This is a genomic window from Alteromonas lipotrueiana (assembly GCF_019249245.1).
GTDB lineage: Bacteria > Pseudomonadota > Gammaproteobacteria > Enterobacterales > Alteromonadaceae > Alteromonas > Alteromonas lipotrueiana.
In genome coordinates this window covers 57672-115342 of record NZ_JAESDK010000011.1, presented here as the reverse complement: position 1 = coordinate 115342, position 57671 = coordinate 57672, and the positions used below count along the sequence as shown (strand labels likewise).

Below are 57671 nucleotides of genomic sequence, written 5' to 3'. Positions count from 1 at the left end.
ATTTGTTTGGCGGGCGTTCGGTGGTGCTTAAAAATGTACCCAACCGTTCTATGCAGGACATGAAGTTTCCCGATGCACCCTACGGAATGAAAATGGCGTGTGGCGAAAATCCTAAACGTGTATATGGTCAAAAAGGCGGCCCTATGACACGCATGGGAAATGTCAGAGGCTATCGACAGGCCTGGTCTGATGCGCAGGATTATATGGCTAAGTGGGATAAATACGAACGCGAGTTTGAGGCGGGAAAAAATCCGACACCTCCTAAGCGTGACCTCGATCTTGAAACCATGGCAGGCGTGCTAGATGGCGATATTTTGGTGCATATGCATTGTTATCGAGCCGATGAAATGGTCACTATGATGGATATGATGCAAGAATTTGATTATCAGATTAGCTCATTTCACCATGCGGTAGAATCGTACAAAATTGCTGATCGCCTAAAAGAAAATAATGTATGTTCATCGATGTGGGCAGACTGGTGGGGCTTTAAAATGGAAGCCTATGACGGCATTCGTGAAAATATCCCAATGGTAGATGCGGCCGGAGCCTGTGCAATTGTGCATTCTGACAGCGAATTAGGTATTCAGCGCTTAAATCAGGAAGCAGCAAAAGCCTGGTCTGATGGCAAGCGTGCAGGTATAGACATTAGCATGGCTGATGCCTGGGCCTGGTTATCAGCTAACCCTGCCAAATCAATGGGGATATTCGACAAAACCGGCTCACTGGAAACCGGTAAAAATGCCGATATTGTACTGTGGAATGGCAATCCGTTTTCAACCTACACCAAAGCCGAGAAAGTATACATCGATGGTGGCCTTGCGTTTGATTTAAACGATGCACAGTCACAACCCGTCAGCGATTTTGAAACGGGCCAAAAAGCGGAAGGAGAAGCACAATGAAAAAACTAATGATTGCCGCTTTAGTATCGGCAGCTTGTTGTTCATCCGCTTTGGCTGCCAATATCGCCATTGTGGGTGGAAAAGTTCACACTCAAACCGAACAGGGCGTGATAGATAACGCCACGGTGTTCATTAAAGACGGCAAAATTGAACGGATATCTCAAAGTAGCGACATACCTTCAAACTATGAGCGTATTGATGCTAATGGTAAAGTCGTTACCCCGGGTCTGGTTGGCGCGATGACCTCGTTAGGCCTGGTCGAAGTTGCCTCGTGGGCGGGCATTGTTGATGCTTCGGTGAACAATGCCAGCATTTCAAATACGGGCGCCGCATTTGATGTCAGTTATGCCATTAATCCTGACTCAACATTAATGGAGGTCTCCAGACTTGAAGGTATTACCTCCGCGGCTACCACACTTTCAAATACCGATCATTTATTTCAAGGGCAGGGCAGTATTATTTCAGTTGGTGCCGAAGCGCCGCTTCTTAAACCCCGTGCGTTTATTGTATTGGATGTGGGTGCTAGTGCGGCCAAAAACTCCGGAGGATCGCGTGCATCACTGTGGGTAACCTTGCAGTATTTGTTTGATGAAGCAAAGACATTGGGTGACATACCCACGCCGGGCGACACCTGGCAGGGATTAAATACACGTGCAGATTTATCGGTGTTAAAAAAAGTACTGGCGGGCGATATTCCGCTGGTGATGGAAGCCAATCGTAAGTCTGACATTTTACAAATATTGTCGTTCAAAGACAGATACCCACAAACAAACATCGTATTGATGGGCGGTGCTCAGGCGTGGCGTGTTGCCGACCAACTGGCTAAGGCGAACATTCCGGTTATTATTAATCCAGAAATGAATCTGCCGTCCAGCTTTGATGCGCTTGGTGCCTCGATGGAAAACGCTGCTCGTCTTGAAGCGGCCGGCGTTACGCTTGCCATTGGTATGGAAACCCACAATATTCGTCTGGCCACTCAGCATGCCGGTAACGCTGTAGCAAATGGACTGTCTCATGAAGCCGCGTTAGCGAGTTTAACCAGCAATCCTGCTCGCATTTTTGGGGTTCAGGACTCGGTCGGCAGTTTACGCAATGGCGCGCGCGCCGATGTTGTGATTTGGAGTGGCGATCCACTTGAAGTTACAGAGTATGCCGAACAGGTGTTTGTAAATGGTGAAGCGGTTGAAATGCGCAGTCGGCAAACCGATTTACGTGACCGTTACATGAACTATCAGAATGACGATAGCACACCGCCACAATATATTGAGCCTAATCAGTAAAGGCTGAAGCACAAAAAACCTGATGTTTGCCGCATCAGGTTTTTTTATGTTCAATCATGATGTTGTTATTCAAATACTAACCGGACAAACGCTTAATTCATTTCAAAAATGAGGGGTTTTAGTTTGTTGTTCATATACTCGGCAATAAGAGGCTGCGCTTCTTTATTCGGATGAATACCGTCGTTTTGCATTAAATCTTTGTTAAGTGCTACCGATTGTAAAAAGAAGGGAATAAGCACAACGTCATGTTTTTTAGCCACTTCATCAAACGCCTCGCCAAACATAGTGGTATAGCGACGTCCGTAATTTGAAGGGATTTCCATGTCTTGTAAAATGACTTTTGCCCCCGATTGCTGGGCCAGACGAATCATTTTATTGAGGTTCATTTTTAGTTTATCAACCGGATGCCCCTGTAGACCATCGTTACCGCCCAGCTCAATAAGCACGTGGCTGGGCTCATGTTGTTTTAGTAACCTGGGAAGGCGTGCTAAACCTCCATCGGTGGTTTCGCCGCTTATCGCAGCATTTATCACTTCAATCCTACGCGCATCGGCAGCCCACAAGTTTTGTAACAAATTTACCCAGCCCTCATGCTGTTGTAAACCATAGCCTGCGCTTAAGCTGTCACCCACAACCAGTAGCGTTTTTTGCTGACTTTGAGATTGAGCAGTTCCGGCTAGAGATTGATCTGCTAACAGCAAAAAGGGTAAAAATAACAATGCGACAGAGAACTGTCTAAAACCACGAGAAATTTGAATGAACACGACTGCGGTGACTCCTTATGATTAAAACCAGCAAGATAACCAAAAAGGTTACTACGAATGAAGGTCAGCTGGAGATTCTTAAACCAATTTCTTTTGAAGTCAAGTCAGGAGAGTCAGTCGCCATAGTAGGTGCGTCGGGCTCAGGAAAATCCACACTGCTAGGTTTGCTTGCCGGACTGGACGAGGTGTCTGAAGGCGAAATTTTCTTAGACAATGAACCATTGCACACAATGAACGAAGAGCAACGTGCACAACTTCGGGGCGCTAAAGTTGGCTTCATTTTTCAAAGTTTTATGCTGGTACAAAGTCTTACTGCACTGGAAAACGTGATGCTACCAGCCCAAATTGCCGGAGCAAAAAATGCTCGGTCACAAGCGAAAGAAATTCTGGAGCAAGTAGGGTTGGGGCACCGCGGTTCGCATTATCCTAATCAACTTTCAGGGGGTGAACAACAGCGCGTGGCCATCGCGCGGGCGTTTATTGGTCAGCCTAAAATTTTGTTTGCTGACGAACCCACCGGAAATTTGGATGCCGCCAACAGCGAAAAAATAGAAAAATTACTCTTTGCGCTAAACCACGACTCTGGCACGACACTGGTTCTGGTTACTCATGATGAAGAGCTTGCACGTCATTGCGATCGGCAATTGGTGATGCAGGCAGGTCAGCTTACCGAGGCCGCTGCGCAGACCGCTGAGCGCAAGGATGTAAGTCATGGGTAATGCGAGCAAACTCGCGTGGCGCTTATTTAAACACGAGGCGCGCCGCGGCGAGCTTACTATAATTCTGGCAGCGATTATTTTGTCGGTTGCCGCAGTATTGTCACTGTCATTGTTTAGTGAGCGTTTGCAAGGCGCACTGACTGAGCGTTCAGCGACGTTTCTGGCTGCAGACAGACAATTACGAGCACGTGCTCCCTTAGACGAAAGCTGGGTTAGTGAGGCTCGTTCACAGGATATTGCTACCGCCAGTCAGGTTCAGCTGCGCTCAATGGTTTTTGGCGATGAGAATATGTCACTGGCCGACCTACGCGCGGTTGATGATAACTACCCTTTAAAGGGCGCGATAACGGTAGCAAATGAGCCTTTCGGCGAACAGCAAAAAATTCAGCAAGTCCCCGAACCGGGAACGGCCTGGATTGACTCACGGCTGTTCCAGTTACTAGGTATTGAGCCTGGGGGGAACATTGAAATTGGTGATGCCAGTTTTACGGTCAGTCGGGTTCTGGCCGAAGTCCCCGATGCTGGATTTTCGTTGTTCAGTACCGACCCGCTGGTACTGATTCACCAACAGGATTTAGCCGCGGCAAACATTACCGGTCCCGGCAGCCGGGTTACCTACAAGGCTTATTTTGCCGGTGATAATGGTCAGCTTGATGACTACTATGATTGGCTGCAGCCACAACTCAATGACGAGCTGCATCGCTGGCAGTCTGTGGAAGACGACGAATCCCCCATAGGGCGTTCAGTCGCCCGTGCGGGACAATACTTCTTACTGGCCAGTTTGTTAGCAATTGTGCTGGCGGCGGTGTCTATTGCGGTGGCGGCTCAGCGCTATTCGCAACGTCACTTCGACCCCGTGGCTATTATGAAAACGCTGGGGGCGACCCGCAGCATGATTCGAAAAGTGTATACCCTGCAGATTTGCTTTATTGCCACGTTAGGTATTGTTATTGGCATAGTGGCAGGGGTAGCTATTCAACAGGTGGTAGTTAGTGCGCTGGCAGGTACCGTTGAGGTAAGCCTTGCTGTGTGGCATTGGCGGCCGGTAATTATTGCGGTGTTTACCGGCGTAGTCTGTGCCGTATTATTTTCGATGTACCCGCTGCTTCGTTTATTTTCTATTCCGCCGCTGCGAGTATTGCGTCGAGATTTAGATTCAAACCTAAGTTCACGCACTCTTCAGTTTGCGGTATCTGGCCTTGCAGTTTTTCTATTGATGTGGGCTTACAGCCAAAATCTTGAAATAAGCGCCATTTTATTTGTGTCAGGTGTGGTTCTGGTAGCAGCACTGATTTTGGTTACCGTAGGCCTGATTTTTGTTGGTCGCAAGTTTGCCACCAATCAAATGGGACCGTGGCAACTGGCCTGGGCGCGAATTTCACGCCGCGCTATGGATAACAGTGTTCAGTTAATCAGTTTCTCAATTACCATTATGCTGCTGTTGGTCGTGCTGGTGATGAGAAACGATATGATAGCCCAGTGGCAGGCTCAGCTTCCTCAAGGCACGCCCAATTACTTTTTGATTAATATCACCCAACAACAAAAGCCTGAATTGGACACCCACTTTGAGCAAAACGATGTCGAAATAGGACACTTTTATCCTGTGGTTCGCGGCCGGTTTGTGTCGGTAAACGACGAAAAAGTAAATACCGAGGTGACTAAAGAAGAGGAGTCTGAAGATGACAACGGGCGCGATGGTCTGGGACGCGAAGCAAACCTTACCTGGAGCAATACCCTACAAAACGAAAACCGCATTGTAGAAGGTAATTGGCATGGTGATGTTCAGGCTGAAAATAACGAATTTGCGGTTTCGGTAGAGCATGAAGTGGCCGGCAGACTCAATATCTCAATAGGTGATACGCTGACCTTTAATATTGGCTCAGAAGTAGTGAAAGCCAGTGTTACCAGTTTTCGGGAAGTAAACTGGCAGAGCATGCAGCCTAACTTCTTTTTTATATTATCGCCTGCAGCCATGCAAAATTTTACTCCAACTTACATAACCAGCTTTTATCTGCCCACCGAGAAAAAGGCCGGGCTCACTGAGTTATTAAAGCCTTTTCCTTCCGTTACGTTATTTGACGTAGATGCCCGCATTAATCAGCTGCGAGGCATTGTGGAACAGGTCTCACTAGCGGTTGAGTTTATACTTATTCTGGTGCTGGTAGCAGGCTCGCTGGTATTAATCGCTCAGGTGCAGGCGAGCATGGATGAGCGTCAGCAAGAGCTGGCGATTTTACGAACCCTGGGGGCCAAAGGCAGTTTGATTCGGGCCAGTGTGGTTTACGAGTTTGTGATCATCGGTATTGTTGCTGGATTTATGGCGGCTCTGGCAAACGAACTGAGTCTGTATTTGCTGCAAACTCAGTTATTTAATATGCCTGCTTCTTTCCACTTCTGGTATTGGTTGATTGCACCGGTAGTAGGGGCGGCCGTGGTAGGTTTGCTAGGAGCGATAGGCTGCTGGCGTTTACTTACATTAAACACCAGTCAGCTATTACGTAAAATTATGTAAACCAATGCTTCAGCCTAACTCTTTTTCGAGCGCCTGCCGTAATTGCGGGTAATCAAAGCAAAAGCCGGCTTCGGTTAATTTAGCTGGTAGTACATTTTGACCGGTAAGCAGCATGTCTGCTGCGTCGCCCATAGCAGCCTTGAGCACAAAGCCTGGTACGGTAAAAAAAGCCGGACGATGTAAAACGGCCGCCAGGGTCTGAGTAAACGTTTTGTTGGTTACGGGTTCGGGCGCCGTCATATTAAATGGCCCTTCACAGCTTTCATTTTCAAGTAAAAATAAAATGCCATTAATCATGTCATCTACGTGAATCCACGAGAAGTATTGCTTACCATCACTCATTTTGCCGCCCAGACCGAGCTTAAACGGTAATGTCATTTTACCCAGAGCACCTTCTCCTTTAGCCAGCACAACCCCGGTTCGCAATACACATACACGGGTAACTTTGTTCGCCTCCAGCGCCAGCTTTTCCCACTTTCGACAGACAGTGTGGGTAAACTCTTCGTTAACCTGATGCTCGTTTTCGGTCACAATACTTTGCCCCTGGCGACCGTAATAACCAATGGCCGAACCCGATAAAAACACTTTAGGCGGATTGTCGCATTCACTAATGCGGGTAGTAAGACGCCGGGTAATATCCCAGCGGCTGTCGCAAATACGCTGTCGCTGCTCATCGGTCCAGCGTTTATCAGCAATAGGTTCGCCAGCTAAATTTATCACTGCCTCAAACTGACGAAAGTCATCAATTTGTGACAATGAAGTGATAAGAGTGACGGTGTTGGGCAAAAGCTGTGCAGCTTTATTTTTATCGCGGGTCAACACAGTAAAATTGTGTTGTTGCGCGGTACGCTCAATCAGTCGACGTCCAATAGTACCGGTACCACCGGTGATAAGTATTTTCACATTGAATTCCTTGAGGTTTAGAGCGCACTTAAAACAGCGTCATAAAGCTATAAATAGGCCAGGTACAGGGAATACTGATTTCAGCCGGCGTGTCGCAATAATCGGAGTCAGTTTTATCGTAAAAAGGTAATGGTCATAACCCCAACCGTTACCTCACCAGTCACTATTTCGATAATTTGGTTTGTTACAAACGCTGTTTTGAAGCTGTCAGCACATCAGCAGGTATTTCTATCTATCTGTTCTGTTTGTCTACAAAATGATAGCTTGGATAATTTTTCTATATCCTGTGATATTCAGATCCGTATGCATAGATACAAATTTTTAATCTTTGTCTCTGTCTGCTGGTCGTTATGCTGTTTATCGTATTTACAAGGCATAATAAAACCCAACAGACACATACCATATCTGCAAGGAGTGGTATCATTTATACTTACTAACTGAGTTATTTGATTATTATGGAACTAAAGTCGCCCGCTGCTAAAGCGCTTATTGTATTGGCCTGCCTGGTTGTAGTGCTGGCAGGAATAAAAGCCGCATCAGCTATCATGGTCCCGTTTTTCTTATCCGGCTTTATTGCTATAGCCTGCAGTCCGCTTATTAACTGGGCGACCCGACACCGAATTCCTAAATGGTTGTCGGTAACATTAGTCATCAGCTTAATTGTTGTATTTGGTTTTTTACTTGCCGGGCTGGTAGGTCAATCGTTGACTGAATTCAGACTAAATTTGCCAGAATACCGGCTCACATTAGCCAGCGAATTTGACTGGGTTATCACCCGTCTGGGAACTATGGGTATTGCCCTCAACCGCGAATTGATCACCACGCATCTGGATCCGGGCATGGCAATGTCTTTGGCTACCAACTTTTTGTCAGGTATGGGCGGTGTATTATCCAATCTATTTTTAATACTGCTTACGGTTATTTTCATGTTGTTCGAAGCAGACAGTATCCCTTCAAGATTACATATTGCTTTGTCAGATCCTGACATGAAAATGCAACATATCGACCGGTTTATTAAATCGGTAAACAGTTATCTGGCTATTAAAACCGTGGTTAGTCTGGCTACAGGACTGGTTATCGCAATAGTGTTGTACATAATGAACATCGACCACTTTTTGTTGTGGGCCGTGCTGGCATTTATGCTGAACTACATCCCTAATATCGGCTCTATTATCGCTGCTCTACCAGCGGTACTGATTGCCTTTGTTCAATATGGCTTTGCTTCGGCTGGATTAGTCGCCCTTACCTTTATGCTGGTCAATACGGTGATGGGTAATCTTATCGAACCAAGGCTGATGGGGCGGGGCATGGGGTTGTCTACGCTGGTGGTGTTTTTATCTCTGATATTTTGGGGTTGGTTACTCGGCACAGTGGGGATGCTATTGTCGGTGCCATTAACCATGGTGGTGAAAATAGCATTGGAGTCGCGTGCTGAAAGTCAATGGCTGGCGGTGTTACTGTCATCAGCCGGCGAAAGTAAAGCGCGGGTTTAAGATACTGAGGGGTAGGGCAGATGCACCCGAATACCTGCCCCGCCCAATTCGCTGGTAAAAATTTCTAGCCGGCCCTGATAAATCGCCACGATATCACTCACCACCGCCATGCCTATACCCTGACCTTCTGTGTAGGTGTCAAGACGAGCACCCCGCTCAAGCAGGTGCGCTCTTTGAGTGTGCGCAATGCCCGGGCCGTCATCATCTACGGTAATAACCAAATAGTGCTCGTTGGTGTAGGCACTTAATTTAATTTGCTGGCGGGCGGCTTTGCAGGCGTTGTCTAGCAGGTTTCCCAGAAGTTCAAATAGATCGGTTTTATCTCCATAAAACGTCAGGTCTGACGCTACGTGCTGTTCAATAATCAAATCTTTATCGCGATAAACTTTATGCATTGCATTAACAAGCTGGGTAAACACGGGATGGACAAAGACTGCACACTGCCAGCCCGACTGGCCGGCCGTGGCGCGTTTCAGCTGACGTTGGATCAGCATGTCTACCTGCAATAAGGCTTCGCGGGCTTCATCGGGTAAACCACGCGTGCCTAATGCTACGGCAAGAGGAGTTTTAAGGCTGTGCGCCAAATCGCCCAAACTGTTTTTGTAGCGAAGTCGTTGTTGTTCTTCGGTTTGAAGTAAATGATTAATACTTTTTTTCAGACCGGAAAATTCGGCGGGATAGTTATTACTCAATGTCGTTTGTTCACCCAAACTGGTGCGGCGTATTTCATCAATTAATTTTCTAACCGGCGTCAGTACTACGCCAATGCCTGCTAACCACAAAAGCAGCAAGCCTATACCTAAAAATAGCAACCCGCGCCACACCGTCGCTAAAAACATTTCGCGCTCTTCATTAAAGGTTTGTCGGGAGTTAAAGATATAAAAGTGCACCGGCTCAAAACTGTCAGAGCTTTCAAATTCGGCGGTGAAGCTAAACATAAAGTACGCGGGAGGCGTGTCTTTAATAAGGTTAGATTGCGGCTGGAAAATCTCTTCACCTACCGCCGGCATTAAAGTTGGAATGGTCACAGAAGTATTTAACGCTGATGCTGATTGCCAGATAATATTTTGTTGGTAAACAATCATTCCTATGTAGCCAGAGTCGGGCAAATTTAACTGATCCTCGTAAAGGAACTCGGGCATCCTGGGGTTGTCGCCCTCTAATTCAAAAGCCGAGACCAACGCCAGATTCATTAACTTTAGTTCGCTGAACTTTGCCTGTGTCAGACTGCGGGTATAGGCTTCATCTAATACAAACACTGTAACTGGTATAAATACAGCAAGTGCCAGCAACGCCGCCAACACACTGCGCAGCTTCAATGAAAAGTGTTTCACAAATTACGGCTTAGCCTGTAACCGCGGCCACGTAATGTTTCGATGGGTTTCAGGTTGCCGTCAGGGTCAAGTTTTTTGCGAAGACGACCAATGAAAACTTCAATGACATTACTATCAAGATCAAAGTCCTGGTCATAAATATGTTCAGTAAGTTCGGTTTTTGAAACTACCTTTTGCGGGTTCATCATTAAATAATGCATAACTTTGTATTCGTAAGCGGTAAGCTCCAGTTGCCGCTGGGCAATGGTAAGCTCTTCGGTAACCGTATCTAGCTTAAGCGGTCCGTGCTCAACCACAGGGTTGGCTTGCCCTGATGCGCGTCGAATAAGTGCTTTAACCCGGGCAAGTAATTCTTCGTTATGAAAAGGTTTAGTCAGATAATCATCAGCGCCGGCGTCCAGGCCTTCAACTTTTTCCTGCCACCGGTCTCGTGCTGTGAGAATTAATACAGGGCAACCAACCTCTTGTTGTCTGGCCTTGCGAATCACATCAAAACCATCAAGCTTTGGCAAACCAATGTCGATTATGGCTACATCGTAAGGGTTTTCGGTTATTAAATAGAGTGCGTTTTGGCCGTTATCAGCTAAATCCACACTGTAGCCATGCTGGTGCAATAAGGTATCAAGCTGAGTAAGTAAACGACTGTCGTCTTCAGCTACAAGTATTCGCATTAGCGGTCATTGTCCTTTGTTTTAGGTGGTTGGCGAACTTGACCGGACTGTTTATCAACATCAACAGAGACCACTCGCCCCGATTTTTTTAAGACCTTTACCCGATATTTTTTTGAGCCCTGTTCGACCTTTAATACCCGGCCCTGTACCCGCTGCCGCGCTTTAACCGCAGCCTCTGATGGGTTGAGTGATTGAGCTTTTTCACTTTGCTGAGCCATGACAGGCTGTCCCATCAAACAAACGCTGCAAAATAACAGTGCTATTACACTACGTATATTCATGTTTGTTCGCGACCCGTAAGTATATTTAAAACCATCTAATTTACTGTTTTTAACCTGAAAATACTATACGCCAAACAGCTGAACCAAATCTGAATAATTTTTTCAAAGTACCTGCACAACTTACCAGGTATGACACAATAAAAATGCGGAGGTTTAATTAACATACTGATAATTATAGCTTAATAATAATCAATGATGCTGGCATATGCCCTGCAACGGTATTAACACTAACAATGAAAAACAACGCCCTAAAGTGCGTTATTCCGTTAAAGGAGCAAGTCTATGTCAAAAGATATTCGTACCAAAATGTGGAAAGCGATGGATGATAGCCCAAATGTTATTGTTTCGCTTTGCGAGAATAACGAACATGGTGAACCCATGCGTGCGCAATTAGACAAAGACGCAAACAGTGAATTTTGGTTTTATACCACCAAGAGTAATCGTGCTGCAAAAGGCGGTAAGGCAATGGTCCAATTCTCCAGCAAGGGCCATGATGTCTTTGCGTGCATTCGCGGAACGCTTGTAGAAGAAACTCGCAAAGAGATCATTGATAAGTACTGGTCAAAACCCGTAGAAGCCTGGTATGAACACGGTAAAGAAGATCCTTCTTTGTTAATGCTTCGCTTTGAATTAGACGACGCCGAAATCTGGGAAGCTGACCCTGGTATAAAAGGCATGTACAAAATGATGACAGGTAAAGACATTAAACCCGAAGAAATGGGTGAACACGACCAGGTGAAATTGTAACCGCCGTTATTAATAGAGTTTGGTAGAAAAACCGGCACTGAGGACTCTTCAGTGCCGGTTTTTTTATGAAAGTATAAAATTATTACAGCTCAATAAATATTCAGCTGGTCTTTTAAGCCGCATCTGTTAATTTAAAAAAATATCCTCTTCGAAATTTCGTTAATTTTGATGAAGCACACCATGATAAAACAGCGCATTTATGTTTATTTTCCGTTTATTATTGGCGCAGTAGCGGCATTTTCAGGTTTGGTCACATTTGTCATAAGCTGGTACTTTTATGATTATTGGGGTGGGCCGGTTCCGGGCTACTCGGTGTTTTTATTTGTGGGTAACATTTCATTAGAATATATCTGGCATCCGCTGCTTACCGAAGAAATTAGCCTGTATCCAAAACTTGGGCTTATGCTAATGAGTCAGTTTGTTTTATGTTCGATGGCAGGAGCAATAATCAAATACGGTTATCAATCAGGCCACCGTTATTTTATCGAAACACGGCGGCAAAAAAATAAAAAAAAGCCAGACACGTGGGCAGTTAGTTATATAAAATCAGTTACAGGATTTATTGCTGTTAACCCACAATATAAAAGGATTTTTATCGATGAGCATCGAATTAACTTTGCGATACACAGATAACGAGTACGTATGTTCTTACAAGGAAAAAATGAAGACAATTCGCCACAAAGGCCTTCATACCTATGTACCACTGGGCGCTTTTGTATTTCTGACTTTTGTCCTTTATCAATTTGACAAAATGGATACGTGGTGGGGCACTCTATTGCTTTTTACTACAGGAATTTATGCGCTTTTGTGTCTGCTAGGCGAATGGTTTATTCCAAAAATAGCGTTGGTGTTTGCCAGGAACAAAAAGCTCAACGATACTTATCATTTTTCTATCGACAGTCAAAGCGTGAAACGCACCTCTAAACACGGCTTACTAGAAGCGCGGTGGTCTGAATTTGATTCAGTCGATTTTTTTCAAAATAACATTTTTTTTAATTTGAACAGAGGTTCGATGGTGATCCCCAGGTCGAGACTGAGCAACATACAATTTAAAAAGCTGAAAATTTATGCTCAAAGTCACAAATAGACCCAGCCTGTATCAGCGGGACATTTTTCTACTCTGTGAACGGATATGAAACCCAGCGTTAAAGCAAAAAACCAACCTCTTACCATTGCTGGCACACTGAGTTTTGCTGCTGCCTTGCTGCATGTAGCCTGTATTATTGGGGGGCCCAGCTGGTACCGCTTTTTTGGAGCGGGCGATAATATGGTGCGTTTGGCCCAAACGGGCGATAGTTATCCTGTTTACGTTACTTTGTTGATTACCGCAGTTTTAATCAGCTGGGCTTTGTATGCTTGGTCAGGGGCCAGATTAATAGTAAAACTACCGCTACTAAAAACGTGTCTGACACTCATTACGGCAGTTTATTTAATACGCGGTATCGTCGGTCTTATTTTTCCCTTTTTTACCGATGATCCCATTGTGCATCAAAACTCGCTAATTTTTTGGGTAGTGAGCTCAGTCATATGTTGTATCGTTGGCGGGTATTATTTTGCTGGTACCCGAAGACTCTGGCACCAACAATACAGCAAGTTGAAAAACTAACAGATTTACTTAATGGTTATTTATTTTCTTCAAAAAGGTATTCGCCTCAGAACGGATTAATCGTGCCTGGAAAGGTAAAAAGCCTGACATACATTTTGCAACTAAATATCCTGATGGTATGGGTCAAAATCATAGACAGCACAGTGAAGCTGAGCGTATAAACTTACTTATAACGGGTATGAGGTATTCGTTTTTTGACAATCAATACAAAAAAACGACCCGAAGGTCGCTTTTAACGTAGGTTTTCTAAATAGAGTTTCCCTGTTACGGCAATACTTTTTTATAAGGTTTCACGATAACATCGGCATAAACGCCAGCCGCAATATACGGATCATTGTCAGCCCATTGCTGAGCAGCATCGAAGGTTTCAAATTCAGCCACCACTAAAGAGCCTGTGAACCCAGCGGGGCCAGGATCAGGTGAGTCAATAGCCGGAAACGGCCCTGCTAAGACTAATCGGCCATCGTCTTTTAACGCTTGCAAACGAGCCAGATGATCAGGACGAGCCGCCAGCCGCTTTTCCAGAGTATCGGGAGTATCAGTGGCACAAATCATATACAACATTGATTAATCCTTTTGCGTAGCTGCTTTCATAGCACTGACAAAAGTATCGAGCTGCGCCAGCATGGTGCGGGTATCATCTAAATTTTGTGCGATGATGTTCACGGTAGCCGAGCCAGAAATAGCCCCCGCCGCTCCTGCATCAATGGCCGCTTTTACCTGTTCAGGTTTTGAGATACCAAAACCTAACAAGGGCGGCGCACATTGATACTGACTAAGCTTATCTACCAGTTCAGCGGCCGGTATTTCAGCCGCGGTTTCGGCCCCCGTTACTCCTGCGCGGCCCAATAAATACGTGTATCCAGACGAGTGCTCACCAATCAGCGCCATGGTTTCGTCTGAGGCATTGGGCGGGGCAATCAAAATCTGGTTTATACCGGAGTGTTCAGCCGCGGCTAAAAACGGTTTTGCTTCACGAAGCGGTACATCAGCAATCAGAATTGAATCGACACCGGCTTCGCTTGCCCGTTTATAAAAAGCCTCAATACCTGCAGACATTACCAGATTGCTGTAAAGCAACAACCCAATCGGAATCTGAGGGTATTTTTGCCGTACACGACCCAACAGCTCAAAGCACTGAGCGGTGGTTACTTTGCTTTCACGCGCTCTGATACTAGCCGCCTGAATAGTCGGCCCGTCAGCAATAGGATCAGAGTAAGGCAAGCCTAATTCTAAAGCGTCTGCACCACTTTCAATGAGCTGACAAATAATCTTTTCAGAGGTTTCGATACACGGATCACCAACGGTAACAAACGGAACAAACGCACCAGCATTGTCAGCGTTTAGTCGCTTAAACATATCACCATATCTATCCATCAAATTCATCTCCAAGAATTTTTGTCACCACACCAATGTCTTTATCTCCGCGTCCCGAAAGATTTACCACCAAAATGGTATCATCTTCTGCTTCATCGGCCATATTTAATGCATGGGCGAGGGCATGGGCTGATTCCAAAGCCGGAATAATCCCTTCTTTACGAGCGAGCAGTTTAAACGCATTCAATGCTTCATCGTCAGTCACAGACACGTATTCAGCACGGCCAATATCGGCTAAATGAGCATGTTGAGGTCCCACTGCCGGGTAATCTAAACCTGCCGACACCGAATAACTTTCTTCAATCTGCCCTTCGTGGTCTTGCATAATATAAGTATACGAGCCATGCAAAATACCTTTTGATCCGGTACAAATGGTGGCACCGTGTTCTTTTGTATGCAGACCTTTACCGGCGGGCTCTACACCCACTAAACGTACGCTTTCTTCGTCAATAAAATCTGCAAACATACCAATGGCGTTTGAACCTCCTCCCACGCAGGCAATGACTGCATCGGGAAGGCGCTGTTCTTTTTCCATAATTTGCGCACGAGTTTCTTCACCAATCATGCGATGAAATTCACGTACGATATGCGGAAATGGGTGTGGCCCGGCGGCGGTACCGAGCAAATAGTGCGCTTTGTCGTAATTTGCAGACCAGTCGCGCATTGCCTCATTCACAGCATCTTTTAAAGTACCCGACCCAGCGCTTACCGGAATAACTTCGGCGCCCATCAAACGCATTCTGAACACATTCGGAGCCTGACGCTCAACATCTTTAGCCCCCATATAAATACGGGCTTTTAAGCCCAGTAGCGCACAGGCTAAAGCGGTGGCAGTACCATGCTGTCCGGCCCCTGTTTCGGCAATTACTTCGGTTTTACCCATACGCTTGGTCAGCAGGGCCTGCCCTAAAACCTGATTGGTTTTGTGCGCACCTCCGTGTAATAAATCTTCACGCTTCAGGTACAGCTTAACCTTGGGGTTGCTTACCAGATTGCGGGTAAGTGTCATCGCAGTAGGGCGGCCGGCGTAATCTTTCAAAAGACCAAGAAACTCCTTCTGAAATTCAGGATCGTCTTTGGCATCAACAAACGCCGCCTCAAGCTGATCTAGCGCAGGAATGAGCAATTCGGGCACATACATGCCACCGAAATCACCAAATTTTGCTTCTAACTGATTCATGATTAATCCTGTGTATTCAATTAATAGTGTCGGGCACGAGCAAAAAGAGCAGTCAATTTGTCTGATGACTTTTGCCCCGGCGCATCTTCTACGCCAGAGTTAACATCGACCAGGCTTGCTCCCGTGCGTTGCGCTGCTGTCAGGGTATCTATAGTAATGCCCCCGGCCAGCGCAATCTGTGATTTATCTGTAATGTTTTCCAGTAAAGACCAGTCAAATTGTTTTCCTGTGCCCCCAGATTGCGCGCCTACCTTGCAATCAAGCAACACTTTGTCGGTAGCGGGTTCTTCAGTTATCGCCTGGAAATTGTCTGGCAATTCGCCAGATACACCTAGCGCCTGCCATAGCTGGCAACCCTCAGGCAACTGCGATTTTAAGGTTTCACGATAAGCCGGGTCTTCATGACCATGAAGCTGAACTGCGCGTAACCCTAGCTGATGAGCATACTGTGAAACCTGCTCTATTGGCGCATCGACAAACACGCCGACATAGCGGCCCGGGGTTTGCTGAACAATATGCTGCGCCTGTTCAAGGGTAACGGATCTTGGCGATTTGCTGACAAAAATAAGCCCGCAATAGCTGGCGCCCAAATTAAAGGCATGGCGCGTAGCTTCAGGGTCACTCATTCCGCAAACTTTAATATTGCCCAGTATCAACCCGGTTACTGCGGCGGCTAAATCGGTTTGCGCCATCAGCGCACTGCCTACCAAAAAGCCGTCACAATGACTGGATAACCGTAGCACATCATCATGGGTATAAATTCCGGATTCAGAGATAACCACAAATTCGTGTTCGGCGTTCTCAAGCATGGGTACAAGCCGTTCAGTTGTCGCAAGGTCTGTACTTAAATCGCGCAGATTACGATTATTAATGCCAATGATATTGGCTTCAAGTGCAATAGCCCGTTTCATTTCATCTTCGTTACTTACTTCGGTCAGTATATCCAGCTGTAAACTACGAGCCACCTTTGCCAGGGCCTGGTATTGCACATCATCTAACACGCTTAGCATAAGTAAAATAGCATCAGCGTGATAGTAACGCGCCAGATACACCTGATATTCATCTATAAAAAAGTCTTTGTTCAATACGGGCTGAGCCACTCTGGCGGTGACATAGCTTAGGTATTCAAAATTACCCTGAAAATATTTTTCATCGGTAAGCACTGATAATGCTGCTGCATAGGGCGTATAGGCGCTTAAGATTTCATCAAGATCGAAGTGTTCGCGAATCAGGCCCTTTGATGGAGAGGCTTTTTTGCACTCTAAAATAAAACCGGCTTGTGGTTTATTCAAAGCCTCGAACAGACTTTTTTCAGACCATGTTGCGGCTTGCTTTAATGTTTCAAGCGCCAGGGTTTGTTTACGCTGAGCAAGTTCGTCTTGTTTATCTGCGACAATTTTTTCAAGTACGTTAGCCATTTTCGGTCTCCTGACTCAGCTGAGCTACCTGTTTTAATACATTAAGCGGTTCACCGGCCCGCATACTGGCAAGTGCCATTTGAGCGCCTTGTTCAAATGTGTCGACGATACCGGTAACTTTCAATAGCGCGCCGCAATTCATTGCAATAGCCGCCTGATGCGCTGGCTGGCCGGTTCCACCTAGTGCAGCCGCCACCATGGCGCGGTTTTCTTCAGGCTCTCCGCCTTTGATAGCTTCAAGGGGGTAGCGTGATAGCCCGAAATCTTCCGGGGTTACGCAATAGCGGCGCAGCTCAGAATTATTGATTTCAATTACCTGGGACTCGGCGTGTAACGCCAACTCATCCAAGCCGCTGCCATGCACGACCAAGGCGCGACGTTGCCCGAGCAGCGATAACGTTTGTGCATAAGATTCGAGCAAGTGAGGCGAATAAACCCCATATATGCCGTGAGTCGGGCTGGCAGGATTAGCCAATGGCCCCAGAATATTAAACAGGGTTCGTGTTTTTAGCGCAGCACGTACCGGGGCTGCGTAGCGCATACCGGCATGATAAACCGGGGCATATAAAAAACAGAAATTAGCCTCATCTAAACAACGACGTGCCGTTTCAGCGGTAATTTCAAGCTTTACCCCAAATTCGCGAAATAGGTCGGCCGAGCCTGAACGTGACGACACGCTCCGGTTACCATGTTTTGCCACTTTCGCGCCGCACGCCGCAGCCACAACGCCTGCTGCACTTGAGATATTAATGGTATTGTGACCATCACCGCCGGTACCCACAATATCGGCAAATTCATAAGCCGGAGTAGCAAAGGGCAAGGCATTAGAGACCATAGCACTTGCAGCACCTGCAATTTCCTCGGCCGACTCGTGTTTAATTTTAAGAGCGGTAAGTACAGCGGCAATGACCGCTTCAGACTGCTCACCGCTCATAATACTGTTAAACAATCCAAAAGCCTGATTTTGAGTTAACGATTCACCAGCATACAAGGTGTCCAGTGCACCATTGGTATCAAACATGTGCGTTTCCTTGTTCGGTTAAAAAAGCGATACTCTGGGCCAGTAACTGGCTGCCCTGAGCGCTTAAAATAGATTCGGGGTGAAACTGAAAGCCCAGCATCCGGTCATTACGGTGATGTACCGCCATGGTTAAATCGCCACAAGCAGCAATGCGTTCCAGACAATCGGGCAATGCCGTAGCAATTAAAGAGTGATAGCGTGCAATTTGCAATGGCTGTGGCAGACCCGCGAACAGGGTATCGCCATGGTGATGAACCATTGAAGACTTACCATGCATCACCTGTTCGGCGCGATCTACAGTGCCGCCATAGTGCGCTACAATAGCCTGATGGCCAAGGCATATGCCTAAGACCGGAAAACGCCCCTGAACCTGTTTTAGTAGCTGCGGCATGCATCCGGCATCTTGCGGCGCGCCCGGACCGGGCGACAACAATAGCAAAACCCGGGCGTGTTCAGCTTCAGCGTTCATGCGTGCTATTAATGTATCGGCGTTAACAGTATTACGATACACCACAATTTTCAGGTCCAATGTACGCAGTTCGTCTACCAGGTTGTACGTAAACGAGTCAATGTTATCGAGCAAAAAGACCGTTACCGGTGCATTCATTGTACTGGCTCCTGTTGCAAAGCGATCTTCACAGCATTGATTACCGCCTGAGCTTTAGTTCGGGTTTCGTTGGCTTCGCTTAGAGGGTCTGAGTCGTGCACGACACCAGCACCTGCTTGTATGTATGCTGTGTTGTTTTTAACAAATGCTGAGCGAATAACAATGCAGGTATCCATATCGCCCTGACCATTAATGTAACCCACAGCTCCGCCATAACTGCCCCGGCGTTTTTGTTCAACCTGACGAATCAGGGTGGCCGCGGATACCTTCGGTGCCCCCACTAAAGTGCCCATGTTCATACACGCCTGATAGGCATGCAGCGCATCCAAATCATCACGCAGTTGACCTACCACCCGTGACACCAGATGCATCACATGAGAATAACGGTCAACTTTAAGTAAGTCTTTTACATAGCGGGTGCCTGGCTCACTGACTTTGGCCACGTCGTTTCGGGCTAAATCGACCAGCATAATATGTTCAGATTTTTCCTTGTTGTCCTCCCGCAGGTTTAATTCAATACGACTGTCCAGATCAGCATCAATTGTTCCGTCGGCGCGTTTACCGCGAGGGCGGGTACCGGCAATAGGGTACACCTCGACCTGATTTGTGTGGGTGTCGTATTTAAGTGCCGATTCGGGCGAGGCGCCAAAAATAACAAAATCCTGGTCCTGCATATAAAACATGTAGGGACTGGGATTCTGTTTTTTGAGTTCGGCATAAGCGGTAAGGGGCGAAGTACACGGTAGCGAAAAGGTGCGAGACGGAACCACCTGAAAGATATCACCTGCCAGAATATGAGATTTTAAATCATTCACATATTGCATAAACTGTTCATCTGATTTGTCGACATGAACATCGGTGGCATCGGCAGTATTTGCCACGCCGGTAGATTTCATTGGTTTGATGCTTCGCAGTTGCTGTTGAAGGTGTTCAAGGCGCTGGGCAATGGCAAAATAATTTTGAGCAACCTGAGGGCCTGAAAATACACTACCCAACAATTCGGTGGTCTGCGATTTATGGTCGATGGTCAGTAACGTTTCGGCCAGATAAAACACATAGTCGGCACAGTCATTATCGCCCTCGGCTACATCAGGGAGCTGTTCAAAAGTCCCCAGTAAATCATAGGCAAACACCCCCCCTAAAAAGACCGCGTGAGGGTGCATCCGCAGCGGCGTTATTTGCGAGCGCAATAAGCGCAACGCATCAAACACGCCCGGCGCTTTTAACCGGGCGTCTTCATCCAAGGCATCGTCTGGCGCTGCGCATGTCAAAATAAGCCCGCCCGCCCGTTCGCTGCTGACAAGAAATGGCGGCTGGGCAATGCTCGACTATTAAAGGCAGTAACGAGGCTCCGTTATCACTTAATGCATCGATAGTAATGTTGTTACCGCGACACTCTAAACGCAGTGCGGCATCTACCATCAGCAAGCTCTTTAAGTCGTCTTTGCTTTCTATTTCGGCTGACTCCAGTAGCAGTGCATTTGGTTGCTGATGACACAAATGCGTAAACGCGGCAAGCGGATCGGCCACATACCTGCCTGGCTGTTGCAATGTTTCTACTTTTCCCGGGATGTCTCCCAGCTCTGCTAAACTCATGGTCGCAAATCTCCCGCTGCGATTAAAAAAAAAGGCCCGTTTTTAAACGGGCCTTTCTTAAGTGTTTTGACACGCACACATGCGTACACCGCCCTTTAAGTTAGGGAGTGCCACCACCAAATCATGCTATTAAGCGAAGTTTTAAAAAAAGAGGTTTGCATAGTGTTGATGTATTCTTATTGTTTCAGGTAAAACTTCATTAAACATGAAGTAGAAAAAACGGTATAATATGCCCTATAGAAGAAAACAAATTCGTCTTCTTGTCAACCGGAATTCTGAAAATTAAGTGAAAATAGATCTCCACAGTCATACTTATTTCTCTGACGGCCAGCTTTCGCCCACTGAATTGCTGCAACGTGCACATACCATGCAGGTCGATGTGCTGGCTATTACTGATCACGATACCGTCTCGGGTCTTGAAGAAGCGCATGCTTATCAGCAAACTCAAAAACGGCCTCTGACCATCATCGATGGAGTGGAAATCTCTACCGCCTGGCAGGGCTTTGATATTCACATTGTGGGTCTCAACGTAGACTGTGCATGCTCTGATTTTCAGGCATTTTTGACCGCTCAAAAAGAACGTCGTCGCCAGCGGGCCGAAAAAATTGCAGAAAAATTGAGTAAATGTGGCTTTGAAGGCGTATTAGAAAAGGCAGTCAGACTTGCCGGACCAGGTCAGATAACCCGGGCGCATTTTGCCCGGGTTTTGGTGAACCAGTATGGGGTCAGTTCTATGGACAGTGCCTTTAAAAAGTATTTAGGAAAAGGCAAACGCGCAGCCGTAAAGGCGCAATGGCCAGCAATGGCTGAGGCTATAGAGGCGATTAGTCAGGCCGGTGGGCAGGCCGTGTTAGCCCATCCTGCTCATTACGATATGACCACCAAGTGGTTACGGCGACTGGTAGACGACTTTGCACAAGCCGGTGGGCACGCTATTGAGGCTGCCTGTCCGGGAATGGCCGCAGCCAAGCAATCGCTAATTCGTGAGCTGGCTCAGGCGCATCAGTTACTGGCTTCAGCCGGGTCTGACTTTCATTTTCCGTCGCGCTGGACCGAGCTTGGACGCAATTTGGGAATAGCGAACGAACTTACTCCGATATGGCATAACTGGTCACAGTTGCCTGTTGATAAGGAAGCATTATGAGCCAATTTTTTTCCATTCATCCTGAAAACCCGCAACCGCGTTTAATAAAACAGGCGTGTGAGCTTATTCGACAGGGCGAGGTGGTGGTATATCCGACCGACTCAGGCTATGCCATCGGTTGCCAAATGGATGACAAAAAGGCATTAGATAAACTATGTCAGGTTCGAAACATCGATAAAGATCATAACTTTACGCTGATGTGTCGTGATATGTCAGAGTTATCGATTTATGCAAAAGTTGATAACGTGGCATTCAGGCAAATAAAAAATAATACACCCGGGCCGTATACTTTTATATTACAGGCGACCCGCGAAGTACCTAAACGTCTTCAAAATCCTAAGCGTAAAACAATCGGTATCCGGGTGCCTGACAATGTCATTGCGCTCAAGCTGTTAGAAGAACTGAACGAACCACTAATGTCGACCTCATTAATTTTACCCGGAGAAAGAATGGCCGAGGCCGACCCGGATGAAATTCGCGATAAGCTTGAAAAGCGGGTGGGTGTTATTATAGATGGTGGTGCTTTAGGCGAACAGCCCACCACTATTATCGATCTTACCGAAACCCCGCCGGCGGTTTTACGTGAAGGAAGTGGCGATGTAAGCCCCTTCATTTAATGCCAATATTGGTTTGTTATGAACTCTGACGAGAGCGCCCCGCAGCATTCGGCTCAGCCTCCTTTGCCTTTGGCATTTATTTATGGCGAGGCGTTGTTAGAACAGCCGCAGGATTTATACATACCGCCAGAAGCGCTTGAAATTATATTAGAAAGCTTCGAAGGCCCTTTAGATTTACTTTTGTATCTTATTAAGCGGCAAAAATTCGATATTGTTACGTTGCCGGTAGCGCAAATTACCCGACAATATATGGACTATGTCGAGGTAATGAAGAGCCTCAAATTAGAACTGGCCGCAGAGTACTTGTTAATGGCCGCGATGCTGGCTGAAATAAAGTCGCGGTTGTTACTTCCCAGGCCTGCTGCCATTGACGAAGACGAGGACGACCCCCGGGCCGAACTGGTGCGGCGGTTACAAGAGTACGAAGTAGTTAAACACGCGGCCCAAAAAATAGACACACTGCCTCGCATTGAGCGCGACGTATATGTAGCACAAGCCGGTTTAAGCGAGCCCACTGAAAGCGTGCAAACTGAACCCGATGTTGCCTTAGATGAGCTGATAAAAGCATTTGCTAAAATGATGAAGCGTGCGGCAGCGTTTGAACATCATACTATTGAAAAGGAAGCGCTTAGTACCCGCGAGCGCATGAGCCAAATTTTGTCCAGGCTTAACAGTGCGGACTTTACGCCCTTGGAAGCGTTATTTACCTTATCTGAAGGCCGGGCAGGGTGCGTGGTTACGCTTCTGGCAATACTTGAACTAATAAAAGAGCAGCTATTAATATGCGTTCAAGCAGGATCATTTGCCCGCATTTATGTAAAGCTGGGCTCGCATGAATAAAATTGATACAGTCCGACTGAAACAGCTTATTGAGGCCAGTATTTTTGTTGCTGATAAACCGGTCACACCAAAAAAACTTAAAGAAACGGTGCTTGCTGATTTCACAGTATCCTCAGTGCAGCTTACCAATGCATTAAGTGAGCTAGAATCTGATTATGCCCACCGGGGGATTGAGTTGGTTAAAGTGGCCAGCGGCTATCGGTTCCAATCATTAAACAGTCTGTCGCCCTGGTTGCAAAAATTATGGCCAGAAAATGCACCCCGTTATTCCAGAGCGCTGCTTGAAACTCTGGCTCTTATTGCCTATCGTCAGCCGATTACCCGCGGCGAAATAGAGCAAATTCGTGGCGTAGCGGTAAGCAGTAACATTATAAAAACATTGACCGAACGAGAGTGGGTAACCATAGTCGGTCATAAAGAGGTTGCAGGACGACCGGCGCTATATGCCACCACCCCTGCATTTCTTGATTATTTTTCGTTAACCTCTCTGTCTGAGCTACCAAGTGCCGATGCATTTGCATCACTGGCAATAAAAAGTGCTGATATGTCAGGTGAGAAAAAAGAGGTACCGTCTGAAACAACAGACCGTACGAACGACAAAACTGAACCAGAGACATAAGCACTCATGAGTGAAAAATTGCAGAAAGTATTGGCCAATCAGGGCCTGGGGTCGCGCCGTGAGATGGAGCGCTGGATTGAACAGGGTCGGGTGTCAGTAGATGGCAGTATCGCAACGCTGGGCGACCGCGTGGGTCCGGAAGCACAAATCCGGGTTGATGGTCATCTGTTATCGCGACAAACCGAAAAACCGGTTTGTCGGGTACTGATGTATAACAAACCTGAAGGTGAGTTGTGTAGTCGCTCTGATCCGGAAGGCCGCCCCACGGTTTTCGAACGCTTGCCTGCGATTCGGTTAGGGCGCTGGATTGCGGTTGGACGACTTGATATAAACACCAGTGGTTTGCTGTTGTTTACCAATGATGGTGAGCTGGCCAATAGACTAATGCACCCTAAGTGTGAAGTTGAACGAGAATACGCCGTGCGTGTTTTTGGTGAGGTACCGTCTAAAACTCTTAATACCCTTAAAAAAGGCGTAGAGCTTGACGACGGGGTGGCGAAGTTTACCACCATAAAACCGCGTAAAAACGATGACGAAAGTATGAACCAGTGGTTCAACGTAACCTTACAAGAAGGACGCAACCGCGAAGTTCGGCGTTTGTGGGAGTCTCAGGAAGTTCAGGTTAGCCGGCTTATTCGGGTGCGTTATGGACCTATTGAACTACAAAAGCGCTTACCACAGGGCGCGTGGGTTGAACTGGAGCTGGCTGATGTAAATAAGCTGCGAAAATTGGTGCACCTTACCGATGAAAGCAGTAGTTTGGTGGATGTTCGTCAGACCAAGTTAGACCACGCTCGGTTAAGCCGCATGCGCAGGTCGGTGAAAAAGCATCGAACACGCAAGTCTGGCGCAGGTAATAAGCGCTAACTTCTAAAATATAAAACCAGAGGCGAAATGCTTAAGTATTTCGCCTTTTTTATTGGACCATCAATCTTAAGTGTCCTGGTATGAACCCGTTAGGGCGATCTGTCTGGTCAGCGTACGCGTAGACAATGTGGTAAATCGCGTTGGGTAAGTCAGATTTAAATTAATGACTGACAGCACGATAAATTTAACCATAAACGAGGAGTGAACATGCAAAACATGCCACAACTAGGTGTAGGTACGTTCAGATTAGAAGATGACACCGCACGCAAGTCAGTGCTGGATGCGTTGAAAATTGGCTTTAGACACATAGACACTGCTCAAATTTACGGTAATGAAGAACAAGTAGGTGATGCACTTCAAACCAACGGTATTGCACGCGAAGATTACTTCTTAACAACAAAAGTCTGGTTTGATCACTTTGGCAATAAGAGCTTTATTGCCAGCGTCCATGAAAGCCTTGAAAAGCTAAAAACGGACTATGTTGATTTGTTATTGATTCACTGGCCATCTCCTGATGATAAGGTGCCCATGGAGGAATACCTCAAAAGTCTGGCACAAGCGAAAGAAGAAGGGTTGGCTCGCAATATTGGGGTGTCGAATTTCACCATTGCACAAATGGAAAAAGCAGTTGAAATTCTGGGTGAAGGTGAGATTTTAACCAACCAGATAGAGCTTCATCCGTTTATGCAGAATCGCAAAGTGGCCGAGCGTGCCAACGAACTTGGTATGTCAGTGACCGCTTATATGCCGTTTGCGGTAGGCAAAGTGATGAAAAGCGAAACCTTGCAGAATATCGCGCAACAACATGATGCGACCCCTGCACAGGTAACACTGGCCTGGATTAAAGAAAAAGGCTATTACACCATTCCTTCATCAACTAATCCTGATCACCTGCAAGATAACTTTGATTTTGAAAAGGTCAAACTTACAGCTGAAGATATGGAACTTATTGATAATCTGGATAACGGCGACCGTATTGTTGATCCGGACTTTGGCCCACAGTGGGATTAAGTTTGTATAATTAGACATTAATTTGTTTAGAAGAAATGGCCTGCCTTGCAGGCCATTTCTGTATGTATAAGTATTCACTTAATGTATTGAATAACAATTTTAAGCCAGGAGAGGCCTTTGAAAGCGCAACAGTTAGCCCGGGCAAAGAATCAGGCTGCCGCATGCTTGTTTATTGCAGCAGTGCTGTTTGTTATCACTACCTTTCTTGAGCATCGTTTTAGCCAGGCAGGGTGGCTGTCTTACGTCGCTTTTTTTAAAATGGTTAGCGAGGCCGCATTAGTGGGGGGGCTGGCCGACTGGTTTGCAGTTACAGCGCTATTTAAACCAATACCGCCACAATACCCTATTCCTCACACTAATATTGTCGCGGCAAATAAAAAACGTATCGCGGCCAACTTAGCCGAATTTGTAAAAGAGAAATTTTTTAATCCTGCAGCCATAGGGCAGCTGGTTCGTCATTCCCATCCGGCGGACAACTTAGCTGCATGGCTTCAAAAACCTGACAATTCTAAACGCTTGGCGCACTTTATAAGTGATGCCGGTGCCGGAACATTATCGATGATAAGCGATAAGTCAGTACAAAATGTGTTGACGCAGAATGTCCGGCAATTATTAGCAAAACTTGATGTGAGACCGCTGGCGGGCGGAACGCTACGGGTATTGACCCGGGAAGGGCGACATCAGGAGCTACTTGACCAACTCATCAATAAAGCGGCGCGACTGTTACAACAACCGACCACACAGGAATTCATGACCGCTAAATTACATCAGTGGTTACGTACAGAGTATCGCAGACTTGAAAAATTTCTGCCCACCCAGTGGTTAAGCGAGCAGGGGGCTCAGGTTGCAACGCGCGCCATAGTAAGCACCATCGCCGATATTAATGAAGATCCGAACCATCCACTACGGCGCTCATTCGATCGTTACGTCGCAATAATGATTCGTCGCATAGAACACGACAAGCAAACCGGTGAAAAACTGCAGCAATGGCAGCAAGCTTTATTAGACAATGAAACGCTGCACCATTATATGGGATTAGTTTTAACTGATCTGCGGGCTTATATACAGCATGACTTAAGTCAGCCAGATAGTCGTTTGCGTTATCATATTCAAAGTATGTTAGAGGATTTTGGCAACACCTTAGCAGCCAACAAGGCTTTAAATCATACGATTAATGAAGCAGTTATAAATAGCGCAGTTTATTTGGGCCCTCAGGTTAGCGATTTTCTGACCAGTCATATACGAACCACTATTGAAAACTGGGATGAACGGGAGATGGCTGAACAAATAGAGCTGAACATCGGCAAAGACTTGCAAAAAGTACGTATCAACGGGACCATTGTGGGCGGTTTAATTGGTGGTATTTTATTTTTCCTTGAACTTGTCATCGATATTTCAGTAACTGCCGCCTGATTCGTGACCGGATTCAATTTTTTGCTCACTGACCGACCGCATTAGCTGAGGATAAAAACTTAAAAAGGTTTGTTCCAGCACATGATAATGCTTCAGTACTTCCTCAATGCTGCCAGAAAAGCGATGCTTGAAACGAATACGCGTGGCAGTATTGTCCAGGGCGCCGCTCAAACCTTGGGGGGTAGCGTACACATCTAACCAACGGTGCTTCAGCATGCTGTTAACCGTACTTTGCATGGTTACAGGCATATAAGGTAGCGCTTGTTCGAGTAATGCATACCGCTGCTCGCAAAATTGTGCGAAAGACTGTTCGTAAAAACGTGACCAGTGGCGAATAAGGTAATGATCAAAACTTACATCAATAATAACTGCGGCAAAACGGCGTCGTTCGGCTGAAAACTTGTTTTTAATACTATGAATTTCTGGATGATGATCGGTGTATTTATCAACGAATCTATGATTTTGTAACCCTCGTTGCACAGGCATACTGAACTGTTCAATGTTGCTGCCTTTCATAAAGTCGCCCAGAAGATTTCCGTGTACCGATTCGCTGGTGGGTTGGGCTAAAGCCAAATGTGCAAGATAATTCATATACTCTCAGCGACATTGGCGGGGAAGCATAATCTGCGGTAACGCCGGCGTGGTGCAATCCCAAAGAACTTCGTCTTTTAAAACCACCGGTAGCATAATTATTTCGGTATTTGCATTGTTATACGGCAACAAATGAATTTGACCCCGATTAAAGCGAATAGAGGCTTTGGCCGGAGCAATAAGCGCATTATCAAGTTCTAATTCACCGAGGTTTTCTGGCCGGCGGTCGTAGGTTAATAAGTAATGTTCTGTAGCTTGAGCAATGTGCTCAGCTGCCTCAATACGCTGGCGCTGCTCTTTTTGGGCGTTAAAAACCTGGTTGGCCATATTAAAAGGCAACCAACTCACTAATGTGAATGCCCCTAGTAACATTATGACCGCTAAAGCTATAAAAATGCCTAAAACTTTACCGTTTTCACGGCCTGCCCAAATTCCAAGATTGTGGTTTAAATTCCAGTTTTTCTGAGAGGTAGATAAAAATATTATAGATTCAATAATGCCCGCAATCCAGGTAATAGGAGTCCAGCAAAATAGCACATAAAAGATACCACGCCACTGGCCAAGGTAAAATCTATGCAGGCCAACCGCACCTCCGAAAAAAGCCAATGTTGCGGCTGCAATCTTGCTTCGGTAAACAAACGTATCAGCAATACAGTTACAGTGAGAACAGCGTCCGTTATTGATTTGTGCAATAGTATTGCAGTGCGAACAAGGTTTGGTTTTGGCGGGTTTGAACATGTCAAAGCTATAATAATGTGCGATTTAAACAGTGTGACATATATTGCCTTCAAATAGAAAAATCGCTAAAAGAAATTGTAATGCTAAGAAGGATTAGTTTTTCTTGACTAGAGTGGACAACTCACTACACTGCGCATCCTGAATTTTAAAGTGAACCGGGAGAAACGTAGTGCTCAAAACTAAGTTGAGCCTTTGTGCAGCTTCACTGATATCGCTAACTTCATATGTTGTCGATACTAACGCACAAGACACGTTATACCCGTACGGTGAAGGAATAACGTTGGGCGATGATTCGTCTTTTGCCTCGATGAAATTTGATGCACGAGTGCAAATGCGTTACACCTCAGATTATGACAGCGATCCCCGCGCAGCAGATGACTTTTTTGCTGATGAAAAACGAATTATTAATATAAATCGCTCACGCTTTAAAGCTTCAGGCCATATTTATAAGCCATGGTTAAAATATTTTTCGCAGTTTGAAATTGGGGACGGAATATTTATCGATTATGGGTTTAAGGTCGAAAAATACAAAGCATTAAGTTTTAAAATTGGTCAGTGGAAACTCGAATATTCCCGTGAACGCAGTATCAGTAGTGGAAAACAACATTTGGTTGACCGCTCTATTGTTAATAGAATGGTGACCATAGATCGTCATAATGCTGCTGCTATTTATGGCCGTCTTAACGAAAATACCCTTTCAGACATTAATTACTGGGTTGGTATAGGCTCAGGAACGGGCCGAGGCGATAGTCTTTCAGGGCCTGGCGACCCATTATACTATGGGCGTTTTCAATGGAATCCGTTAGGTGGCGGCGTAGAGCTTATCACCGCTGACGTCGACCGACATAAAGAGCCTGCACTTTCATTAGGGGTAGCCGCAGCCAGCATTGAAGGTGAGTACAGTCGTTTTTCTAGCTCTGGGGGCGGACAGGTGCCGCGTTGGGAGTCGACTGATGAACGGGTACATGTAAATCAATATGTCTTCGATTTATCTTACATGTATAAAGGGTTAAGTGTAGAAGCTGAATATCACGACAAAAAAGTATCTTCAGCTGCGCAATCTGATTTATCTATAGACGGTTATTATGCGCAGGCCGGCTACTTTTTAAATGAAAAGTTGAGCTGGTGGCCAAGACAACTTGAGTTGGTGGGGCGTTATGCAACCTACACCTCAGAAAAAATAGGAATAGAGCGTAAGAACGAAGAACATACGATAGGCTTTAACTATTTTGTATCAGGGCATAATAACAAGGTGACTGTAGATTTTACACAGTTTGACTTACAGTCGCTCGACAATACAACCTATGATGATAACCGGATTAGAGCACAATGGGATATCAGCTTTTAAGTAGCCCTTTGTGGATTGTATCTATAAAAAGTGGCTAAGATAATAAAAAACCCCGCTATTGCTAGCGGGGTTTCACTTTAAACATCAGAAATAAAGCAAGAATGCTTTGAAAATTGCTCTAAAGCGTACGTTCAAAATTCAATTAGTTTTTATAACCTCGGCCTGAAAAACTAACTACAGGTCTTATTTATAGGTGACTAACAAAAACGTATTCGTCTTATTCAGAGACTATTAAAATAACGAGATTTTACTTCAATCTCACTACTTATTTAGCAGAGAGCAAGTCCTTTTTCTTTTTGATTTTACAATCAAAAATTTTCTGTGTTTTCTTTCTTCCAATATAAAATGCCACGGTGTATGGGTGTTTACGCTGAAAGAACTTGGTAAATGATTTAATCATAACATCCTCCTGTTCTTTTTTGACTTAGTTAGGGTATCAAAGATCCGCTGTAAGATCCAGTTTCTTCAGCATTATCATTTTTATTACTGTCATCGATATAAAGCACAACGAGGGCCGGTTTAGCCACAATTGAATGACTCGATGAAATTGAACTACGCAGCATCATACTGCGTATTTACAAATTACAGTACACGATAAGCTAAAGTCAGCTAGCAGCTTGCTTTGTAACCGGCAAGCTACTGTATCTGAAGCAATTAAAATACCATTTTGGTTTATTCAACAAAACCTGGAGTGAATACTTATGCCTAAAAATTCCAAAGACGACACTCAGGACAAATCATATCTGAAAGATGAAGATGCAAAGTCAGGTGCGCCTGAAGAGTCGAGCATAGCAGGAGAAGAAGATCCTGGGTCTGCATTAGAGGATTGGGTGACCAGAGACGAGCGAACTCGTCGCAAACCCCAAGACAAAAAATCTGATTAGACCTATGTAAATTCTATTGTGGACATAAAGAGGTGGGCTAACTTTGTTGACAAAGATAACTTTTAAAGTCTCTTGGGTTTCACGTTAGCAACATATTTCGTTTTATCGACAAACCCAGGTCTGGGCACTGATATTCATGAGATTAACGCATGGGTCATATTCAGAGGGTACTGGCCCCTTGTTCAGACTCAACGGCAATAAACCAGATTGTTAAGCAGCTGAGAACAGGAACTTAGTTTTGATAGTAGATAATATTGTATACATAAACTTATATTTGCCTCTTTGAGCACCAAGGATATAGGGCAAGCTGATACATTTTATAGGATGACTGGTTACGTGCTTTACACTCTAGCTTTAATACCCAAATTATACTATTACCTTGGTCTCTGATACATCTGGTAACAATTCCGTTTGTTTACTTATTGTTCAATTATGTTTTTAAATAGTAGGCTTAACGTATGTAACTATTTAATTGAGTACCCAAAAGGTGATCACAATGAACTGCAATAATAAAGTAATTACCACAAGCTTGCTCTGGGCGGCAGCTATTTTGAGCGCGGCATTATTAGGCGCTTCGTCATTTTTAACGTTAATTATTCTTCCAGTATTAGGGTTTTTCTCTATTACTGCCCTACGTAAACAAAATAGTCAGTAAACTTTATCAGAATGGCTAAAACACGATAAATCGTGGGCTGCACATGAGTCCAGTTATCGAAGGTGATGAAAACCGGCAGAAAATGTGGGGTGTTAAAAAGGTAGGGCGGTATTAATACCACGAGCCTAAGATATTACCAGGTATAAGCTGCCTTAGCTTTTATTGAAGTAGTGAGATGATTTCAAATCAGAATATTACTATAAAACGAAGAACAACATTATGGACCAGAAAGACGCTATTGTAGAAACACAAGGCAATTATTTCGTCCGTAAACGACCGGAATTATTGCCCTGAACTACTGTTAAAATCAGAGTGAAAAAATCGAATTTTTACAGCTTTTTTTACTGATCTAGCGGGGTGTCAAACTCTTCAGAAAATTCAAAATCGCCTTCGGCATTGGTTAGCTTATTTTCATCAAAAGATAAAATGAGCTGTTTCTGAAAATCCTTTCCGCGCTTACTCATACCACGCTTCATATCGTAAACGTAATACCAGGTATCATTATTGAACGAATCTTCTACTACCGGGTTACCTAATACGTAGGTAACTTGTTCTTTACTCATTCCTACACGTAATTCTTTTACATCGCGAGCGTCAAGAAAGTTACCTTGAGGCACATCAATTCTGTAAATCCAATTTGAGCAGGCCGTAGCACTGAAAATAACGGTAGCGAGCAAAATAGTTTGATACAACTTCATGTAAGTGTTTAATCCAGTCACATTTAATTTGTTATTTACCCGCTGCTAAAAAAGCAATAGCAGCGAAAGCATGGGATAGTGCGAAGCATGCTACCCCAGTCAAGTATGACCGATCAACCGCTTATTAGTTCTATGCAACACATTTCAATAATTCGCGGGCATTAGCTAATGCTGCATCGGTAACTTTGTCTCCCGCCAGCAAACGAGCCAGTTCATCTACTCTGTCTTGCTCGGTTAACGCTAACATACGTGTTTCAGTGCTTTCGCCATCGGTAAGCTTGGTTACAAACAACTGGTTATGCGCCTGCGCGGCAACCTGTGGTAAATGGGTAACACACATTACCTGATTGTCCGCGCCCAGTGTGCGCAGCAGCTCGCCGACTATCGAAGCAGTAGGTCCACTGATTCCCGTGTCTACTTCGTCAAAAATCATCGTTGGGGTAGTGTTATGGTCGCTGGCAATAACCTGAATGGCTAACCCAATACGTGAAAGCTCGCCGCCTGATACCACCTTATCCAGGCGATCAGGATCTTGGCCGGGATTGGTTGAGACTTTCACCGAAATATCATCTAACCCAGATGCCGAGGGGGCTTTCAATGCATTAAAGTGAACGTCTACCCAGACTTTTGCGTGTTCCATGTTCATCTTTTTAATGCGCTGTTCAATAGCAAAACCAAAATCTTTGGCTGCCGACTGTCGTGATTCAGACAGTATTTCAGCGACTTGAGCATAATGCTGCTTAGCGTGTTTTACTTCACTCTCTAGCAGCTCTAACTGAGACTCCTGCTGATTCAAAGCAGTGTATTCATCAACGAGTTGTTGATGAAAAGTGTAAAGCGCTTCTGGTTCTACACCGTGCTTACGGGCAAGTTCCATTGCCTTGCTATAACGCGATTCAACTTGCTGTAACCGAAGGGGATCTATTTCAAGCGCATCGCAATAGGCTCGCAGCTCCTGCGAAGCTTCTTCTACCTGAATAACCGCATCGTTTAACAGTGTTAAAATTGGGCTAAGCGCTGCATCGTGTTCTTCTAAAGCACTTAGATTATCCATGCTCGTTTGGATAATAGACAATGCATTGCCATCATCATTTTCATATAGGTTAAAAAAACTGGTTTGCGCCTGTTCAAGCAAAGACTGTCCGTTACTTAAGCGGCGGTGTTCAATTTCCAGTTCAATAAACTCACCATCAGCAATAGCAAAGTCGTTAAGCTCTTCTACCTGATAAGCCAATAGCTGTTGACGGTCAGTGCGGTTTTGAGCAGCTTGCTGAAGTTGCGTTAATTCTGACTGTTTTTGTTGCCAGCTACGATAGGCAATACTTACGTCACTGGTAAGCTTTGAATGCCCTGCGTAATTATCGGTAAGTTTTCTTTGTACGTCTTCTTTTAACAGCTGCAAATGGGTGTTTTGGCCGTGAATAGCTAATAAAAACTGACCCAAGGATTTAAGTTGTTGTAAGGATACCGTTGTACCATTGATAAAGGCTTTTGAGCGCCCTTCACGGGATATTACCCGACGAATAAAACAACCATCAGGATCCTCTTCACAATCTAGTTCTTGCTCTGCTAACCATTGTTTAGCTGCGGCATTTTTTTCGATAGAAAAGTGCGCCACAATTTCTGCCTTAGCGGCTTCTTTTCTGACCGCTCCAGCGTCGGCGCGCTCGCCCAGACAAAGGCTAAGCGCATCGATAGCAATAGATTTACCCGCACCGGTTTCACCCGTAATAGCAGTCAAACCTGCTTCAAAGTTAACCGAAAGCTGTTTTACCACAGCGAAGTTTTTTATAGAAAGATGCACTAACATAGAAAGCACTCGATGTTTATACAGTATGTGTTAATTTATACAGTAGTCGATTGCGGGTTTCAACAAATTGTTCAAAAATAATTCTATTGAGCGGTGCTATCACATTCGACCGCATCCGGCAGTAGTGGCCACAGTATTAACGTAAGGCAAAAAAACGCAAAAGAGGTTCAGCGCAACCGGCAACCATCCGTTTTTTTGGTATGCAAAAAAGCACTGTAAAGATAGTGACTTGAAATTGGTTAGTGCGAACAAAAATCTACCCAGTCACACCCGTTCTCTGCAAGCGCGGCAGCATGTCGGGCGTTTTTATTACAGCCTGATGCCCCGTTTTTCCTTCTGAACTTAAAAAGTGGGGTTTCATGCAGATGCAATCAGCAACTTAAACGGTTAAGGTATCATGATGTTTTTTTACACAGGGAACCTTAGGTGAAACACATAATATTCTGGACCATACTTATGTTTGCATTTGCTACCAACGCGCAGGATAAACTCAATATTGGGGTGGTGGGACTTACCCATACCCATGTTCACTGGATATTTGAAAGCCAGAAGCGCGGAGACTTTGTTATCAGCGGTATTGTTGAGCCAGATAAAGCACTGGCCCGTCGCTATGCCAAACGCCATGGTTTTAGCATGGACCTGGTTTACCCAGATATGGCTACCATGCTGGATAAGACCCGGCCTGCTGCGCTGGCGGCTTTTGGTAGTATTGCCGAGCATCTGGAGGTAGTACAAACCGCGGCGCCCAGAGGCATCCATGTTATGGTCGAAAAACCACTGGCGCTGAACATGAAGCACGCCAGACAAATGTATAAGCTGGCGAAACAACATCAAATTCATTTGCTCACTAATTACGAGACCACCTGGTATCCCACTAATCATAAAGTAAAACATCAGCTAGAAAATGATGCTGTAGGCCCGTTGCGCAAAGTGATTGTACGAGACGGGCACAAGGGCCCGGTCAAACTCGATATTAACGCGGAGTTTCTGGACTGGTTGCTAGATCCGGCACAAAGTGGCGGTGGCGCACTGATGGACTTTGGCTGTTATGGTGCAAATTTAATGACCTGGCTGAAAAACGGCCAGATGCCTACACATGTGAGTGCCATTACCGAGCAACTGCAACCTGCCAATCATCCGAATGTAGATGACGAAGCCACTATTATCTTATCGTACCCCGACAACCAGGCGGTCATACAGGCCTCCTGGAATTGGCCAATCGGGCGCAAAGATATGGAGGTATACGGCACTTCTGGTGTATTGTACGCCGACAACCGCACCCAATTTCGCCAGCGCACCGCCAGAAATTACGACGACTTTGACGAGACCCGGGTGACTTTAGAAGAACGGCCATACCCCTATGATGATCCTTTCAGTTATTTAAAAGCGGTAATAGAGGGCAGTATTACCCCGGCCCCTTACGATCTATCGTCTTTGGAAAACAATATGCGGGTCATGCAAATTTTGGATGCAGCTCGTCGCAGTGCCAGTAATGGTCAGCGGGTATCTCTCTCGCCGCTGCCCGAGCTTGATCGGCAAACTTCCGAATCCAGCACCCGGTGATATTATTTATCTACGCCCACCCGGTTTTTTAACGCTCTTACTGGCAAGGGCTAAACCGAGACTGAGAAAGCGAAATTTTTCTTTTTGATGGATGAAGCGTGCTTGCGTAAAGCAGATAAACCCGATCTTGCTGAGAGCGCCGCGCGTATCAGTTGGCACGTAAGTGTTTGTTGAATGGGTTTTTGTCACATTGCAAAGTAATGCAATAACGTCTATTTTTACCCACTATTTTATTGACTATGCGGGTATCTAAGGCCTGTGATGTTTAGGAGGGCCGAATCGGTCATAGGTTATGACAAAGGCAATGCAATCATTATTAGATAAGATTTATAAAGAAGTAATTCCTATGTTAGGCCGCGGGAAAGTGGCCGACTACATTCCCGCGCTGGCTTCTGTAGAATCGCAGCAATTTGGTATTGCTATTTGCGATAATGACGGCAACATTTCTACCGTAGGTGATGCCCACGTACCGTTTTCGATTCAAAGTATTTCAAAAGTATTTAACTTGGTACTGGCCATCAATCACTATGGGGAAGACCTTTGGCATCGGGTCAGCTGTGAGCCTTCGGGCCTGCCTTTTAACTCACTGGTACAGCTTGAATACGAAAATGGCGTGCCCCGGAATCCGTTTATCAATGCCGGTGCATTGGTTATCAGTGACATGAATCAATCTCGTTTTGCATCTCCGCATCTAGCTATGCGCGATTTTGTCAGGCGCTTGTCTGAAAACGACGAAATCATTGCCAATCGAAATGTTGCCGACTCAGAATTTGAATATCGAGCCCGTAATGCCGCTTCAGCGTATTTGATGAAAGCTTTTGGTAACTTTGAAAACGAAGTTGAAGAAGTACTGCACAGTTATTTTTATAATTGTGCACTGGAGATGTCTTGTGTCGATTTAGCCAAAGCGGGTAGCTTCTTGGCCAACAGAGGGTATTCAAAAGGCGCTGAAGAGCAGATTCTGACGCCCTCACAGACAAGCCAGGTGAATGCTTTGCTGGCGACCAGCGGCATGTACAATGAAGCTGGAAACTTTGCGTTCCAGGTTGGGCTGCCGGGCAAAAGTGGAGTAGGCGGAGGTATTATTGCGGTAGTGCCTGGTCGTTTTTCTATCTGTGTATTTTCTCCGGCGCTTAACCCGATGGGCAATTCACTGATGGGGATGGCTGCGCTCACCTCGCTTACCAAGCATATCAACTGGTCGGTTTACTGATAACCGGTTAATTCCATAAAGCCATCGCCGTGATGGCTTCCGGAGACTTCTACCCGGCCTTCGTAATACGAAAAACGACTGGCATTCCACTGGCCTTTTTTAAATGGTTTAACAGTTAGTGAAAGGGTGGGCTGGGCCACCTCGATTTGCCATTCTACCGGCACCTTGCGTTTGTTGATGCGCTCGTAACCCAATACCTGTATCGATAAATCAGATTCAGCAAGCGTGGTGGCCTGACCGTCAGCAGCAACATATACTGAGCAGTAAGCATGGCTTTCACCTGCAACTGACCTATGCCCATAGTTCGTAATACATTAAGCTGAGGCCGTAAATCTAAAGTGATGACACTTACCGATACCGCGAAAGCCATTCCGGCGACCAGTAATGTAGCAACATTCAAAGCATCGGTAACGACAAAGGTACGATCGAAGGTTTGCATCGACTTTTTCAATAGCTGCGGGGTGTCGTAAATCTCCCCCAGGCCGGCAAGCCGGGCCAAATCTTCCGGGGTGGCCTGATACAGCGCCGTAACCCCCGCATAGCCCGATGCGGGTGAGAACTGGTCTGACGGTAACAAAAGCTGGCTATCAGGATTACCATAATCAGGATAAATTCCGGCTACGGTGTAGGTTGTAGATTGAGAGAACACCGGATTTTGCTTGCTCTGTGTGAACACCGGCCCTATGGTCAGGCTATCCCCAGGGGCCACCGCATGCCTGAACGCCAACTGCTGATTGATAAATACGGCTTTATTTGCAGCAAACATCGACCAGCCGCCCGGATACAGCGTATCCAGTGTAAGGCTATGTTGCGCAGTGCTGTCGGCAGCGTAGCTGCGCACTGTTGCCTGCTGCTGGTTAATCGTGGTAACGCCGCGATACAAATGCCGGGCATCTATATGAGCAGCAATTGTTCCGGGCGCGGGCTTATCATCAGCGTATAAATACACCGGTGCGGCCAAACGCTGCTGTAACCAGCTTTCAGTAGCGTGTCGAAAGCTATCGGTCATCACATTCATACCAATATTCGCGGCCAACGCGATAAAAAAGGCACATACCGACAACCGGCTTTTGGCAGATAAACGATGGGTACTGGCTGCTACATAACTCAGCAGGGGGCGCGAAGCGGGAACAAGCGTACTGATAAGGCCGGTGAAAGCCGGCAACCACAATAAAATGACGCCACAGCCGCCCAACAATACACCGGCTACAGCCAGCAACGCGCTAAAAGTAGAGTTCGCCATTACCAAGCCCAACAACACAATAGCAACAACGCCGATGGTAATAATGCTGCGTATCAGCACCGACATAGGCTGACGGTGGATGTGAGAAGCCAGTAACGCCCGGGATAACTGGCGCGCCGGAATCACAAAAAACAGCGCCAGAGCTGCAAAGCTGGTAACAAAAGCTCCGCTCATCATTTCGGTTAACAGCGGCGAAGGGGCAACAAAAGCGCTGTCAAGCAGTCCTTCGAATGTGGATTGCAGCATCGGCGTCAGTTGGCGGGTTAGCCCGATTGCGGCCAGCACGCCCAGTGGCGCGGCAATAGCGCAATACAGGGCCAGCTCGCTCATTAACGCCAGCAGCAGGCTAGCCTTACTTACGCCCAGCTGCCGTAGTCTGAGCATAAACAACAGGCGTGCGCGGTACATTAGGGTCAGTGCGTTTAATACAATAAACAACGCCACCACCCCCATTAATACGCCCATAGCCCATAAGTTCAGCTGAAAACTTTTGGCCAACGACCCATCACTGGCCGTTTCAGGTGCCTGGCGGTACTGTAAATGGGATGGCAAATGGTTTTTTAGTTCGCGTAACCGAACGTCATCAAATGCGGTTGTTACCAGCAGCGCCGACAAGGGCGTATTTTGCAAGGTGGTTTTATCGGTATAAAAAGCCTCAAGTGAAACAAGCACAGTATTATCAGGCAGTTGGCTGACCGAATACGGCGGTAATAAGGACACGCCCTCGCGACTCATTAACACGCCTTCACACGCAAGCGCCCGGCCCAGTTGAGGGGCGGCGTAACTCACTGCAGAATTTCGATGCATTAGGTTTGCGTCAGTTGTGGAAGATACTGCTTTTTGCATATCTTTAAGCAGCGAGGAAGAAGACAGCGCCAGCAAATCGACACCCAGCACAGTAACAGCATGTACTGGTGTGGCCGCTGTCCCGGAAGAGCCGGGTTGTGAACGGCTGTTGGGACCATCAATACATTGCAGGGTGTCAGTTTGTTGTGCAATAGCCACGAGCTGAGTAAAACCAGCCCGACGTAGCTGAGCATAATCTCGTTGGGTCAGGGGCTGGGCAGGTGTTCGCGCGACTATGGCTGCGCTATTAAATACGGATGTTTGTGAACGCCCTAGTTCACCCTGTCGCGCGCCTTCATTAATGAGCATGACTGACGAAAAGCCACCGGTGGCCACCATTACTGCAATTATAATGAGTAAAGGTTGCCACGGTTTTTTGCGGGCCATGGCCAGCATAACTGAAGCAACAAGACCTACCCTTGAAAAAACACTCATGGCTGCGGATGCAATACGCCGTGGCGTAACCATAGCGGCTGGCTGGCCTGCTCGGCCACCTCGTTACTGTGTGTCACCACCACCAGGGTGGTGTGAAGTTCTGCGCAAACCGTATACAACGCCTGGGTTACGCGCTCGCTGGTGGCTTCATCAAGATTACCTGTGGGTTCATCGGCCAGTACCACAGCAGGTCGGTGCGCCAAAGCGCGGGCAATCGCAACCCGTTGTTGCTCGCCGCCTGACAAGGCGTCGGCGGGTTTGTCTTGCAGTTGGGTTATATCCAGCATGGCCATTAGCCGACGCAGATATGCTTTGTCGGTCACACCTTTTAATCGGGCGGTAAACGCAATATTGTCCCATACGTTCAAACAGTCGAGCAGATTATAACTTTGAAAAATTACGCCTAGTTCGTTGCGCCGAAACGCATCACCCTGTTTGTCGCTGGTAAAAGGCAGTGTGGCTGTCCCAATTTGAATTTGGCCAGCATCTGCAGGCTCAAAACCCGCCATAAGGCTCAAAAGCGTGGACTTTCCACAACCCGATGCTCCCCGAATACTCACCGAGGTACCGTCTGCTACCTCAAGATATAATTTATCGATTATAGGTGTTGAGGTTTGCGGGTATTGTTTTACCAGGTCTGAGATCTGAATCATAAACAGAATACCTGAGCTAAAAGACAGATCAGATAATTACGCAGCCTCGCCCGTAAAGTCCAGTGAAGCCTGTGTTAGTTTTGATGTTGTGAAAACCATCACCTTGCTAAGAGTGACACGTTATGCAAATTGCTCAGGCTATGTAAAGCTCGTAGACAAAGCGTGTCAGTAAAGCTTGCTGCCCCAGCTCAGTTTGTTTTGCAGTACATTAAAGTAGCTGTACCCTTTAGGGTGGACCAACGACAACGTATCTTTACTTTTCTGAACTTTAATTTCATCACCAGGCAACACAGGCAAAACAATGTGACTGTCACAACTTACCTGCAAACTATCGCTGTTAACATGGGACACTCGCATCGAAACCGTACAACTTGCATCAACAACTATTGGGCGGCTGCTTAAGGTATGGGGGAACATCGGCACCAACGACAATGCATCCAGTTTGGGCATAATAATTGGTCCGCCAGCCGATAATGAATAAGCCGTAGAACCGGTGGGGGTGGCGACAATCAGCCCGTCAGAGCGCTGTGAAAATACAAATTGATCATCAATATAAATTTCAAATTCCATCATATGCGCCACCTTACCGTGGTGCAGTACAATTTCGTTTACGGCTGTGTTACTGCTTTTAAGTACTTCATGACGATAAACGCCAACTTCAAGCAAAAAGCGCTGCTCTACAATAGCTTGCCCGTTAAAGATAAGGTCAAGCTGTTGGGTAATTTCATCAGGATGGATGTCGGTTAAAAAACCCAGGTTACCGCGGTTTACCCCCACTACATGAATATCGAAGCGCGATAATACCCGAGCCGCGCCCAGCATACTGCCATCACCGCCCACCACGACTGCTAAATCGGCCTGTTTACCAATCTGAACCAGATTATGGGCAGGGAGATCAGAGTCGTTGAGTTCGTGCCAAATGGTTTCTTCTATTAATATCTCACAACCGCGCTGTTGCAAATAGTCAATAAGATGGTTCAGTGTACTCTGGGTTTCGGCGTGACCGGGTTTTCCGATTAAACCTACCGTTTTATAGGACATGAAAAACAAGCATTCCTGACAGTAATAATGAAAGAAACATTAGCACACAAAACCGAATAAAAGAAAGCGTTACCGGGCGGTCCAGCCCCCATCAAGAACCAATGTTTGTGCAGTTATATTACGCGCCGCCGGGCTGATTAAAAATTGGGCAGAGGCGGCCAGCTCGGCTATGGTGATAAAGGCTTTTTTCGGCATGGGTTTTAGCATAATGTCGCTAATAACCTGCTGCTCACTGATGCCGTTTTCTTTTGCCTGATCAGCAATTTGTTGCTCAACCAGTGGCGTTTTTACATATGCAGGACAAAGCGTATTAACGGTGATATCTGTATCTTCAACCTCTAGCGCAATTGTTTTAGCCAGCCCCAGCAATCCGTGCTTTGCTGCGACATACGCTGATTTATAGGGCGAGGCGACCAAAGAGTGAATAGAACCAATATTAATGATACGGCCAAAATTACGGCTTCTCATGCCGGGCAAAAATGCCTGGCAGAGCAGTGCCGGCCCTACCAGCATAATATTAATCAGCTGTTGCCACTTGTGTGCAGGAAAAGCTTCAAGCTTAGATACATGCTGAATACCGGCATTGTTGATCAAAATGTCGACCGGTGTTGTTAACAATGCTTCAGGTAAATTGGCGACACTTTGGGCATCGGTCACATCCACCACAATGGCACTGGCAGACAGGCCTTTTGCGGTCAGCAAAGCAGCAGCGTCATTAACTGCTTTTTCGTTAATATCGGCAAGAATGACATGGTGACCAGACTGGGCCAGCTCCTCAGCAATGCCAAAACCTATACCACTGGCGCCTCCTGTAATAAAAACATGATAGCCTTTCATAGTGACTCCTGTTGCGTGTTAAGGGCATCTACGATGGCCATGACTGCATTAATTTGCGCACCATCTCGAGTCGCGTAGTGCTCGTCTGTATACCCCCACCAGTCCCAGCAGCCTTGTGGGTTTAGTGGCATAAATAAAGATTTGCGGGTTTGTGGGTAAAATACGACGATATTATTGGTGTCGGCCCAGCGGTTTAAACCGGTTTGTTCAACATAGGCTTTGCCAACCGCGTCGGCATACTGGTTACAGCCATGAAAACTAATATGCACCTGACACTGGGTTCCTTCAGTGCAACTTTGCGGTACATACGCATACCCGGTCTGGGCCAGAGTCTCGGCTTGCTTGCCAGCCAGAGCGTGTTGGTCATAGCTAATAATATTGCCACTCAAAGAATCGGCGGGCGCGGCCATTTCACCATACATAAACTGTAAAGCCGCCCCGGCAGCATCATAGTTACAATTACCAATATAGGGGCTGTTTGACGCGGCGCATCCTTCGCCACTTTCAAGGGTGGGGAAAACATGGCCAAAAGGTTTGTTTTTTATGTAACTCAGATTTTGCGGGGTTAGCCACTGCTGATACTGTTGGTACAAAAGAGTGCTGACATCTTCAGCTACCCGCTGATCGCGAGCGCCATGAAAAAGCCAGACTTTGTCATTCTCAAGCCCGGTGAGCGGGGCCAGCTTACCGTGTTCTGCCAAATTTTTTACATGCCGATTAAGTTTGTTTAAATCTGTGGTGTCGGCTGTTTTATCCACACATCCGGCCAAGGCCACAGTAATGTCATTTTGCGCACAATAAAACGGACCCGCACTGATAATTGCAGCGCCATTGACTCGATCGCTGTAGGCCAGATGAAACTGGTTTGCCATATAGCCACCAGAAGACAGACCCGATACCGTAATAGTATCGACGCTTAAAGCCAGCTTGTCGGCGACCACAGGCAATGTGAGTAAACCGCACGCTATTGCTAATAGTTTTGTTTTCATAAAGTTGCCTTATTTATTCTTCAAGAAAAGCTTTTAGCTTATGCTGCTGCTCTTGGATATCCAAAACCCCTTCCAGGTGGCCCAGCTCGCCGGTTAGTTCGGTATAATCACTGCTTTTATCTGCCTTTTTCAGTGCATTGTGGGCTTGTTGGGCAAGGTAGGGCATTAACAACAAGTCGGTGCTGGCAGGCAAAAATAATGTTTTTGCCTGAACCGCCTTGAGACCTTGTTGCAGTGAACCCTGATGACCGGCCACAAACAACTGACAAGCCCTGACTAAATACAATAGATGATTGGCATCCATTTGTGTGGCTCGGGCTCTGGCCCGCGTTTCCAACCACGATACAATAGAGTGGCTGGCCCTGATATCATTTAAAGGCGCATCTTCTAAGGGAGAGTAGTCCAGCGCCTGGCCCTGTTGGTTAAAAAAATGCGGGTGTAAAGCTTGCTGCGTAATCAACATCAAGGCGGCGACTAATCCGTCGGTGGGCGGATTGTTTTTGCTGTACTTTCCCTGCTGCCAGAGCTTATCGAGCTTAATGGGCAGCGCCCAGTGTTCAAGTGCAGCTGTTGTCCAGGCATCACTTTGCCCCGAGCCAATTACCGAGACCATTCGAGGCACCCATTCCGGATACGCGCTAGCCCAGTCTATTGCCTGCATTGCCCCCATTGAGGGCCCGATTACCGCATGTAGTTTTGCTATTCCCAGGCTTTCGAGTACCTGCTTTTGAATATTAACAAAGTCGCGAATGGTCACTACCGGAAAATCCAGTCCATAGGGTTTACCTGTGGCCGGATTTATACTGGCAGGACCGGTGGTGACCACGTCAGCAGAATAGGCTGACAGATTGACCAGCGAGTCGACACTGATGACAAAAAACTGGTTTGTATCGATGGCTTTACCGGGGCCTATTATTGCATCCCAATAACCCGGCGCGGCGTCATCAGCGCGGTATTTGCCGGCAGCATGTGACGATGCAGAAAAATAATGAGTTATCAAAACCACATTGCTTTTGTCTTGATTAAGCTTACCGTAGCTTTCCCAACCCACGTTCACCCGAGCCAATTGTTTGCCCGAAAAAAGTGAAAAATTTGTGGTCGAATACGTGTGTTTTTTTACCAGCGGCAACTCGCTGGCATGTCCTTGCAAACTGCACAATGCGATGAGTAAGCACACAGACAACCAGCCCGCCGGGGCCAATTTGCTAAGCAAAAGAATCTTCATAAAACAGTCCTTAAAACACACTAAACAGGGTAATAGCCAACGCCAAGCCCAAAAGCGGCGTAACCAGCGTAAGAGCGGCCATAGCGCGATAAGCCGCCTGATGCGTTTCATGGCATATTGCGCGAATCGTTGTTACCACATAGCCGTTGTGTGGAAGCGTATCTAAAGCACCAGATGAAATCGCCACTATTCGATGAAGCTCATCAGGGGGCACGCCCTGGTCAATATAGTGCGGCGCGACCAAAGGTAATACTATCACCTGGCCTCCTGATGCTGAACCGGTTAAACCCGCGATAACACTCACCGCAATGGCCGCACCAATGAGCTCATTGCCAGGTAACTGTGTCATCAGATCCACGGTGGCAGAAAATGCGTCAGTATTTTTGGCTATGCTGCCAAACCCCACCACGGCAGCGGTATTACCAATAGCAACCAGTGCGCCGGTGGTGCCACTATTAACCGCGCCGGTAAGGTTTTGAAAATAACGAAAGTTAATGACCATGAGTGTTAATACACCCCCAGTCAGTGCAATTATCAATGCATAGTGAGCCAGACTATCGTGCAGTAAAAACGACAGCACCAGAACCACCAGTAATGGCACCAGGCCAGATAAGGGATGCGGGTAGTCGCGTTCGGCAATCTTAGGGTCGTGGTCGCGAGGCTCAAAAGTTTCGCCATTAGCCAATGCTTTGTTAATCATTTTGCGCAGCCACCAGTAACCAAAGCAGGCCATAAATAACGCCACTACCAAACTGACTTCCCACGCAGCAAAGGGCGAGGTGCCAAGATACTTGATTGGGATCCAATTTTGAATTTCGGGCGAGCCGGCAGAGGTCATCGTAAATGTCACCGAGCCAAATGCCAGGGTGGCGGGAATGAAGCGCCGGGGAAGGTTTGCATCTTTAAACAAACTAACCGCCATTGGGTAAACCGAAAAAGCCACCACAAACAGGCTGACTCCACCATAGGTTAATATGGCGCAGGCCAGTACCACGGCCAGAACAGCTTGCTTAAAACCCAGTTTGCTGACTATCCAGCGGGCTACCGAGTCGGCCGCGCCGGTGTCTTCCATGAATTTGCCAAAAATAGCCCCCAGTAAAAACATGAAAAACCACGAGGCGATGAAGCCGGAAAACCCGTTCATATACAGACCGACAAAATTACTGTCGCCGGTGAAAACCGGAATCTGGTTGGTAACGGCAACCAACAGTGCGCATAGGGGAGCGGCGATAAATAAATTCATTCCGCGAATGGTCAGCACAATCAATAATACCAGGCCAGATACCAGGCCAAACATACTTAGCATATTGCGTTTCCTTGTAGTAGCTTGCCGATGTAGCCTGCCAATAAACTAAAAACGCATTGTGACCGCATGAAAGTATCTAGCCTATAGTACGTTAGTACGTAGGCCTTTGGTGCTACGTACTAAGGTACTAGATACCTTTGCGATAAAGTGGATTAGATTACTTTTTCATCGATAACCTAATAATAAAAAGATGCCAGCCAGTTTAAATAATAGGGACTTATTATGAAACACATCTACCGTACCACTCATCAGTATCCCAGAACGTTGTGTGCCATGGCCGTAGCAGCGGCCTGCACCTGGATGCCACTTGCCTATGCCCAACAGGCCGACCCGGCCGCTGAACCTGAAGCGGGCAAGCTGGAGCGCATAGAAGTCACCGCCCGTAAAACCGTCGAAACACTGCAGGAGGTACCTGTTGCTATTACGTCAATAGGTGCAGCCGAGCTAACCGAAAAAGGCATCAGCGTACTTACTGAAGTACAACAGTTCTCGCCAAATACCACCTTACAAACCAGTCGGGGAACCAATTCAACCTTAACGGCCTTTATTCGTGGCCTGGGTCAACAAGATCCATTATGGGGATACGAGCCTGGCGTAGGAATTTACGTGGACGATGTGTACATTGCCCGGCCCCAGGGGGCGGTTATGGACTTACTGGATGTGCAGCGTATTGAAGTATTACGCGGGCCACAAGGCACATTGTATGGGAAAAACACCATCGGCGGCGCGGTCAAGTATGTTACCAAAGAAATGACCGGGGATCCGCAACTTAACATTCAGGGAACGGTAGGCAGTTACAGTCAGCGCGATGTTAAAATTACCGGGCAATACCCGATAATCGAAGACAAGGTTTATCTGGGCTTTGGCTATGCCAATTTAAACCGGGACGGCTTTGGCGAGTTTCTGATCTCTGCGCAGCCAGGACAAGATCGGGAAAACTACAACAAAGACCTGTGGGCCGCACGTCTGACATTAGAGATTCATCCTACTGACAAACTATTTTTGCGTTTTGGCTGGGACAAAACCGAAGACGACTCTAATGCCAAGGGCGGTTATCGCTTGTTACCCAGCTTGCGTACCGATGCGCCGCAACCCGATTCGGTATTTGATTCATACACCAGCTTGCCCACCAGTAATAAAGTAGAGCTTGAAGGGTACAGCTGGATGATGCGCTACGATGTATCTGACGCATTGCAGTTAAAATATATCGGTTCGCACCGGGACAGTTACTCACCCACCAATATTGATTTTGATAACACTCAGCTGGATATTTTTGACGTACCGGCAATTTATGAAGACGATAACGACACTCATGAACTGCAAGCTAACTACGCCGGCGAAAACTTTAACCTGGTAAGCGGCTTGTATTACTATGAAGGTGAGTCTTGTGGCGTATTTGATGCCATACTGGGCGTACTAGGGCGCGACTTTGCTGATATGGAAATATTTCCTGAGGGTACCACCGGCTTTACCCGCGAAGTGTCAGGGTGCAACAACAGCGAAAGTTGGGCCGGTTATGCCCAACTTAACTACGATGTGACCGAGCAATTGTCGGTGTCGTTGGGGGCTCGCTATACCGACGAAGAAAAACAGGCCACTGTTTACAATGGTACGGTGTTGTACAACCTGTATCCCGAGAGTGGCTGGATTGACGGTTTTGTACGCCCAGACGATGTCATCATTCCTCAGGTTTTAGGCAGTGATTCTGATGGTGATGGGCTACTGGATGCTCCGGCTTCACAAAGCTGGTCACGTTTTACGCCGCGATTAGGCGTAGAATATAGTTACAGCAAAAATATTATGCTGTTCGCCAGCTACGCTCAGGGCTTTAAATCAGGCACGTTCAATCCACGGGCTACGGTAAATGAGCCAGGGGTAAGCCCGGAAGTCGTAGATTCGTTTGAAGTGGGCATCAAAAGCGATATTAATGACTCGTTACGGGTAAACGCAACCGCGTTTTCCTACGATCACAAAGATCGCCAGTATATCGGTATCGAAGGCAATACTGATGATCCCACCGCGTTACAGCAACGGCTGCGTAACGCGGCCGAAACTGCAGCTAAGGGTATTGAGCTGGAAGCGACCTACGTAGCCACCGACAACCTGTCGTTTGATATTGCCTATGGCTATATTGACTTTGAGATAAAGAAAAACAATGCGGTTCCGCCATTGATTGGTCTTGCCAGTACCCCAGAAAGCACCCTGAATGTGGCCACAAATTATGGTATGGATACCGCCTATGGCTTCTTTACTTTCAACGCCAATTATTATTATCGTGATGATTACCTGATTTTTGAAACCAGTGATCTGATTCAACAGGATGGGTACGGATTGCTGAATTTAAGTGTTGGCTGGGAAAGTATGGAAGGGCAGTGGTATGGGGGTCTGCATCTGAAAAATCTGACTGATGAAGAGTATATAGTGGGTGGTTACGACTTTGTTACCCGCAATGAAGATGGCAGCTTTGGGCCGGGCCTGGGTAACGATACCACGCTCATAGGTTACTATGGCGATCCGCGTACCGTGCACCTGACGGTCGGCTATCGTTTTTAAAGGTAGCGGCGTAAGCAAATAATCAAGAAGGGCCTGTGGGCCCTTTTTTTGGTTTTAAAAAGCCAGGTAAAATTTTTGTACCGGTGGGCCGATGTTGATAAACTGTTATCAGGTTGATAAATAATTTGTTGCGATAATAATGCAAACTCAGGTATTGATTGCTGATGACCATCCGCTTTTCAGAGCAGCGATGAAGCATGCTTTGAGCACGGTGGTACAAGGGCCTTTATATGAAGCTGCGAGTCTGGAAGAAACCTGCGCTAAACTTGAAAAACATGCGTCAATTGAGCTGGTTTTTCTTGATTTAAATATGCCTGGTAATCAGGGGCTGTCGGGTTTGGCTGAATTACTCGCCAGGTTTAACCAGCTATTAGTTGTGGTGGTATCAGCAGAGGAAAATCCCAGTCTTATAAAACGGGTTATGGAGATGGGGGCCAGCGGTTACATTCCAAAATCCACGCCATTAGACAGTATTATTCTTGCCGTGCATAAAATAATAGAGGGTGAAATCTGGGTTCCTGCCAAACTATGGTCGCCCGAGGCTTTGAGTCAGGAAGAAAGCCAGTTTGCTAAAGGGCTGGCCTTGTTAACGCCGCATCAGTACCGGGTGCTAAAAATGTTAGCTGATGGTTTGCTTAATAAGCAAATAGCCTACGAACTGGTCATTTCTGAATCAACAGTAAAACAGCATGTCTCGGCGATACTGCGAAAATTGAACGTTATCAATCGTACTCAGGCTGGCGTATTGTTTAATCAATGGGTGTTGGGGCCTGCTGGTTCAGCAGCGTCCTGACTGCGCGGCGCAGCAATAACGGCTTAACCGGTTTACTCAAATATAAAAGCTCAGACTGAGCCGCCACCTCTTTAATATCTTCTTCCCTGTTTGCTGTATTTAGAATACCGGGTACCGCGTGGTGCCAAATGGCTCGCAATTCACGGGCGACAGTAGTGCCTCGTTCTTCACCATTTAAATGATAATCTAACAACATAATAGCGGGTGGAGCAGGGCATCGCTGCATAGCCTGGTGCTTATTTATGGCACAAATAACGTGTGCTCCCCAGTTTTCAAAACACAGTTTTAAAGCCTCAGCGACCTGCTCGTCATTTTCGACCAGCAACACAGTTAAATTATGCATAAACGGTTGTGCTTCGTCGCTGTGTGCTGGTGTTGCAGATGAGGTCGGCGGCGAGACTTTGTTCGCCCGTGGTAAACTTACCGTAAATCGGGTGCCTTTTTGCGGCTGCGAAAACAGCCCCACCGGGTGTTCAAGTAATGCGCTCATACGCTCTACAATAGTTAACCCTAACCCCAGACCGGGGTTATTACGCTGGCTATCGAGCTGGTGGAATTCAGCAAACACCTCACGGTGCTTGTCAGCCGCGATACCCGGCCCGGTATCGCACACCCAAATCTCGACTTGTCTGGCAACACGGTGACGAATCCCTATTACCACCTTGCCGCTATGGGTGTAACGAATAGCATTAGACAACAAGTTTTGTATTATCCGGTGTAAAAAACGACGATCAGAATGGACCCAAACGGTGGTGGTAACATAGTTAAGCTGCAAGCCTTTTTGCTCGCTGATAACACTAAACTCCCGGGCCAAAGGGCCCAGTACTTCGTCTAATGCAAAGTCAGAGAATTGGGGTTTTAAAACGCCTGATTCTAATCGGGTCATATCTAATAACATACTGAGCAAACTTTCTGCCGACGATAACGACGATGTGACACCTTTACTGAGTGTCTCAAGTTCAGTACCGGCGGTTTTTTGGGCAAGCATTGAAGCAAACAGCGTAGCTGCGTTAAAGGGCTGCATGAGGTCGTGTCCTGCTGCGGCCAAAAATCGGGTTTTACTTTCGTTAGCCTGCTCTGCTTCAAGTCGGGCATGATGCAATTGTTCGGTTCGTGCAGCAACCCGGGCTTCCAGTGCATCTTTAGCTTGTTCCAGTGCCTCCTGAATACGCGTATATTCGGTAATGTCGCTATACGTGGTCACATAGCCCCCGCCTGGCAAAGGGCTGCCATTAAGCTCGATAGTTCGGCCATCGGGTTGTTTACGTAAATATTTATAGGGCGTGCCCGCTTTCATGTAAGCCACCCGTTTGGCTATATCAGCCTCGGCATCAAGGCTATTCCCAAACAAACCCCGACGCGCATTGTAGTGCAGCAGTGAAGTAATAGGCATGCCGGTGTGTAAAAAGTGAGCCGGGTAATCAAACAAATCAATGTAACTGTCATTCCAGGCCAACAGCGAAAGGTGACTGTCCAGTACACTGATGCCTTGCTGAATATGCTGCACCGAGGATTGCAAAACTTCGTGGTTAAACTGAAAGGTTTGTGAGGCTTCTTCTACCCAGTCCACTAATTCAGGCATCTCGGTATGGCGGGTTTGTGCAATTGCACTTAATAGTACCCTGGCACTGGGGGGGCCTACTTGTCCTGCAAGCATGTGCTCAACATTTTGAAGCAGCGCCGCGCTGGCAAACCCTTGGGTAGGTTGGCCTGACAACTGAGCCAGCAATCGGTTTTGTTCATGGGTTTCTAACACCCTTGCCGTTAATTGCATAAGGTCAGAAATTCTTATAGCCAGCTGGGGTACAAGCGGTGCGGAAGGTGTGGATTCTGCGGTGGCTGGTGTGGGCGCAGATAACAGACTTACCAATACAAACGTGGTGCAATTTACCAGCAGGCTAAGCACAAAACCAAGTCCCAGCTCAGCATCGCTGGGCGCTGGATCAAAATAATAACTGGCCAGCAGGCTGGGGTAGAGCAGCCAGACTATCCAGCAGCTAAGGCCGGTTAGCATAGCGATACTTGCGGCCAATACAGTGCTGCGCGACCAGTAAAGACCGAACAGCATTGTGGGCAGCATTTGGGCTAATAACGCAATGGCAACAATACCGCTTTTTACCAAAGGCGCAGACTGACTGATATTAAGGTGATACCAAAACGCTACCGACAATACAACAAGTACAGTAAGGCGGCGAATAGTTAAGATGCCGCTGGCCTGCATTGAACCTACCGAGCGTTTTGTGAGGCGGATTTTTAGCCACAATGGTGTAATCAAATTATTGGCAATCATAATGCCCAGGGCCAGGGTAGCGACAATAATCATACTTGATGTGGCCGACAACCCTCCGATAAATGCAGTAAGCGCCACAGCGTTGTTGCCGGTATGCAAAGGCAGGGCTAATACAAAAGTGTCTGAACTAACCACATTGGTGTCTAGCAACATGCTTCCTGCTAATGCAATAGGTAATACAAAAGCGGTTATCGCCAGCAGGTATAACGGAAACAGCCAGCGCGCCGTGCGCAACTCACCATCACCGTTACTTTCAACAAAGTTCATATGAAACTGACGCGGTAAAATAAACATAGAACAAACGCCTAACAAGACATGGCTCAGATACACCCACAGCGCGCTATCTGCATCTATAGTTTGACGGGCTACCGGATGGGCGCCGGCACGGCCAAAAAGATCCAGTGGGCCGTTAAATAAACCATAGCAAACATAAATGCCGACAATACTCAGACAAACCAGTTTGATTATTGATTCTACGGCTATAGTCAGCAGTAAACCGGGATGTTTGTCTTTCAGACTAAGAGTACGGGTACCAAACAGTATGGCAAATAAGGCCATTAATGCAGCAATGTACAACCCGACGGCATGACTTTGTTGTTCCTGGTGAGGAGCCAGCAGATTTATGCTTTTGGTTATTGCGTCCAGCTGCAGGGCCAAATAAGGAATTACCCCGATAAAACATAATAGTGTGATTAAGGCGGCGATAAAATGTGCGCCGCGATACTTAAGCGCAATAAAGTCGGCTAAAGAGCTGATGTTGTGCTGCTGACACAATCGATTGATGCGCAGCAACACCGGAAACATAAACACCATAACCAATATAATACCGGCGTAGGTGGGTACCACTGCCCAGCCATATTGAGCCGCCTGAGTGGTGGTTCCAAAAAATGCCCAGGAAGTACAGTGCACCCCTAATCCCAGACTGTACAACACAGGATGCTGCTCGGTAGCACGCAGCCATTTGTCACCGGCAAATGCGATGACAAATAAAAGTGCCAGGTAACTAATTACAATGGCGCCCACCGACCAGATACTGAGCATGATAATAAAAGTCAAATAATCAAGAGATTAGCCTACCATACCTTATATTTAGAGCAGGCAACAGGTGCCGACGTACAGACTTGCTATCGCGCGATAGCAGCAGAGACTTTAATCAATTCTGACCTACATAAAAGACCCCGATTCCTCTTCGCCACTCGTTTTGCAAAATAAAAAATAGTCGTATCATCCACAAATTTTATACGGATACCCTTGAACCGTGCATAAGCAACCCCATTACTAGCTGCAGTCCAAGGTTCCGAAAGGCCTAAAGCAAACTGACTTTGCAATTTTTTTACTTTCGGGGCTGGAAAAATTGAGGAACGACCCTATTGATGGGTTAGTAAAAAATTGTCCTGAAATTCTAGTTGGAGGTAGGCATGAGCGAAAAGCGCGATGAGCAAGCGCAGCAGCAAGACGCTGAGGTAGTTGAACAACAAACGCAGGAAGACGACGCGCAAGATATGCCGGTTCATGAAGGTGAAGTGGTAAACGACGACCAAAGCGGTGCAGCCAGCGAAGAGCAACAACGTATCTATGAATTAGAAACCGCGTTGTCAGAAGCACAGGCACAAATTAAAGAGCAGCAGGACAGCGTATTACGCGCTCGTGCTGACATGGACAATGCCCGCCGCCGCGCCGATGCCGAAGTTGAAAAAGCGCGTAAATTTGCGCTTGAACGTTTTGCCGGTGAGCTTCTGCCTGTAGTCGACAACTTAGAACGCGCATTAGAAGCCGGTGATGCAGGTAATGAGGCGGTAAAACCATTACTTGAAGGCGTAGAAATGACGCATAAGTCGTTTTTAAGCACTATTGAAAAATTTGGTATGGCGCCTATTGATCCTCAGGGCCAGCCATTTAATCCAGAACTGCATCAGGCAATGTCGATGCAGGAAACTGACGAGCTAGAGCCAAACACAGTGATGGCCGTCATGCAAAAAGGGTATGAACTTAACGGACGCCTGGTTCGTCCTGCGATGGTAATGGTGTCAAGAGCGGCCAACGGTGGCGTAGACACACAAGCCTGAGCGCACAGTTTTACCACTTTTTGGAAAAAACTATTGAAAAAGTGCGGGAATAACCCCACTAAAAATGCAGAAATTAACAAGATTTAGCGGAGACACGTAATGGGTAAAATCATTGGTATCGATTTAGGTACAACAAATTCATGTGTCGCAGTTTTAGACGGCGACAAAGCACGCGTTATTGAAAACGCCGAGGGCGACCGTACTACGCCTTCAATTATTGCTTACACCAACGACGGTGAAACACTGGTTGGTCAATCGGCCAAGCGTCAGGCGGTAACAAACCCTGAAAACACGTTATTTGCGATTAAGCGTTTGATTGGTCGTCGTTTTGAAGACAAAGAAGTTCAGCGTGATATCGATATCATGCCGTACAAAATTGTCAAAGCAGACAATGGCGATGCGTGGGTAGAAGCCAAAGGCGATAAAATGGCACCCCCACAGATTTCTGCTGAAGTTTTGAAAAAGATGAAGAAAACAGCAGAAGACTTTTTGGGTGAAGAAGTAACCGGCGCCGTGATCACGGTTCCAGCTTACTTCAATGACTCTCAACGTCAGGCAACGAAAGACGCCGGTCGTATTGCTGGTTTAGAAGTTAAGCGTATTATTAACGAGCCAACTGCTGCTGCTCTTGCCTATGGCATGGATAAGAAAAAAGGCGACAACGTTGTTGCGGTATACGATTTAGGTGGGGGTACGTTTGATATCTCTATCATCGAAATTGATGCAGTTGACGGTGAGCACACCTTCGAAGTATTGGCGACCAACGGTGATACGCACTTAGGTGGTGAAGATTTTGATAACCGCATGATCACGTATCTGGTTGATGAGTTCCATAAAGATCAGGGCATCAACCTGCGTAAAGATCCGCTGGCAATGCAGCGTCTTAAAGAAGCGGGCGAAAAAGCTAAAATTGAGCTGTCTTCAGCTCAGCAAACTGAAGTTAATCTGCCGTACATTACGGCCGATGGTTCAGGTCCTAAGCACCTTGCAATCAAAGTGACCCGCGCTAAGCTGGAATCGTTGGTTGAAGACATGGTAAAAGCCACCCTTGAGCCTGTGAAAAAAGCCCTGGCCGATGCTGACTTGTCGGTAAGCGACATTCAGGACATCATTTTGGTGGGCGGCCAGACACGTATGCCTTTGGTACAAAAATACGTTACTGAGTTCTTTGATAAAGAACCTCGTAAAGACGTAAACCCTGATGAAGCGGTAGCAGTGGGTGCTGCGATTCAAGGTGGTGTACTGGCAGGTGAAGTAAAAGATGTCTTGCTACTGGATGTTTCGCCATTGTCGTTGGGTATCGAAACCATGGGCGGCGTAACCACGCACCTGATTGAGAAAAATACCACGATTCCTACTAAGAAATCGCAAACTTTCTCAACAGCTGAAGACAACCAGTCTGCGGTAACCGTGCATGTTATCCAGGGTGAGCGTAAGCAGGCTTCAGCAAACAAGTCGTTGGGTCAGTTTAACTTAGAAGGTATTCGCCCGGCAGCGCGCGGTGTACCACAAATCGAAGTTACTTTCGATATTGATGCTGACGGTATTTTGCACGTATCTGCTAAAGATAAAGATACGGGTAAAGAGCAGAAAATTACCATTAAAGCGTCTTCAGGCTTAAGTGATGAAGAAGTTGAAAAAATGGTAGCTGATGCCGAAGCAAATAAAGATGCTGATAAAAAGTTTGAAGATTTGATTCAGGCGCGCAACCAGGCCGACGCTATGGTACATACCACGCGTAAGCAACTTGATGAGGTTGGCGATGCGTTAAGTGCAGAAGACAAAGCACCTATCGAAGAGGCCTTGGCCGAACTTGAAACTGCGCTTAAAGGCGAAGACAAAGACGAAATTGAAGCAAAAACACAACAGCTGATGGAAAAATCAAGCAAGTTGATGGAAGCCGCTCAGGCCCAACAAGCTGCCGCAGCTGGTGGTGCTGAAGCCGGTGCCGAGCAACCTGCTGATGGCAAGCCACAGGATGATGTGGTTGATGCTGAGTTTGAAGAAGTAAAAGACGACGACAAAAAATAAGCTGTCGTCAGGTTAGCCGGCCATAAATGGCCGGTTGAACGAAACAATACAGGCGCAGCAGGATCATCTTGTTGCGCCTTTGTTGTGTTAAAGCATTTGCTACAAAGTGCTGATTTATAAAATATTTAGTATTCGGTTATGTACCGGATGCTTTGGTAACGAGTAGGGTAAGTAAGCGATATGTCGAAACGTGACTACTACGAAGTGCTAGGTGTGGGCCGAGACGCTGGTGTACGTGATATAAAGAAAGCGTACAAAAAGCTGGCAATGAAATACCACCCCGATCGTACTCAGGGCGATAAAGAACTTGAAAACAAATTCAAGGAAATTCAGGAAGCTTACGAGATCCTGACCGACGATCAAAAACGAGCGGCGTATGATCAATATGGTCACGCTGGCGTTGACCCTAACCGTGGTGGGGCAGGTTTCGGCGGTGGCAACGCTGACTTTGGTGATATTTTTGGCGATGTGTTTGGTGACATTTTTGGTGGCGGCGGTGGTCGTGGGCGCCAGTCTCGCGCCCGCCAAGGTGCTGACCTGCGCTATAACCTGGAACTGACTTTAGAAGAGGCAGTAAGAGGTAAAGATGTTGAAATTCGTGTTCCTACCTTAGTTGAATGTGAAAAATGTGATGGTTCGGGCGCGAAGCGCGGAACGTCCCCTAAAACGTGTCCCACTTGTCACGGAAATGGTCAGGTACAGATGCGTCAGGGTTTCTTTGCCGTGCAGCAAACCTGTCCAACCTGTTCAGGGCGTGGCAAAATCATCAGCGATCCGTGTAATAGCTGTCGCGGTCAGGGGCGGGTTGAAAAAACCAAGACATTGTCAGTTAAAATTCCACCAGGTGTAGATACGGGTGACAGAATACGTTTGGCGGGCGAAGGCGAAGCCGGAGAGGCAGGTGCTCCTGCAGGCGACCTGTACGTGCAGGCTCATGTTAAGCAGCATGATATTTTCTCTCGAGAAGCTAATAATTTGTTCTGTGAAGTTCCGTTAAGTTTCACTACGGCAGCTTTAGGTGGCGAATTACAGGTACCCACACTAGATGGCAAAGTTAAACTGAAAGTTGCCCCCGAAACTCAGACTGGCCGTAGCTTCAGGTTACGCGGTAAAGGGGTGAAATCGGTTCGAACTGGCATGATCGGCGATTTGATTTGTAAGGTGGTTGTAGAAACCCCGGTGAATTTATCTTCGCGCCAAAAAGATTTGTTAAAAGAGCTTGAAGATTCGATGAGTAGCGAAACGGGTAAACACCGGCCAAAAGAACAAGGATTCTTTGACGGCGTTAAGAAATTCTTTGATGATCTGACCAACTAAGACGTTAAAACCCTCCCTTTTCGGAGGGTTTTTTTATGGGCAAAGTTCATTAGTTCTGGTTTCGAAAATACGTTATTTTTTTAGCAAAAAATATAAGCAGGTCAATAAGAACGCTCGGCCAACAATCTTTTTTTGGTAAAATTGCATATAAAGAATTAATAATAAATTTAACATCTTTGTAGCAGGCGCTTTCAGATATACTGATGGCAACAAAACCTGAAACATCATAAGGAGATACGGCAATGAAATTTTCAACCCGGTTAGCGGTAATTGGCAGTGCAGCATTAATTAGCGGCGCGGCATTAGCAGCAAGCCCAGAACCAGCAAAATCGCAAAAGCACGCCGAGGCATATAGTGAATATCGCGAAGCACTGTTTGAGCTGATGCAAAGCAATATGGCGCCATTAGGTGGCATGGCGAAAGGTGCCATTGATTATGACGCGCAGGTGATGCAAACCAACGGTATGCGAATGGAACAGTTGGCCAATATGTTGTCTGATTATCTAAAAGTCGATACTCGCGAATATGATGTACATACGCATGCAAAACCAGAGTTATGGGACAATTTTGCTGATGTAGAAAGCAAAATAGGCGATTTACAAAGTGCTGCTGCAAATTTGCAGAAAGTCGCGAAATCGGGCGAAGAGTCAGAATATCGTGCCGCGATAGCAAAGGTAGGAAGTACCTGTAAATCGTGCCATGACGATTATAAAGCCGATTGATTCTTTACCATTGGAGCCGCGCTCGTCGGCTCTTTCTTTTTCACATATTATTTTACAGTCTCTTCTTATTTTTATCCTCTATTCTTTTGCACAAAGTCAGAATGTAAGCTACGTTTTAAAGTACTTATAGCAACAATCTTTGTATTACATTACCTGAAACAAAAGCGCTGTTTAAGTCAGTTTACGTTTATGCGTTGAGTCGTTTTTTATCTATACGGCCGGCAACATAAACAGTGCCAGGATGACGTGCCTTTAGGCTATATTATTCAATAATGAGCAAACATTGAAACAGTAAAAGGAGATAGCCTAGTGACATTACGTCCCGGGCTGACAGTTAAGGAAGTCACTTCTAAAGACTTAAAACCGGGCGACAGGTCGGCGCAGACATTTGTTGATGTATTTAAGGGGCATGTTGACGGCGGTTGGCTTATACAATGTGATGATAACAAAGTGCCTGAGTTAATTGCCGGTACTACGCTTCATCTATCAGATGAATTGGACCAGGCCCTGCGCGATAGTATAGCGTTCGCAAGCACCGCATCCAATTGTTTAAATGAGGTGCTTACCACCCCTCATAGCGACGAGCCTGAAAAGGTTGAGTGGTATGTCAAAAGCTTCTTTAATCCGAATTTAAACACTATCTGGCTGTATGTTTTTTGTATTTCAAGCGGCTCAGAGGCAGGTATTTCAGATGCACTTGAGCGTTTACTGAACTTCGCAGTCAGTGCTTTTGACCTCTGTGATGCTCCAGTTAGCGACCCCGGTGCGCTACCACCGGTTGCCTGCAGGTCTTCAAGTTACGAACCTGGTGACACGGGCATTATTCACAATACGATGCTTGAAGAAATCAGCACTATCACTCGTACTGGCGGATGGCAATACGACCCCAAAACCGGAAATATACG

51 protein-coding genes, 1 pseudogene and 1 other annotated feature (2 of these 53 cut by a window edge) are annotated in these 57671 nt (G+C 46.4%); of the genes and pseudogenes, 28 read left to right on the top strand and 24 right to left on the bottom strand.

The window, feature by feature from the left end; all coding sequences use genetic code 11:
- Both JK130_RS09245 and JK130_RS09240 read left to right on the top strand, forming a co-directional pair.
- Positions 1–899, top strand: partial view of an amidohydrolase gene (locus JK130_RS09245; protein WP_218354026.1) — the 3' portion only. 526 nt of this gene lie to the left of the window's left edge; 899 of the gene's 1425 nt are visible here — the last part of the coding sequence; its start codon lies beyond the left edge, outside the window; its stop codon occupies positions 897–899.
- A complete protein-coding gene (locus JK130_RS09240; RefSeq protein ID WP_218354025.1) occupies positions 896–2179 on the top strand; it encodes an amidohydrolase family protein in 1284 nt (427 codons plus the stop codon). Before JK130_RS09245 ends, JK130_RS09240 begins: the two co-directional genes overlap by 4 nt.
- A gap of 92 nt (positions 2180–2271) precedes the next feature.
- Here the strand turns inward: JK130_RS09240 and JK130_RS09235 are convergent, their stop codons facing one another.
- Positions 2272–2943 carry an arylesterase gene (locus tag JK130_RS09235; protein ID WP_343210992.1) on the bottom strand — a complete coding sequence of 224 codons (672 nt, stop codon included), beginning with the start codon at positions 2941–2943 and terminating at the stop codon, positions 2272–2274.
- Positions 2944–2960: 17 nt separating this feature from the next.
- On the opposite strand from JK130_RS09235, the gene JK130_RS09230 reads away from it, so the two are divergent.
- Positions 2961–3662, top strand: coding sequence for an ABC transporter ATP-binding protein (locus tag JK130_RS09230; RefSeq protein ID WP_218354024.1), 702 nt, complete (start codon positions 2961–2963; stop codon positions 3660–3662).
- Complete coding sequence (locus JK130_RS09225; protein ID WP_218354023.1) at positions 3655–6174, top strand: ABC transporter permease; 2520 nt, start codon at positions 3655–3657, stop codon at positions 6172–6174. Before JK130_RS09230 ends, JK130_RS09225 begins: the two co-directional genes overlap by 8 nt.
- A gap of 9 nt (positions 6175–6183) precedes the next feature.
- Here JK130_RS09225 and JK130_RS09220 read toward each other — a convergent pair whose 3' ends face one another.
- Positions 6184–7077 carry a TIGR01777 family oxidoreductase gene (locus JK130_RS09220; protein ID WP_218354022.1) on the bottom strand — a complete coding sequence of 298 codons (894 nt, stop codon included), beginning with the start codon at positions 7075–7077 and terminating at the stop codon, positions 6184–6186.
- A gap of 455 nt (positions 7078–7532) precedes the next feature.
- Between JK130_RS09220 and JK130_RS09215 the strand changes: the two genes are divergently transcribed.
- Positions 7533–8570, top strand: a complete 1038-nt coding sequence (locus tag JK130_RS09215) for an AI-2E family transporter (protein ID WP_218354021.1) — start codon at positions 7533–7535, stop codon at positions 8568–8570.
- Here JK130_RS09215 and JK130_RS09210 read toward each other — a convergent pair.
- Genes JK130_RS09210 through JK130_RS09200 form a run of 3 tightly spaced genes read right to left on the bottom strand, consistent with a single transcriptional unit; the run spans position 8567 to position 10856 of the window.
- Positions 8567–9904: an ATP-binding protein gene (locus JK130_RS09210; protein WP_218354020.1), complete on the bottom strand. Its 1338-nt coding sequence runs from the start codon at positions 9902–9904 to the stop codon at positions 8567–8569. The genes JK130_RS09215 and JK130_RS09210 overlap by 4 nt on opposite strands.
- Entirely contained in the window at positions 9901–10575 is a 675-nt protein-coding gene (locus JK130_RS09205) for a response regulator transcription factor (protein ID WP_218354019.1), read from the bottom strand. The genes JK130_RS09210 and JK130_RS09205 overlap by 4 nt, the downstream gene beginning before the upstream one ends.
- Positions 10575–10856 (bottom strand): PepSY domain-containing protein, encoded by a 282-nt coding sequence (locus JK130_RS09200; protein WP_218354018.1) that lies wholly within the window; start codon positions 10854–10856, stop codon positions 10575–10577. Before JK130_RS09200 ends, JK130_RS09205 begins: the two co-directional genes overlap by 1 nt.
- 282 nt (positions 10857–11138) lie before the next feature.
- On the opposite strand from JK130_RS09200, the gene JK130_RS09195 reads away from it, so the two are divergent.
- The 4 genes from JK130_RS09195 (at position 11139) to JK130_RS09180 (ending at position 13209) form a co-directional block, all read left to right on the top strand.
- Positions 11139–11603 (top strand): pyridoxamine 5'-phosphate oxidase family protein, encoded by a 465-nt coding sequence (locus JK130_RS09195; protein ID WP_218354017.1) that lies wholly within the window; start codon positions 11139–11141, stop codon positions 11601–11603.
- 180 nt (positions 11604–11783) lie between these two features.
- A complete protein-coding gene (locus JK130_RS09190; RefSeq protein WP_218354016.1) occupies positions 11784–12236 on the top strand; it encodes a hypothetical protein in 453 nt (150 codons plus the stop codon).
- Positions 12237–12264: 28 nt separating this feature from the next.
- Positions 12265–12690, top strand: coding sequence for a hypothetical protein (locus tag JK130_RS09185; protein ID WP_218354015.1), 426 nt, complete (start codon positions 12265–12267; stop codon positions 12688–12690).
- Positions 12691–12735: 45 nt separating this feature from the next.
- On the top strand, positions 12736–13209 hold the full coding sequence (locus JK130_RS09180; RefSeq protein ID WP_218354014.1) for a hypothetical protein: 474 nt from the start codon (positions 12736–12738) through the stop codon (positions 13207–13209).
- 264 nt (positions 13210–13473) lie between these two features.
- Here JK130_RS09180 and JK130_RS09175 read toward each other — a convergent pair whose 3' ends face one another.
- The 7 genes and pseudogenes from JK130_RS09175 to JK130_RS09145 all read right to left on the bottom strand — a co-directional run bounded on the left by JK130_RS09175 (position 13474) and on the right by JK130_RS09145 (position 20408).
- Positions 13474–13773, bottom strand: coding sequence for a YciI family protein (locus JK130_RS09175; protein ID WP_218354013.1), 300 nt, complete (start codon positions 13771–13773; stop codon positions 13474–13476).
- A 3-nt stretch (positions 13774–13776) separates the two neighbouring features.
- Positions 13777–14586: a tryptophan synthase subunit alpha gene (trpA, locus tag JK130_RS09170; protein WP_218354012.1), complete on the bottom strand. Its 810-nt coding sequence runs from the start codon at positions 14584–14586 to the stop codon at positions 13777–13779.
- The gene (trpB, locus tag JK130_RS09165) at positions 14579–15766 is read right to left on the bottom strand and encodes a tryptophan synthase subunit beta (RefSeq protein WP_218354011.1); all 1188 of its coding nucleotides are present in this window, start codon (positions 15764–15766) and stop codon (positions 14579–14581) included. The genes trpA and trpB overlap by 8 nt, the downstream gene beginning before the upstream one ends.
- Before the next feature lie 20 nt (positions 15767–15786).
- Positions 15787–17184, bottom strand: coding sequence for a bifunctional indole-3-glycerol-phosphate synthase TrpC/phosphoribosylanthranilate isomerase TrpF (trpCF, locus tag JK130_RS09160; protein WP_218354010.1), 1398 nt, complete (start codon positions 17182–17184; stop codon positions 15787–15789).
- Complete coding sequence (trpD, locus tag JK130_RS09155; RefSeq protein WP_218354009.1) at positions 17177–18205, bottom strand: anthranilate phosphoribosyltransferase; 1029 nt, start codon at positions 18203–18205, stop codon at positions 17177–17179. The genes trpCF and trpD overlap by 8 nt, the downstream gene beginning before the upstream one ends.
- Positions 18198–18812, bottom strand: a complete 615-nt coding sequence (locus JK130_RS09150; protein ID WP_218354008.1) for an aminodeoxychorismate/anthranilate synthase component II — start codon at positions 18810–18812, stop codon at positions 18198–18200. Before JK130_RS09150 ends, trpD begins: the two co-directional genes overlap by 8 nt.
- Positions 18809–20408 (bottom strand): annotated as a pseudogene (locus JK130_RS09145) (anthranilate synthase component 1). The gene JK130_RS09150 and the pseudogene JK130_RS09145 overlap by 4 nt, the downstream one beginning before the upstream one ends.
- 26 nt (positions 20409–20434) lie before the next feature.
- Positions 20435–20533 (bottom strand) — a sequence feature (Trp leader region).
- Positions 20534–20694: 161 nt separating this feature from the next.
- On the opposite strand from JK130_RS09145, the gene JK130_RS09140 reads away from it, so the two are divergent.
- The 7 genes from JK130_RS09140 (at position 20695) to JK130_RS09110 (ending at position 26919) form a co-directional block, all read left to right on the top strand.
- Positions 20695–21552 carry a PHP domain-containing protein gene (locus JK130_RS09140; protein ID WP_218354007.1) on the top strand — a complete coding sequence of 286 codons (858 nt, stop codon included), beginning with the start codon at positions 20695–20697 and terminating at the stop codon, positions 21550–21552.
- Positions 21549–22169 (top strand): L-threonylcarbamoyladenylate synthase, encoded by a 621-nt coding sequence (locus JK130_RS09135; RefSeq protein ID WP_218354006.1) that lies wholly within the window; start codon positions 21549–21551, stop codon positions 22167–22169. Before JK130_RS09140 ends, JK130_RS09135 begins: the two co-directional genes overlap by 4 nt.
- An 18-nt stretch (positions 22170–22187) precedes the next feature.
- Positions 22188–23009 (top strand): segregation and condensation protein A, encoded by an 822-nt coding sequence (locus JK130_RS09130; protein ID WP_218354005.1) that lies wholly within the window; start codon positions 22188–22190, stop codon positions 23007–23009.
- A complete protein-coding gene (scpB, locus tag JK130_RS09125) occupies positions 23002–23628 on the top strand; it encodes an SMC-Scp complex subunit ScpB (protein ID WP_218354004.1) in 627 nt (208 codons plus the stop codon). The genes JK130_RS09130 and scpB overlap by 8 nt, the downstream gene beginning before the upstream one ends.
- Positions 23629–23634: 6 nt before the next feature.
- Positions 23635–24495, top strand: coding sequence for a 23S rRNA pseudouridine(2605) synthase RluB (gene rluB, locus JK130_RS09120; protein WP_218354003.1), 861 nt, complete (start codon positions 23635–23637; stop codon positions 24493–24495).
- Positions 24496–24702: 207 nt separating this feature from the next.
- Positions 24703–25506 (top strand): 2,5-didehydrogluconate reductase DkgB, encoded by an 804-nt coding sequence (gene dkgB, locus JK130_RS09115; protein ID WP_218354002.1) that lies wholly within the window; start codon positions 24703–24705, stop codon positions 25504–25506.
- A 117-nt stretch (positions 25507–25623) separates the two neighbouring features.
- A complete protein-coding gene (locus tag JK130_RS09110; RefSeq protein WP_218354001.1) occupies positions 25624–26919 on the top strand; it encodes a DUF445 domain-containing protein in 1296 nt (431 codons plus the stop codon).
- On the opposite strand, the gene JK130_RS09105 is transcribed toward JK130_RS09110, so the two are convergent.
- Entirely contained in the window at positions 26902–27510 is a 609-nt protein-coding gene (locus JK130_RS09105) for an acyl carrier protein phosphodiesterase (protein ID WP_218354000.1), read from the bottom strand. The two genes, JK130_RS09110 and JK130_RS09105, sit on opposite strands and share 18 nt — an antisense overlap.
- 6 nt (positions 27511–27516) lie before the next feature.
- Positions 27517–28248 (bottom strand): TM2 domain-containing protein, encoded by a 732-nt coding sequence (locus JK130_RS09100; protein WP_218353999.1) that lies wholly within the window; start codon positions 28246–28248, stop codon positions 27517–27519.
- Between the two features lie 169 nt (positions 28249–28417).
- On the opposite strand from JK130_RS09100, the gene JK130_RS09095 reads away from it, so the two are divergent.
- From JK130_RS09095 to JK130_RS09085, 3 genes are all read left to right on the top strand, one after another.
- Complete coding sequence (locus JK130_RS09095; protein ID WP_218353998.1) at positions 28418–29596, top strand: porin; 1179 nt, start codon at positions 28418–28420, stop codon at positions 29594–29596.
- A 701-nt stretch (positions 29597–30297) separates the two neighbouring features.
- Entirely contained in the window at positions 30298–30480 is a 183-nt protein-coding gene (locus JK130_RS09090; protein WP_218353997.1) for a hypothetical protein, read from the top strand.
- Between the two features lie 496 nt (positions 30481–30976).
- Positions 30977–31135 carry a hypothetical protein gene (locus tag JK130_RS09085; RefSeq protein ID WP_218353996.1) on the top strand — a complete coding sequence of 53 codons (159 nt, stop codon included), beginning with the start codon at positions 30977–30979 and terminating at the stop codon, positions 31133–31135.
- A gap of 341 nt (positions 31136–31476) precedes the next feature.
- On the opposite strand, the gene JK130_RS09080 is transcribed toward JK130_RS09085, so the two are convergent.
- Entirely contained in the window at positions 31477–31833 is a 357-nt protein-coding gene (locus JK130_RS09080; protein ID WP_218353995.1) for an outer membrane protein assembly factor BamE, read from the bottom strand.
- 130 nt (positions 31834–31963) lie between these two features.
- Positions 31964–33643, bottom strand: coding sequence for a DNA repair protein RecN (gene recN / locus JK130_RS09075; protein ID WP_218353994.1), 1680 nt, complete (start codon positions 33641–33643; stop codon positions 31964–31966).
- 426 nt (positions 33644–34069) lie between these two features.
- Between recN and JK130_RS09070 the strand changes: the two genes are divergently transcribed.
- Positions 34070–35206: a Gfo/Idh/MocA family protein gene (locus tag JK130_RS09070; protein WP_343210991.1), complete on the top strand. Its 1137-nt coding sequence runs from the start codon at positions 34070–34072 to the stop codon at positions 35204–35206.
- Positions 35207–35510: 304 nt separating this feature from the next.
- Positions 35511–36419: a glutaminase B gene (gene glsB / locus JK130_RS09065; protein WP_218353993.1), complete on the top strand. Its 909-nt coding sequence runs from the start codon at positions 35511–35513 to the stop codon at positions 36417–36419.
- Here the strand turns inward: glsB and JK130_RS09060 are convergent.
- From JK130_RS09060 to JK130_RS09030, 7 genes are all read right to left on the bottom strand, one after another.
- The gene (locus JK130_RS09060) at positions 36413–36730 is read right to left on the bottom strand and encodes a lipocalin family protein (RefSeq protein WP_218354033.1); all 318 of its coding nucleotides are present in this window, start codon (positions 36728–36730) and stop codon (positions 36413–36415) included. The genes glsB and JK130_RS09060 overlap by 7 nt on opposite strands.
- Before the next feature lie 2209 nt (positions 36731–38939).
- On the bottom strand, positions 38940–39596 hold the full coding sequence (locus JK130_RS09055) for an ABC transporter ATP-binding protein (RefSeq protein WP_218353992.1): 657 nt from the start codon (positions 39594–39596) through the stop codon (positions 38940–38942).
- Between the two features lie 165 nt (positions 39597–39761).
- Complete coding sequence (gene nadK / locus JK130_RS09050; protein ID WP_218353991.1) at positions 39762–40637, bottom strand: NAD(+) kinase; 876 nt, start codon at positions 40635–40637, stop codon at positions 39762–39764.
- 69 nt (positions 40638–40706) lie between these two features.
- Positions 40707–41474 (bottom strand): 3-hydroxybutyrate dehydrogenase, encoded by a 768-nt coding sequence (locus tag JK130_RS09045; RefSeq protein WP_218353990.1) that lies wholly within the window; start codon positions 41472–41474, stop codon positions 40707–40709.
- Entirely contained in the window at positions 41471–42463 is a 993-nt protein-coding gene (locus tag JK130_RS09040) for an extracellular catalytic domain type 2 short-chain-length polyhydroxyalkanoate depolymerase (protein ID WP_218353989.1), read from the bottom strand. Before JK130_RS09040 ends, JK130_RS09045 begins: the two co-directional genes overlap by 4 nt.
- A 13-nt stretch (positions 42464–42476) precedes the next feature.
- Positions 42477–43688 (bottom strand): E22 family MetX-like putative esterase, encoded by a 1212-nt coding sequence (locus JK130_RS09035; RefSeq protein WP_218353988.1) that lies wholly within the window; start codon positions 43686–43688, stop codon positions 42477–42479.
- 10 nt (positions 43689–43698) lie between these two features.
- Entirely contained in the window at positions 43699–44994 is a 1296-nt protein-coding gene (locus JK130_RS09030) for a GntP family permease (protein WP_218353987.1), read from the bottom strand.
- A 222-nt stretch (positions 44995–45216) separates the two neighbouring features.
- Between JK130_RS09030 and JK130_RS09025 the strand changes: the two genes are divergently transcribed.
- Both JK130_RS09025 and JK130_RS09020 read left to right on the top strand, forming a co-directional pair.
- Positions 45217–47547, top strand: a complete 2331-nt coding sequence (locus tag JK130_RS09025) for a TonB-dependent receptor (RefSeq protein ID WP_218353986.1) — start codon at positions 45217–45219, stop codon at positions 47545–47547.
- A 139-nt stretch (positions 47548–47686) separates the two neighbouring features.
- Positions 47687–48340 carry a response regulator gene (locus JK130_RS09020; RefSeq protein WP_218353985.1) on the top strand — a complete coding sequence of 218 codons (654 nt, stop codon included), beginning with the start codon at positions 47687–47689 and terminating at the stop codon, positions 48338–48340.
- Here the strand turns inward: JK130_RS09020 and JK130_RS09015 are convergent.
- Positions 48297–51671 carry a PAS domain-containing hybrid sensor histidine kinase/response regulator gene (locus JK130_RS09015; protein WP_218353984.1) on the bottom strand — a complete coding sequence of 1125 codons (3375 nt, stop codon included), beginning with the start codon at positions 51669–51671 and terminating at the stop codon, positions 48297–48299. The two genes, JK130_RS09020 and JK130_RS09015, sit on opposite strands and share 44 nt — an antisense overlap.
- Positions 51672–52048: 377 nt before the next feature.
- Between JK130_RS09015 and grpE the strand changes: the two genes are divergently transcribed.
- The 5 genes from grpE to JK130_RS08990 form a co-directional block, all read left to right on the top strand.
- Entirely contained in the window at positions 52049–52696 is a 648-nt protein-coding gene (gene grpE, locus JK130_RS09010) for a nucleotide exchange factor GrpE (protein ID WP_218353983.1), read from the top strand.
- 99 nt (positions 52697–52795) lie between these two features.
- Complete coding sequence (dnaK, locus tag JK130_RS09005) at positions 52796–54727, top strand: molecular chaperone DnaK (protein ID WP_218353982.1); 1932 nt, start codon at positions 52796–52798, stop codon at positions 54725–54727.
- A 180-nt stretch (positions 54728–54907) separates the two neighbouring features.
- Entirely contained in the window at positions 54908–56044 is a 1137-nt protein-coding gene (gene dnaJ / locus JK130_RS09000; RefSeq protein ID WP_218353981.1) for a molecular chaperone DnaJ, read from the top strand.
- Positions 56045–56286: 242 nt separating this feature from the next.
- The gene (locus JK130_RS08995) at positions 56287–56766 is read left to right on the top strand and encodes a c-type cytochrome (RefSeq protein WP_218353980.1); all 480 of its coding nucleotides are present in this window, start codon (positions 56287–56289) and stop codon (positions 56764–56766) included.
- Positions 56767–57075: 309 nt separating this feature from the next.
- A protein-coding gene (locus JK130_RS08990) for a putative bifunctional diguanylate cyclase/phosphodiesterase (protein WP_218353979.1) crosses the window boundary here: on the top strand, positions 57076–57671 show its 5' end (the start). Its footprint extends 1966 nt past the window's final position; 596 of the gene's 2562 nt are visible here — the first part of the coding sequence; it begins with the start codon at positions 57076–57078; its stop codon lies beyond the right edge, outside the window.

Coding starts and splice junctions, on each gene's coding strand:
- JK130_RS09240 (WP_218354025.1), top strand. CDS start 896: ATGAAAAAACTAATGATTGCCGCTTTAGTATCGGCAGCTTGTTGTTCA.
- JK130_RS09230 (WP_218354024.1), top strand. CDS start 2,961: ATGATTAAAACCAGCAAGATAACCAAAAAGGTTACTACGAATGAAGGT.
- JK130_RS09225 (WP_218354023.1), top strand. CDS start 3,655: ATGGGTAATGCGAGCAAACTCGCGTGGCGCTTATTTAAACACGAGGCG.
- JK130_RS09215 (WP_218354021.1), top strand. CDS start 7,533: ATGGAACTAAAGTCGCCCGCTGCTAAAGCGCTTATTGTATTGGCCTGC.
- JK130_RS09205 (WP_218354019.1), bottom strand. CDS start 10,575: ATGCGAATACTTGTAGCTGAAGACGACAGTCGTTTACTTACTCAGCTT.
- JK130_RS09200 (WP_218354018.1), bottom strand. CDS start 10,856: ATGAATATACGTAGTGTAATAGCACTGTTATTTTGCAGCGTTTGTTTG.
- JK130_RS09195 (WP_218354017.1), top strand. CDS start 11,139: ATGTCAAAAGATATTCGTACCAAAATGTGGAAAGCGATGGATGATAGC.
- JK130_RS09190 (WP_218354016.1), top strand. CDS start 11,784: ATGATAAAACAGCGCATTTATGTTTATTTTCCGTTTATTATTGGCGCA.
- JK130_RS09185 (WP_218354015.1), top strand. CDS start 12,265: ATGAAGACAATTCGCCACAAAGGCCTTCATACCTATGTACCACTGGGC.
- JK130_RS09180 (WP_218354014.1), top strand. CDS start 12,736: ATGAAACCCAGCGTTAAAGCAAAAAACCAACCTCTTACCATTGCTGGC.
- JK130_RS09175 (WP_218354013.1), bottom strand. CDS start 13,773: ATGTTGTATATGATTTGTGCCACTGATACTCCCGATACTCTGGAAAAG.
- trpA (WP_218354012.1), bottom strand. CDS start 14,586: ATGGATAGATATGGTGATATGTTTAAGCGACTAAACGCTGACAATGCT.
- trpB (WP_218354011.1), bottom strand. CDS start 15,766: ATGAATCAGTTAGAAGCAAAATTTGGTGATTTCGGTGGCATGTATGTG.
- trpCF (WP_218354010.1), bottom strand. CDS start 17,184: ATGGCTAACGTACTTGAAAAAATTGTCGCAGATAAACAAGACGAACTT.
- trpD (WP_218354009.1), bottom strand. CDS start 18,205: ATGTTTGATACCAATGGTGCACTGGACACCTTGTATGCTGGTGAATCG.
- JK130_RS09150 (WP_218354008.1), bottom strand. CDS start 18,812: ATGAATGCACCGGTAACGGTCTTTTTGCTCGATAACATTGACTCGTTT.
- JK130_RS09135 (WP_218354006.1), top strand. CDS start 21,549: ATGAGCCAATTTTTTTCCATTCATCCTGAAAACCCGCAACCGCGTTTA.
- JK130_RS09130 (WP_218354005.1), top strand. CDS start 22,188: ATGAACTCTGACGAGAGCGCCCCGCAGCATTCGGCTCAGCCTCCTTTG.
- scpB (WP_218354004.1), top strand. CDS start 23,002: ATGAATAAAATTGATACAGTCCGACTGAAACAGCTTATTGAGGCCAGT.
- rluB (WP_218354003.1), top strand. CDS start 23,635: ATGAGTGAAAAATTGCAGAAAGTATTGGCCAATCAGGGCCTGGGGTCG.
- dkgB (WP_218354002.1), top strand. CDS start 24,703: ATGCAAAACATGCCACAACTAGGTGTAGGTACGTTCAGATTAGAAGAT.
- JK130_RS09105 (WP_218354000.1), bottom strand. CDS start 27,510: ATGAATTATCTTGCACATTTGGCTTTAGCCCAACCCACCAGCGAATCG.
- JK130_RS09100 (WP_218353999.1), bottom strand. CDS start 28,248: ATGTTCAAACCCGCCAAAACCAAACCTTGTTCGCACTGCAATACTATT.
- JK130_RS09090 (WP_218353997.1), top strand. CDS start 30,298: ATGCCTAAAAATTCCAAAGACGACACTCAGGACAAATCATATCTGAAA.
- JK130_RS09085 (WP_218353996.1), top strand. CDS start 30,977: ATGAACTGCAATAATAAAGTAATTACCACAAGCTTGCTCTGGGCGGCA.
- JK130_RS09080 (WP_218353995.1), bottom strand. CDS start 31,833: ATGAAGTTGTATCAAACTATTTTGCTCGCTACCGTTATTTTCAGTGCT.
- recN (WP_218353994.1), bottom strand. CDS start 33,643: ATGTTAGTGCATCTTTCTATAAAAAACTTCGCTGTGGTAAAACAGCTT.
- glsB (WP_218353993.1), top strand. CDS start 35,511: ATGCAATCATTATTAGATAAGATTTATAAAGAAGTAATTCCTATGTTA.
- JK130_RS09055 (WP_218353992.1), bottom strand. CDS start 39,596: ATGATTCAGATCTCAGACCTGGTAAAACAATACCCGCAAACCTCAACA.
- nadK (WP_218353991.1), bottom strand. CDS start 40,637: ATGTCCTATAAAACGGTAGGTTTAATCGGAAAACCCGGTCACGCCGAA.
- JK130_RS09045 (WP_218353990.1), bottom strand. CDS start 41,474: ATGAAAGGCTATCATGTTTTTATTACAGGAGGCGCCAGTGGTATAGGT.
- JK130_RS09040 (WP_218353989.1), bottom strand. CDS start 42,463: ATGAAAACAAAACTATTAGCAATAGCGTGCGGTTTACTCACATTGCCT.
- JK130_RS09035 (WP_218353988.1), bottom strand. CDS start 43,688: ATGAAGATTCTTTTGCTTAGCAAATTGGCCCCGGCGGGCTGGTTGTCT.
- JK130_RS09030 (WP_218353987.1), bottom strand. CDS start 44,994: ATGCTAAGTATGTTTGGCCTGGTATCTGGCCTGGTATTATTGATTGTG.
- JK130_RS09025 (WP_218353986.1), top strand. CDS start 45,217: ATGAAACACATCTACCGTACCACTCATCAGTATCCCAGAACGTTGTGT.
- JK130_RS09020 (WP_218353985.1), top strand. CDS start 47,687: ATGCAAACTCAGGTATTGATTGCTGATGACCATCCGCTTTTCAGAGCA.
- JK130_RS09015 (WP_218353984.1), bottom strand. CDS start 51,671: ATGCTCAGTATCTGGTCGGTGGGCGCCATTGTAATTAGTTACCTGGCA.
- grpE (WP_218353983.1), top strand. CDS start 52,049: ATGAGCGAAAAGCGCGATGAGCAAGCGCAGCAGCAAGACGCTGAGGTA.
- dnaK (WP_218353982.1), top strand. CDS start 52,796: ATGGGTAAAATCATTGGTATCGATTTAGGTACAACAAATTCATGTGTC.
- dnaJ (WP_218353981.1), top strand. CDS start 54,908: ATGTCGAAACGTGACTACTACGAAGTGCTAGGTGTGGGCCGAGACGCT.
- JK130_RS08995 (WP_218353980.1), top strand. CDS start 56,287: ATGAAATTTTCAACCCGGTTAGCGGTAATTGGCAGTGCAGCATTAATT.